Source organism: Muricauda sp. MAR_2010_75 (assembly GCF_000745185.1).
In the GTDB taxonomy this organism is placed as follows: domain Bacteria; phylum Bacteroidota; class Bacteroidia; order Flavobacteriales; family Flavobacteriaceae; genus Flagellimonas.
Genome location: NZ_JQNJ01000001.1, coordinates 3,462,010 through 3,519,680, shown reverse-complemented (window position 1 = coordinate 3,519,680; position 57,671 = coordinate 3,462,010). Strand labels below are relative to the sequence as shown.

General features: G+C 40.8%; 47 protein-coding genes and 1 tRNA gene (2 of these 48 only partly in view). 28 read left to right on the top strand and 20 right to left on the bottom strand.

Annotated features, from left to right (window positions below):
• The 4 genes from FG28_RS15815 to FG28_RS15790 form a co-directional block, all read right to left on the bottom strand.
• Positions 1 to 480 carry the beginning of a T9SS type B sorting domain-containing protein gene (locus FG28_RS15815; protein WP_156102300.1) on the bottom strand. It extends 2,970 nt beyond the left edge of the window, so only the first 480 of its 3,450 coding nucleotides appear in the window; it begins with the start codon at positions 478 to 480; the stop codon falls past the left edge of the window.
• Between the two features lie 157 nt (positions 481 to 637).
• Complete coding sequence (locus FG28_RS21140) at positions 638 to 1,300, bottom strand: IS1 family transposase (RefSeq protein ID WP_036384468.1); 663 nt, start codon at positions 1,298 to 1,300, stop codon at positions 638 to 640.
• A 159-nt stretch (positions 1,301 to 1,459) separates the two neighbouring features.
• On the bottom strand, positions 1,460 to 1,918 hold the full coding sequence (locus tag FG28_RS15805; protein WP_036384466.1) for a hypothetical protein: 459 nt from the start codon (positions 1,916 to 1,918) through the stop codon (positions 1,460 to 1,462).
• A gap of 1,098 nt (positions 1,919 to 3,016) precedes the next feature.
• Positions 3,017 to 3,583 (bottom strand): hypothetical protein, encoded by a 567-nt coding sequence (locus FG28_RS15790; protein WP_036384462.1) that lies wholly within the window; start codon positions 3,581 to 3,583, stop codon positions 3,017 to 3,019.
• Positions 3,584 to 4,039: 456 nt separating this feature from the next.
• Here FG28_RS15790 and FG28_RS15785 point away from each other — a divergent pair, with 456 nt between their 5' ends.
• The 4 genes from FG28_RS15785 (at position 4,040) to FG28_RS21055 (ending at position 5,957) form a co-directional block, all read left to right on the top strand.
• Entirely contained in the window at positions 4,040 to 4,987 is a 948-nt protein-coding gene (locus FG28_RS15785) for an IS1595 family transposase (RefSeq protein ID WP_036384460.1), read from the top strand.
• Positions 4,988 to 5,133: 146 nt separating this feature from the next.
• The gene (locus FG28_RS20860) at positions 5,134 to 5,292 is read left to right on the top strand and encodes a hypothetical protein (protein ID WP_197062616.1); all 159 of its coding nucleotides are present in this window, start codon (positions 5,134 to 5,136) and stop codon (positions 5,290 to 5,292) included.
• 4 nt (positions 5,293 to 5,296) lie between these two features.
• The gene (locus FG28_RS15780) at positions 5,297 to 5,818 is read left to right on the top strand and encodes a GNAT family N-acetyltransferase (RefSeq protein WP_036384458.1); all 522 of its coding nucleotides are present in this window, start codon (positions 5,297 to 5,299) and stop codon (positions 5,816 to 5,818) included.
• Positions 5,819 to 5,831: 13 nt separating this feature from the next.
• Positions 5,832 to 5,957 carry a hypothetical protein gene (locus FG28_RS21055; RefSeq protein ID WP_262491876.1) on the top strand — a complete coding sequence of 42 codons (126 nt, stop codon included), beginning with the start codon at positions 5,832 to 5,834 and terminating at the stop codon, positions 5,955 to 5,957.
• A 364-nt stretch (positions 5,958 to 6,321) separates the two neighbouring features.
• On the opposite strand, the gene FG28_RS20855 is transcribed toward FG28_RS21055, so the two are convergent.
• From FG28_RS20855 to FG28_RS20235, 4 genes are all read right to left on the bottom strand, one after another.
• Entirely contained in the window at positions 6,322 to 6,492 is a 171-nt protein-coding gene (locus FG28_RS20855) for a hypothetical protein (protein ID WP_197062615.1), read from the bottom strand.
• Between the two features lie 26 nt (positions 6,493 to 6,518).
• Positions 6,519 to 12,065 carry a DUF6443 domain-containing protein gene (locus tag FG28_RS15770; protein ID WP_156102299.1) on the bottom strand — a complete coding sequence of 1,849 codons (5,547 nt, stop codon included), beginning with the start codon at positions 12,063 to 12,065 and terminating at the stop codon, positions 6,519 to 6,521.
• A 9-nt stretch (positions 12,066 to 12,074) separates the two neighbouring features.
• Complete coding sequence (locus tag FG28_RS15765) at positions 12,075 to 15,557, bottom strand: hypothetical protein (RefSeq protein WP_156102298.1); 3,483 nt, start codon at positions 15,555 to 15,557, stop codon at positions 12,075 to 12,077.
• Positions 15,558 to 15,684: 127 nt separating this feature from the next.
• Positions 15,685 to 17,235, bottom strand: a complete 1,551-nt coding sequence (locus FG28_RS20235) for a fibronectin type III domain-containing protein (RefSeq protein WP_051947409.1) — start codon at positions 17,233 to 17,235, stop codon at positions 15,685 to 15,687.
• A 147-nt stretch (positions 17,236 to 17,382) separates the two neighbouring features.
• Here FG28_RS20235 and FG28_RS15755 point away from each other — a divergent pair, with 147 nt between their 5' ends.
• From FG28_RS15755 to FG28_RS15730, 6 genes are read left to right on the top strand one after another with little or no spacing between them, the layout of a single operon-like run.
• Positions 17,383 to 17,796, top strand: a complete 414-nt coding sequence (locus FG28_RS15755; RefSeq protein WP_036384451.1) for a general secretion pathway protein GspG — start codon at positions 17,383 to 17,385, stop codon at positions 17,794 to 17,796.
• Complete coding sequence (locus FG28_RS15750) at positions 17,796 to 18,281, top strand: hypothetical protein (RefSeq protein ID WP_036384449.1); 486 nt, start codon at positions 17,796 to 17,798, stop codon at positions 18,279 to 18,281. The genes FG28_RS15755 and FG28_RS15750 overlap by 1 nt, the downstream gene beginning before the upstream one ends.
• Positions 18,282 to 19,694, top strand: a complete 1,413-nt coding sequence (locus FG28_RS15745; protein ID WP_036384447.1) for a GspE/PulE family protein — start codon at positions 18,282 to 18,284, stop codon at positions 19,692 to 19,694.
• A 3-nt stretch (positions 19,695 to 19,697) separates the two neighbouring features.
• Positions 19,698 to 21,872, top strand: a complete 2,175-nt coding sequence (locus tag FG28_RS15740) for a type II secretion system protein GspD (RefSeq protein ID WP_036384445.1) — start codon at positions 19,698 to 19,700, stop codon at positions 21,870 to 21,872.
• Between the two features lie 2 nt (positions 21,873 to 21,874).
• The gene (locus FG28_RS15735; RefSeq protein WP_036384443.1) at positions 21,875 to 23,080 is read left to right on the top strand and encodes a hypothetical protein; all 1,206 of its coding nucleotides are present in this window, start codon (positions 21,875 to 21,877) and stop codon (positions 23,078 to 23,080) included.
• Complete coding sequence (locus FG28_RS15730; RefSeq protein WP_036384441.1) at positions 23,064 to 23,576, top strand: hypothetical protein; 513 nt, start codon at positions 23,064 to 23,066, stop codon at positions 23,574 to 23,576. The genes FG28_RS15735 and FG28_RS15730 overlap by 17 nt, the downstream gene beginning before the upstream one ends.
• A 136-nt stretch (positions 23,577 to 23,712) precedes the next feature.
• On the opposite strand, the gene FG28_RS15725 is transcribed toward FG28_RS15730, so the two are convergent.
• The 4 genes from FG28_RS15725 to FG28_RS15710 form a co-directional block, all read right to left on the bottom strand.
• Positions 23,713 to 24,018: a hypothetical protein gene (locus FG28_RS15725; RefSeq protein WP_156102297.1), complete on the bottom strand. Its 306-nt coding sequence runs from the start codon at positions 24,016 to 24,018 to the stop codon at positions 23,713 to 23,715.
• A 13-nt stretch (positions 24,019 to 24,031) separates the two neighbouring features.
• Positions 24,032 to 24,175, bottom strand: coding sequence for a hypothetical protein (locus FG28_RS20665; RefSeq protein WP_156102296.1), 144 nt, complete (start codon positions 24,173 to 24,175; stop codon positions 24,032 to 24,034).
• 255 nt (positions 24,176 to 24,430) lie between these two features.
• The gene (locus tag FG28_RS15720; protein ID WP_036384436.1) at positions 24,431 to 26,350 is read right to left on the bottom strand and encodes an FG-GAP-like repeat-containing protein; all 1,920 of its coding nucleotides are present in this window, start codon (positions 26,348 to 26,350) and stop codon (positions 24,431 to 24,433) included.
• A gap of 1,502 nt (positions 26,351 to 27,852) precedes the next feature.
• Positions 27,853 to 27,928, bottom strand: a tRNA-His gene (locus tag FG28_RS15710).
• 313 nt (positions 27,929 to 28,241) lie between these two features.
• On the opposite strand from FG28_RS15710, the gene FG28_RS15705 reads away from it, so the two are divergent.
• The gene (locus FG28_RS15705; RefSeq protein WP_051947408.1) at positions 28,242 to 30,338 is read left to right on the top strand and encodes a tetratricopeptide repeat-containing sensor histidine kinase; all 2,097 of its coding nucleotides are present in this window, start codon (positions 28,242 to 28,244) and stop codon (positions 30,336 to 30,338) included.
• Here FG28_RS15705 and bshB1 read toward each other — a convergent pair whose 3' ends face one another.
• From bshB1 to ccsA, 4 genes are all read right to left on the bottom strand, one after another.
• Positions 30,339 to 31,061 (bottom strand): bacillithiol biosynthesis deacetylase BshB1, encoded by a 723-nt coding sequence (gene bshB1, locus FG28_RS15700; RefSeq protein WP_036384430.1) that lies wholly within the window; start codon positions 31,059 to 31,061, stop codon positions 30,339 to 30,341.
• Positions 31,062 to 31,069: 8 nt separating this feature from the next.
• Positions 31,070 to 32,236, bottom strand: coding sequence for a PLP-dependent aspartate aminotransferase family protein (locus FG28_RS15695; RefSeq protein WP_036384428.1), 1,167 nt, complete (start codon positions 32,234 to 32,236; stop codon positions 31,070 to 31,072).
• Between the two features lie 36 nt (positions 32,237 to 32,272).
• Positions 32,273 to 33,685, bottom strand: a complete 1,413-nt coding sequence (locus FG28_RS15690; RefSeq protein ID WP_036384427.1) for an MATE family efflux transporter — start codon at positions 33,683 to 33,685, stop codon at positions 32,273 to 32,275.
• A 172-nt stretch (positions 33,686 to 33,857) separates the two neighbouring features.
• Complete coding sequence (ccsA, locus tag FG28_RS15685; RefSeq protein ID WP_036384425.1) at positions 33,858 to 37,028, bottom strand: cytochrome c biogenesis protein; 3,171 nt, start codon at positions 37,026 to 37,028, stop codon at positions 33,858 to 33,860.
• A 135-nt stretch (positions 37,029 to 37,163) separates the two neighbouring features.
• Here ccsA and FG28_RS15680 point away from each other — a divergent pair, with 135 nt between their 5' ends.
• The 6 genes from FG28_RS15680 (at position 37,164) to FG28_RS15655 (ending at position 44,474) form a co-directional block, all read left to right on the top strand.
• Positions 37,164 to 37,925, top strand: coding sequence for a Rossmann-like and DUF2520 domain-containing protein (locus tag FG28_RS15680; protein WP_036384423.1), 762 nt, complete (start codon positions 37,164 to 37,166; stop codon positions 37,923 to 37,925).
• A complete protein-coding gene (locus tag FG28_RS15675; protein ID WP_036384422.1) occupies positions 37,909 to 38,436 on the top strand; it encodes an HAD family hydrolase in 528 nt (175 codons plus the stop codon). The genes FG28_RS15680 and FG28_RS15675 overlap by 17 nt, the downstream gene beginning before the upstream one ends.
• The gene (locus tag FG28_RS15670; RefSeq protein ID WP_036384420.1) at positions 38,429 to 39,025 is read left to right on the top strand and encodes a Maf family nucleotide pyrophosphatase; all 597 of its coding nucleotides are present in this window, start codon (positions 38,429 to 38,431) and stop codon (positions 39,023 to 39,025) included. The genes FG28_RS15675 and FG28_RS15670 overlap by 8 nt, the downstream gene beginning before the upstream one ends.
• 33 nt (positions 39,026 to 39,058) lie before the next feature.
• Complete coding sequence (locus FG28_RS15665; RefSeq protein ID WP_036384418.1) at positions 39,059 to 40,015, top strand: hypothetical protein; 957 nt, start codon at positions 39,059 to 39,061, stop codon at positions 40,013 to 40,015.
• A gap of 104 nt (positions 40,016 to 40,119) precedes the next feature.
• Complete coding sequence (locus FG28_RS15660) at positions 40,120 to 42,651, top strand: PIG-L family deacetylase (protein ID WP_036384416.1); 2,532 nt, start codon at positions 40,120 to 40,122, stop codon at positions 42,649 to 42,651.
• A 110-nt stretch (positions 42,652 to 42,761) separates the two neighbouring features.
• Positions 42,762 to 44,474, top strand: coding sequence for a sodium:solute symporter (locus FG28_RS15655; RefSeq protein WP_036384414.1), 1,713 nt, complete (start codon positions 42,762 to 42,764; stop codon positions 44,472 to 44,474).
• Positions 44,475 to 44,522: 48 nt separating this feature from the next.
• Here the strand turns inward: FG28_RS15655 and FG28_RS15650 are convergent, their stop codons facing one another.
• Positions 44,523 to 45,371, bottom strand: a complete 849-nt coding sequence (locus FG28_RS15650) for a DUF2911 domain-containing protein (protein WP_036384413.1) — start codon at positions 45,369 to 45,371, stop codon at positions 44,523 to 44,525.
• A 188-nt stretch (positions 45,372 to 45,559) separates the two neighbouring features.
• On the opposite strand from FG28_RS15650, the gene FG28_RS15645 reads away from it, so the two are divergent.
• The 11 genes from FG28_RS15645 to FG28_RS15595 all read left to right on the top strand — a co-directional run bounded on the left by FG28_RS15645 (position 45,560) and on the right by FG28_RS15595 (position 55,465).
• The gene (locus FG28_RS15645) at positions 45,560 to 46,057 is read left to right on the top strand and encodes an SRPBCC family protein (protein ID WP_036384411.1); all 498 of its coding nucleotides are present in this window, start codon (positions 45,560 to 45,562) and stop codon (positions 46,055 to 46,057) included.
• A 1-nt stretch (position 46,058) separates the two neighbouring features.
• Positions 46,059 to 46,751, top strand: coding sequence for an SDR family NAD(P)-dependent oxidoreductase (locus FG28_RS15640; protein WP_036384409.1), 693 nt, complete (start codon positions 46,059 to 46,061; stop codon positions 46,749 to 46,751).
• On the top strand, positions 46,748 to 48,061 hold the full coding sequence (locus FG28_RS15635; RefSeq protein ID WP_036384407.1) for a deoxyribodipyrimidine photo-lyase: 1,314 nt from the start codon (positions 46,748 to 46,750) through the stop codon (positions 48,059 to 48,061). Before FG28_RS15640 ends, FG28_RS15635 begins: the two co-directional genes overlap by 4 nt.
• 101 nt (positions 48,062 to 48,162) lie before the next feature.
• Entirely contained in the window at positions 48,163 to 49,596 is a 1,434-nt protein-coding gene (locus FG28_RS15630; RefSeq protein ID WP_036384405.1) for an amidohydrolase, read from the top strand.
• Between the two features lie 8 nt (positions 49,597 to 49,604).
• Entirely contained in the window at positions 49,605 to 50,489 is an 885-nt protein-coding gene (locus FG28_RS20490) for a VOC family protein (RefSeq protein ID WP_081894429.1), read from the top strand.
• Positions 50,490 to 50,491: 2 nt separating this feature from the next.
• A complete protein-coding gene (locus FG28_RS15620) occupies positions 50,492 to 51,496 on the top strand; it encodes a pirin family protein (protein WP_036384404.1) in 1,005 nt (334 codons plus the stop codon).
• A gap of 203 nt (positions 51,497 to 51,699) precedes the next feature.
• Positions 51,700 to 53,670 (top strand): tetratricopeptide repeat protein, encoded by a 1,971-nt coding sequence (locus FG28_RS20230; RefSeq protein WP_197062614.1) that lies wholly within the window; start codon positions 51,700 to 51,702, stop codon positions 53,668 to 53,670.
• 140 nt (positions 53,671 to 53,810) lie between these two features.
• The gene (locus FG28_RS15610; protein ID WP_036386735.1) at positions 53,811 to 54,152 is read left to right on the top strand and encodes a helix-turn-helix transcriptional regulator; all 342 of its coding nucleotides are present in this window, start codon (positions 53,811 to 53,813) and stop codon (positions 54,150 to 54,152) included.
• A complete protein-coding gene (locus tag FG28_RS15605) occupies positions 54,136 to 54,582 on the top strand; it encodes an SRPBCC family protein (RefSeq protein ID WP_197062613.1) in 447 nt (148 codons plus the stop codon). The genes FG28_RS15610 and FG28_RS15605 overlap by 17 nt, the downstream gene beginning before the upstream one ends.
• Complete coding sequence (locus FG28_RS15600; protein ID WP_036384400.1) at positions 54,582 to 55,088, top strand: SRPBCC domain-containing protein; 507 nt, start codon at positions 54,582 to 54,584, stop codon at positions 55,086 to 55,088. The genes FG28_RS15605 and FG28_RS15600 overlap by 1 nt, the downstream gene beginning before the upstream one ends.
• Positions 55,085 to 55,465, top strand: a complete 381-nt coding sequence (locus FG28_RS15595; RefSeq protein ID WP_036384399.1) for a DoxX family protein — start codon at positions 55,085 to 55,087, stop codon at positions 55,463 to 55,465. The genes FG28_RS15600 and FG28_RS15595 overlap by 4 nt, the downstream gene beginning before the upstream one ends.
• 20 nt (positions 55,466 to 55,485) lie before the next feature.
• On the opposite strand, the gene murA is transcribed toward FG28_RS15595, so the two are convergent.
• The 3 genes from murA to FG28_RS15580 all read right to left on the bottom strand — a co-directional run.
• Entirely contained in the window at positions 55,486 to 56,793 is a 1,308-nt protein-coding gene (gene murA, locus FG28_RS15590) for a UDP-N-acetylglucosamine 1-carboxyvinyltransferase (protein ID WP_036384397.1), read from the bottom strand.
• Positions 56,794 to 56,808: 15 nt separating this feature from the next.
• Positions 56,809 to 57,453, bottom strand: coding sequence for a DUF4290 domain-containing protein (locus tag FG28_RS15585; protein WP_036384396.1), 645 nt, complete (start codon positions 57,451 to 57,453; stop codon positions 56,809 to 56,811).
• Between the two features lie 84 nt (positions 57,454 to 57,537).
• Positions 57,538 to 57,671: the end of a DUF493 family protein gene (locus FG28_RS15580; protein WP_036384394.1), read on the bottom strand. 154 nt of this gene lie beyond the right edge of the window; the window shows 134 of its 288 coding nt (coding positions 155-288); the start codon falls outside the window, past its right edge — the gene reads right to left on this strand; its stop codon occupies positions 57,538 to 57,540.

Sequence of the window (57,671 nt, the reverse complement as noted above, 5' to 3'; positions counted from 1 at the left end):
TGCGGTTAACTTTTCCATGGAAGGACCATACAGGTACACATTTTTTATACTGATGTCCCCCAGACCGCCATCCAAGCTCATGTCCACCTCCGAAAAATTGATTCCGTTGGGGCCACCTTCCTCGTCCACCGTAAATACGAAATAGATATTGGGATCTTGGGGTTTGGGCACTATTATGGCGGATTGTGTTGAACTGGTATCTCCCAATAGTCCCGTACCGTTGGGCATTACCTGATGGTTGCGATTCCAAATGTTGCTCCCATCCGTATAAAAGAGCAGATTGCCCATAGGGTCTGCAATGGACGCAGAGCCTTCTTTTGTATACACCTGACCATCTTCCAAAGGGACCGGAGCACCACTTCTAAAATCGAGACCGGCATTGTATCCAAAATACCAAATGGAAGCTTCCAACTGGGCTTGCGCGCCCACCGAGAAGAACAGTACTAAGCATAGAAAGAGGATGGGTTGGCGTAGGTTCACGTATAAAGGGACAGGTTAGGTCTATTGAAGTTTGAAAAATAGGATTTTTCCTTCATTGACCCAAACTTTTTCTATAAACTGCGTCTTTTATAGGTATAATCATTAGACGTAATATAAGCTATCAATTTTACCTTCAATATTAAATCCAAGAAATGGGTTACCCCCAAAAATAAATCCGTAAGTGGGCCTCTAGATACGTCTTGTTCTTGGAAAAACATATGGTTCTTCGACTTAATCTTTTTATGTGGGTACGCAAGGTAAGGTTGTTCCGTTCTATGCAATTTGTACAATACTGAAAACATCTATGGATTTCTTTGGGAATCAAACTTGGATACACATTCAAATTGTCGGTGTAAATCCTTTTGGGGTATAATGACAGTACCTTCCCAATGAGTGGTTGGATATTTTCCTTGGTTTTATTCCCTACAAAAAAGTCAATTACTCTTTTTGTTTCTCTTTCAATAGCATAGGTCAACCAAATTGTGTTGGTCTTTTGCCCTATAAAACTCCACGGCTCATCAACTTCATAAATACAACCAAATTTTGCCATGGATGGCGACTTTATATCCTTACTTATCCTTATTATTTTGGCCAACACTGTTTTGGGAGAAATCCCTATGATTCTTGAAATGCTCCTTACCCCACAACCTTCTTTTAGCAATCTTTTTATCAGTGGCTCTACTTGGGGCTCATAGGCTTTGTATTGGTACTGTAGTTGGAATGACTTTTGGCATAGTTTGCATTTGTAACGCTGATTGCCTTTTTGCTTTCCATTTTTTACGGCATGTCCATTACAGCTAGGGCAGTGTTTCTTTTCCATCCACTAATCTACTACACGATGGTGAAAAGAAGCCTTATATCATGGGATTTCATAACTGTTCTTAGAACAAAGAATACCCTACAATGGCAAAAACCAGCATCTGGAGAGCATCCAAAATACTGGCTTTAAATTGTTTAAGTTCAAGAATTGGTAAAACAACTATTTTACTACATTACCTGATTGAAGTTTCCATGCAAAATCAAGATTGTCTGAAAACCTAATCTTTGCTCTAACATCACTCTCTGCCAAATCAAAAATCAGATATGGAACAACACTAATTTCAAAACCTTTTACGGGTTCTTCACCTGAATCAATAACATAGACTACCTTTCTTACTTTACTGTCTCTACATTTTTGCGATAAATCTCTTTCAAATTTGTACGCATCAAGCATATATGACATCGTGTCCACTACACTTTTGTCCGGGTCAAGAGATGAAAATTTGGAAAAGTCAAATGCCTTCATAAAGCATTTGTTATCATCTTTTTCTACATGATACAATACTGAAAAAAAAGAACCAGTCTGTCCATGCCCTTTTTCAAGCTTTTTTAAAACTTTCCAACCTGATTTGAGTGTGATGCCCTCTAAGTCGTGAGCTCCGTTGGCATTTTCCGTCATTTACTGAATTTAGTATTAACATCAACTTATGAGTAGGGGCACTCATACAAATATAGTAATTGAGTGTAAGAATTATCCACAACTGATTATCTTTGATATGTGGAGACAATCAAAGACATCTTTATAAATCTTGTATCTGATGCAATTTCTTTTGTATTGGGAGCAGTTTTTGTTTCCACGATAGCCTATATAAAAAAACCTAATATCGCGATATCAGGAAAAAACAACGTAAATTAGTGGGTTGCGATGTCCAATTTTGGACAAATTAACGTTGATTTCCATTTTATCTTGCAATTGCCTGCATAATTTTCCGAATAACCAAAATAACCATCTCCTTCCAAAATTTCGATAGTACAGCTTTAATACAATTATTCATTGTATTTGTATAGTCTCTATTTTTAAGTGCAAATTGGTTATTTTCATTACTTCCAACTAACAACACCAGTAAATCTGCAAAGACTTGGCACCTATATACAATATGGGACAAACCAAAAATATTCGCTAACTTTAGTATATGGATATAGCACTTCCAAAAGAAATAACCGCACTGATTACGACCACTGTACTGATTGCACTGTTCTTCTTAGCGGTATGGTTATGCAGACGTTACAAATCTTCCAAGAAACACACCAGTACCAGCAAATGAATCAAGGTGTAAAGAGGTATATTGTTGCCTAAATGGTGGTCAAGCAACGAAAATATCAACCCGAAAAGACCAAAATTTGGATCGAAACGTTATATTTGGTAAGTTTGCACAATGAAAAAGGGGTCTAGCCGCTAAACCAAACCCCTTTCCGACTGTAAGTCAAAAGCCCTATCCTTATGAGAGACGGCACACTTTTAACAGTGTATATTTTTGCACTTTTCCAGTCTCATATCTCCAAATGAGGAGACGTTCTAAAATTTTGATGCCCCGGCGGGATTCCAACCTGCAACCTATGCCTTCGGATAGCATTGCTCTATGCATTGAGCTACTGGGCTTGTCAAAAGGACTGTTCACACCAGTCCTTTTTCATTTAATATTATAAAGGTCACTAATAAAGTTTGTATTTGCAAAACCATCATTTTTTCTGTGACTCCATTACCACATTTTTTATTTTATAAGTCAAAGAAAGGGTCTTTAATTGAATCATCTTCTTTATCTCTATCTAAAATATCAGTTTTATATTCATACCCCTCTTTAATAGTTCCATCTTCATTTAACCATTTTGTTAGCCCCCAAAAAGTGTTCTTTAATGAGCTATCGTGCTGCACTTTAGTCAATTTACCGCTCTTTTTAAGTTTCCTTGTGGCATTGGACAGTCTTTTGGTTAAATCGTCTATGTCTCCTTTCCCTTCTAAATCACGGATTATTAATGCCGCTTCCCTAAAATGCAGAAACCTATTTTCAGCCTTTAACACAAATATGAATCTTTCGATAAGGCTTCTTGAAGGATTGTAGTAACTAAATTCCTTTTGATTAGAGTCTTTTTGGTGTGAATCTTCATTTTTATCATTCAATGCGTCCACAACTGCTTCGCCACCAACACTTTTAATGGTTTCGTCAATATACAACAACAGATCAGACACTTGACTTCTGATAGAGTTCAAAGGTTCTACGAATCCAGTAGAACTAAGGGAGTCCACTAGATTTCTTACATCTTGAATAACTTTTGCATTTTGCATGACATTGTATTTTTTTGTATATTTACATCAAATAAATAAGGCTACTGGCGAGGATTTGCACTTCGCTTCAGAACTATATCAGAGTTTTGTTTTAACTGCATAAACTACAGTAGCCGTCACAATAAAAAGGGTTTTCAGATTTTGCCGTCGGAGACCCTTTTTTGTTTCTTCCTTACAAATATATAACAAAATATTTAAACCTAACAGGATAACATGACAGGACAGATATATTTAATGTTCTGTGTAGAGAATGTTTGATATAAAATTATTTAAAACATTGAAATACAGTGTAATAAATACTATTTTATCAAAGTTAAAATTATTTTTAACTTCTAAGTTTCACAAAAAAGGTAATATTTACACAAGACAGAAATGTTAAAAAAACTAATTAACTTAAATTATTAGGTGTTTGTTGGGACTAATTTCATATATTTGACGTAAGAAAATGTACAAGAAATGGATTTCAAGTCACTCATTCAGCTTTTAGATTACTTCAAGGACGAACAAACGTGCGTAGAATACTATGAGCGTTTGCGTTGGGGCAATGAGCCTGCATGCCCCCATTGTGGCTGTACCAATCCGTACAAAACAAACAGGGGTTGGAAATGTCGTGATAAAGAATGCCATAAAAAATTTACGGTTAAGGTCGGGACCATCTTTGAGAACAGTAAAATATCCTTCCGTATTTGGTTCGCTGCCATCTATTTGGCGACCACCAGTAAGAAGGGAATCAGCAGCGTACAATTGGCTACACAGTTAAACATCACACAGAAAACGGCTTGGTTCGTCCTTCACCGGATTAGGGAAATGCTAAAGAGCAAATCCCCTGATATGCTAGGAGAGGGCAAAATGGTAGAGGCTGACGAAGCCTATATCGGTGGAAAGGAGCAGAACAAGCACCACAACAAAAGACGATCTGACGAGGATTTGAACCTTACCAATGAGGGTAAGCCCTATAAATCCAAAAAAGTGATTGTAGGGCTTATCGAGCGCAACGGTAAAGTGATTTTAAAGTATGTGCCTAGGGCAGATGCCAAGAATATGGTATCATTCATCAAAAAGCACGTTCCCGAAGGTTCAACTGTTTATAGCGACCAATCGTCCGTGTACAAGAAATTGCACAAGACCTATACACATGGAAGCGTGAACCATGCGCTTAGCGTATATGTCGATGGTGATGTTCACACAAACACGATAGAGAACTTTTGGAGCATCCTAAAGCGTGGTATCTATGGTATCTACCATCAAGTTAGCGATAAGCACGTTAGCCGCTATTTGGATGAATTTGCTGCAAGGTTCAACACCAGGGAACTAACACCACAGGAAAGGTTTGACGGGTTTTTGGAAGATGCCGAGAGTGTTTTGAGTTATAAAATATTGACTGAAAATACTTTATCTGTTTAAGCAGCGTTAGTTATTTTAACGTTGTTTTATGTTACTTTGGCATAGAAATAGCGTAATATATAGTGAAAATAAAGTATTTTTGCAGCCGTTTAAATGTAATATTCTTATATTTAGACGACTAAACCTAATGAAAAAACTATATCGTAATGGCAAAACCTATTAAAGAAACTCCTTTTCTTTATGGTGAAGACGCTAGAAATTTTGTGAATGAAAACGCCAATGTGGAAAAGGTGTCAGAAGAAGTGAAAAAAGAGATAAATAAAAGCTATGAATCATTAAAGAGCATAGCTAAATTTAAGATCTAAGATTTTGGAATTAATCAGGCTCATACCTGAAATGGATATAAAGCCGTTCGACTGTGGAGATGCAGATTTGAACGGCTTTTTGTTTGATGATGCCAAGAATTATGGCTCGTCTTTATTAGCTGTAACGTATTTGATTCAGGACGATGAAAATACTATAGCTTACTTTGCATACCAAAATGACAAAATTAGCCACACTGACATTGGTGGCGGGAATCTTAAAAAATTCATTAAAAGGGTAGGTAGCTTATTGCCTAAGGAAAAGGGAGAATTTAAAAGTTATCCTGCGGTAAAAATAGGTAGGCTTGGTGTAAATAATGATTTTAAGGGGAAAGGAATCGGTAAGCAGATAATTCAATTTACCATTCAATATTTCACAGAAAACAATAAAACAGGTTGTAAATTTATAACTGTTGATGCCTACAAAGCTTCATTGAAGTTTTATGAAAAAATGGGCTTTAAATATTTGTCAAGCGCAGATGAAAAGTCAGATACAAGATTGATGTATTTCAACTTGGTGTCTGTTTGACTATCTTTACGATATGGAAAAGAAGAAAGATTCTAAGAAAAAAGAACGTGCTAATAAGTACGAAAAGAAGCTGAAGATCAACGGAACGTTGGATGATGTTTTGAAGGTATCCGTTGATAAGAAGAAGGGCGATAACTGACCAATGTTAGCTTGAATTGGAGAAGTGTCGCAACGCTCTGTGATAAAGGGACAATGCCCTGAACTATCGGCAAGATGCCTATGCTCTGGATTTCTGAATTAGCGGAGATCTAACCATGGGGCATGATTCCCAAAAAAAATTACTTCTTGGTAAAACACAGGAAATTCATTTTATCCTGTCCCATATTGTATATAGGTGCCAAAGACTTTGGAATACGCAAACGAAACAAACGTTTCCAAACAACAAAACTCAAAGGAATAAAGCTTGTAAAAACAAAACAGCAACCCAAAAAGAGTTGCTGTTGATTTATTAACTTAGTTGAAACAACTATCTTACTACATTACCGTAATTGCTTATTACTTAATTATAATTTAAACTCTTCAATTATTGGTTTAATAGAGCTTTCATTAAGACCTAAATTTTCTAATATAGAAACCACCTTTTTTTTGTCTTTTTCCTCTATTGCCTTATAGAAATCCTTTTCCACCCCAGCTTCACACAGAGCCTCATTTATTGTCATTCCTTTATACTTCATAATATTTTTATTTAAACTAGCTGTTATTAATATTCAGGGTTTATTCCAGAAACCCTTTTGATTTTAACTTTAGTAGCATCTTTAACAACAATTTCTGGCAAACCTCCTCGATTACCGTCCATTTTCACAGCTTTTCTTCTCAATAAAATGTTTTTCTCTTTTACAGTACCCTCTATCATAAACCTTGCCGTATTTGTTCCAAATTCACCACCTGATGGTAATCCAGCAACATCTCTAAAGTTTTCAACACTATTTGGGTTTATTGGTGTATATGATTTTCCAGTAGGACCTGAATCCCCACCGAAAGCTCTAAAAACTTTAGTTGTTTTATTGGCTTTTATCGTTGCGGATAAAGTTTTTACTGCCGCATTCGCGCCTTTAGCACCAATTACCGCTCCTGCAACTTCTCCAATTACAGTACCTCTTTCAATTCCATTACCATTTGCAACATCATCAATTGCGCCTTCGACAGCAGTACCAATTCCAACCATTGTATTGATATTGTCTTGGTCAAGGGTTCCTCCATATTGCATCTTGAAACCTAAATCTAAAAACTGGCCTACACCTTTGGCAGTTTCAACTGGATGAGCTATTGCGTTTACTGTACTTTTAACGCTATTACCAAGACCATTGACAACACCAATCGAATGTGCTCCTACTCCATTAGGATTCTTAACTGCATCTTGTACCAACCATGGAAAAACATCCAATTCTGCACCCTCCAGCTCTGTACCCATGCCAAGTTTATTCTCAGCGAAAGCATAAGTTGAATTATACACATAATCTTCAGCCAATGGATCCACTTGCCAGAACCTACCTATTGCCGGATCACTGATTCGGTACTTCCACTCATGGAAATTAAGACCAAAGTCATCTGTAAACTCTTGTCCTTGGTACGTTTTGTACTTCTGCGCCACATCGTTTCCAAGCGAGGAGATACCGTTGTCATTGTACCCTTTGTGCTTAAGGCCGAATGGGTAGTAGTTGTTCTCCTCTACAATTTCAGCATTGGGGTCTATACTACCATTATTATTACCATCGGTATAACTCAATCGTATGTTGCCCAAGTGGTCCTTATATTGGTAAACATAGTCATACCCACCCATACCATTGGGCGTTACGTAGCCCTCTGGTTGGCTTAAGAATTGCAAGGCATTGTTTTGGTACACAAAATTACCTGCATACTCGGTCGTTGTCAAAGAACCAGTGACAACAGTCACTTTTTCTAATTTGGCCCCTGTGGCGTCATAAACATACGAAATATTCCCAGAAGATGTAACAATACTTGTAAGAAGATTCAGATGGTTATACGTAATGCTACTAATTTCCTTGTTGGCATCCGTAATCAAGTTTCCATTGCCATCATAAGTATATTCCGTGGGGTTGGTGGCCCCATCCACAAAACCTTCAGAGCCAATGACACTGTCGGCCACACTTTGTAGGCGGTTACTGTTTTCCATGTTGTGATAGTTGTACACTAGATTGTCCATGGCTCCTAAATGGCCCGTCCGCTGCAATGTGAGAATATTTCCGTTCTTGTCGTAGGTAACCGGGTCAGTAATGTTCCCGGAGCCATCAAACACCCCAAGATTATAGTTCCCTGTATTGTCCCTGGCTCCTATAATCCTGTTCAACGGATCATAGGCATAGGCATACCATTTCTGCGCATTGTCCGTATTGGCGGTCTGCCATTCGGTTTCGGCTATATTGCCGTTAAACAGTGCAGCGCCATTATGGTCCGTGGTATTGTAATTGATTCCGAAGGCAAATAGGTCCGTGCCCAAATTTCCGGGTTCATTGATTTGTTTTAACCATCCTCTTACATTATAAGTATAGTCCACGGTCTGTAGCCCAGTTGTTGTGCCATAGTCTACATCTGGCGTACCCCCCACTTTTTTGTGTTCCAACTGGCCCAGTTCATCATATTGGTTATAGGCAATGAGCTCTTCCTCGCCACCAACCCCGCCCGTGGCATTGGGATCGATCCTCAAGGTAAGGGTACCGCTCAGTGTTGTGTATCCTGAAGAACTTGGGGAAATCGTAATACTATTGGTAGCGATCTTGCCCGTGGTGATGACCGGTTCATTAAGAATGGGGTCGGCCTGCACGGGAACTGAACCACAAGTATACCCCATGGTGCCATCTCCAATACACTGGGTCTGTTTCAACAATCGGCCCACGTGGTCATATACAAAGTTGTCTATAGTTACTATTGTGTTGCCGTCACGAGTATGAACTGACCGAACGGTTACTGGTTTTCCCACAAAGTCCAGATCTGTCTCCACAACGTCCTCCGTTTCCAAATAATCATTCTCAATATACGTGTATATTGGACGGGCTTTGTTGTCATAGTAGGTGGCCGTTGTTATCCATTTAACAGGAGAAACATCCAGCACCTTGACCCTGCTTCCTGTGGGCAATCCGGTCACTTGCCCTTTGATGACATCTCCAAATACCGTACTGGTTGGTTCGGGAAACGTACCGGGCACAAAATCATAACCATCATAGTAATTGATGGTCAAAATCTCAATATTGTTCTGCGGAATGGCATTGTTAGAATACAACACCTCTGTTCCGCCAAAATTGGTCGATGCAGCAGTCTCTTCAAACTGATTGTAGGTAACCGTATCATCTGCATATCCTTGCATGGCAACTCGACTTATAGGATTTGGATGTGTATGTATTCCCGAATAGGCCACTCGGCCAAAGGCATCATACTTGGTGAAGAGCCACTTATTGCTGGTTCGCTGTACCGAGTCTTGAGTCATTACCGGTTGATCTAATTTGTTATAAATAACATATTCCCAACCCTTTCCCGGTAACTTTTTCTCTACCAAACGGTTCCTGTGATCATATATATATTGGTAGCCTAGTTCGTCTATCCGGTTCTGCAGTGTTGATATATTGGTCAAGGAGGCATCCATCTTGGGTGGCAGTACATAACTAAGGTTTCCAAAATTGTCATAAACATAGTAGGTGTCATGAGCTTGCTCATTGTTGTAGGTGCGTTTGAGCACTACACGACCTTGCTTATCCTTAAATTCCTCTACAGTATGATCTTTTGTTGCCGTTCCCGGATGGTTTTCATCATAAGTAATGTTTTTATATAGCTCACCCTCGCCATACTCCAAGTTTACACTTTCCTCTATTAATGTAGGTTCATAAATCGTACCATTCGAGGGAATGTCCACTTCAAATTGTCGCACATTATCAGCATCTGTATTTGTTGAATATGCAAGCTCAATCTCATGTGTGCTTCCCATTTCCCAAGACTCTCCAGGGGCTGCCTGCTTTAAAACTCTGTTCAACGGAGAAAGCTCAAATTCTTTCTGGGAAAAAGGGTTAGGATTAGTTGTAGATATCTCATTTGGATAGTTAAGCACATAGTATTCTTCAGTATCAAAATCGGCAAGAGATCGGTAACCTCCTAAATTCCCTTCGGGATCAACATAAGGTAACCATTCCTTTTCCTGCCTTCCATATTCGTCATATTCAATATGTGTGATAATGTCATCCTTGAATGCATTTGGTGATTGTGCGATACTTACTTGTTGAAAAGGGCGTCCCAGACCATCATAAAAAACTATTTCCTGCACCAAAGAATCATTTTGTGTAAAAAACCCTGCATCAATGGTTTCAGAACTTTCTTCTTGATATACCCTGGAATACACGTAGTTATGCTCATTAGGATCATCACTAAGTGCCTGAAGCCTGCAGTAATTAATTAGACTATAAACATCTGGGCATTGATCCGTATTGTCCAGCACGAATCCAAATGGTTGTTCACATTGAACAACTGATACTGTTGGGTCTCCCAGTCCATCACCATCCCTGTCCTCGTAATATGTTGTTTGAGAAACTTCAATGATATCCACTTTCACACGGGTGTTTGATTCACAGGCCGTAGTAGAATTATAGCTAGATGCATAGTAGCTGACATCTTCGTATATTGATTCTGTTGTCCAGAACGTACCTTCATGAAAATGGGTTCCACCGGTAGCCGAATCATACCACCTAATTGTATCCGCATTACCGTCCGGTGTCAATTCCAGAAATACAGTTTCACCTATACATGTATTAAAAGAAGTACTACCCGTTGGACCCTGTAGTTCTGTCCTTACTTCTACCATGATGATTGTGCTTGCAAATAGCTCAGTACCACCACATTTTGTTATACCCCTTCTGTAATATTTGGTTTGGGTCTGGTTTGGGGGAGGATCAAAGGTTGCAGAGCTGGAACTTGCTCCCTGTACTGGAGTCCAATTGTCCAGACCTGTGATAGACTCTTCCCATATATAAGTATATGGCGCTCCTCTTCCACCACTGGGATCAATTGCGCTGGTAATTGGATTTGGGTCATCACCATAACAAATGATTTGATCTCCAGCTATTTCCCCAGCCATTAATTCTGGATATGTATCCAGTAAAACAGCATTGGTTGCTTCTGAAACCCCACATGCCGTAACAACTCTGCGGAACCACTTAGGTCCTACAAATCCAGACGGAGGATCATAGTCAAGTAGGTTAGCTCCTGAACCTTGTATTGGGCTCCAATTCAGACTGTCTGAAGAAATCTCCCATTGGTATGTAGTAGCTCCAACGTTGTTACTTGGTACATGCTCACTGGTTATCGGGGATGGATCTCCACCAAGACAGATTTTATTGGGCACCTCATATATGCTGCCTGGATCTAATGGGTCTTTGACAATGATTCTTGTCGGTAAGGTCTCATCTGTTTGTCCATTACATGAGGTTACCTTCCTCCTATACCAACGGTCTTCTATAAGAATTGTGGAGGGGTCATAGCTTGCCCCTGTTGCTCCCGTTATTAGTATCCAAGTTGAATTATCATCAGAATACTCCCATTGATAGGAATACCCTCCACTACCAGCTGATGGCAACGTTACATTGGAAATCTCACCCGGATCACTGTTATAACAAATAATTTGATTCCCAGAAATTGAACCTGGATCTAAGTCATTGATTGATGAAACTGTGACGCTCCCAGACCCCGGACTCCATTGCCCATCACTACTACGGGCTCTTATATAATATGTTCCTGTGCCCTGATCCGCAGTATAGTTAAGACCGCTTCCAAGGCTTGTACTGGTGCCATTTGAGTTCTTACCCTGCCAATACCAACTCACCCCTAAACCTGTTACACTACCTCCTCGCTCCAAGATAGGAGCACCACAATTATTTGAGACTATAATTGGATTCACAGGGTTTTCAGGCACACCTCCAGAAACGGCCACATCTTTCTGAACATTGTACATAAATGCCCCCTGGTTCAAAACTGTGGCCACAACATTTAGGTTTCCGTTTTCCTCAAATCTTATACGAGCAGATTTCCCAGTACTATTAACTTCAATTATTGTTGCTTTACCATTGGGGTTAACAGTCCAAAGTACATCGGTGCCTTCCACTACTGACAGACTATAGGTGGACGAATCACCAACAACTACCGATTCAAGACCGCTCATAGTAGCTTGTCCTTGTATAGAATATGAAAACAGCAATACTGCTATTACCAATACTGTGTTTAATATGGATATATTCGACTTGGTTTTCATAATTTAACTTTAATCTTGTTGTTGGTTCCTATAATTGTAGTCAAAATCGGAGGTGATATTGTCATCGATGTCCTTAACAGTCTTTAGCCTATTAAAGGCATCATATTCATAATAGGATACGTTCTCCATCGCATCAGTGATACTAGTTAGCCCTATCATGGGCTTATAAGTATAGGTGGTTACCATGGCACTTGCCACTGCGGGATTCTCTCTAAGTTTGGAATTGAAACTTGCCCAAACTTGTTTTTGTGATGTAGTTTCCATATCACCAATATGCTGTACCAAATCTTCAATTGTGGATACACCTGCCGGTTTATTGGCCATATTGTTAATGGCCCATCCTATCGCACCGACTAAATCTGTATTGGAAATGTTTTCTCCTTTGGCTAATGGGTACATTTCATCATAACCCCAAACATAGGCTGTATTGGGGCCGGATTCCCTTGAAGCATCTTTTAGATTTAGATCGCTATCGTATTGAAAACTGGCAATGCTAGGTGCTGCATTTCCCTTTGAAATTTGTAATTGTGAAGGCATTACCGCTTGACCATTGTTTAGACTCGTGTATTCTCTTTCTTCACCAAGGATTTCATCCTTAACTGCCCCATGCTTTCTTTCAACCTCTTTCCGCATCACCACTGTAAATTGGTTATCATCTTCCAAATAATTGTATCCGGTTACAATTTGGTCCTTGGGATAATAGTAGGAGGTGTTAATAACTCCTCCTCTACTATCTGAAACAAGGGTTCTCCTAAGTAAGTAGTCCACGTTGGCGTCATAGTTGTTGGTGGTAATTCTTGAAATGGTCTTTTGCAAAGAAGGGAAATGTTCTTTTTGTGATATAGAATCTACTCCTCCCACAAATCCCTGTGCATAAGCAGTTCTTTTTCTAAGCGCAGAAAGTGAGTTGCTAAAACATGTTATATAACCATAATTGGTAGCATTTGGACATATTGTATTACTTGTGTATTCATTGTTTTGCAGATATTTTAACCGCACCGCAGTTCCATCTACATCCTCAACGGCAATAATTTTGTCTTGGAAACTTTCATCTTGATACACCACCATACTATTGACAGCATAGTTTTGGGTCTCAAAATGGTGCCTGTATTCCTCTACTAATAAACTATCTGATACATCATATACATACTTCTCTCTTTGTTGCCCAATTCTTAACCAACTGGTATAATTATTCTCAAAGGGAAAACTTGAATTTGGCAAAACCCCTGTATTGCCGATATTGTACTTATAGCGGATATGCCCAATTGTTTCTGGGTTTAAAACATCCGAATTCTGAACAATTTCCTTTACCGAACTGTATGTTACAAAAGGTTGATCTCCTCTTGGAGAATTAACCATTCTAACCAATTGGTTAGACGGTTTCAAGTAGTACAAGGTTGGATAATAGTTTATAACTCCTGTGCTTCTACCGTCTTCATCTTCATATTCAAAGGATTTTCTTGATACTCTTTTGCCATCCCTGGTATACTCAGAAATAGATGAAATTCGATTGCCTCCTATATTATCATTTATAAATTCAGTGGTGGTCACAGGCCTGTAAACATTGATACTGGTTGAACCATACCCAGTGAAGTTATCATCCAACAGCAATAATAATTTATAGTCCCCTTGCTCAAAATCAATTGATTCTGTAATATAGCTTGAGTGCCAGACAGCATTCCCAATGTTCTGATAAAAATCACAGTAATGATTGTAGTCTGAAGTTCCATCATCTTTCATAATATATGCCTCTGCATTTCCATAGGCGACGAAGTCAACCAGAAATTTGTTTACTCCGGTATATGGCACTGTGAAAGACTTGATTAAAATTTTAGGCATTTCATAGTCCAAATATTCATCATCACAATAGATTGCAGAATTAATCACATATAATTCGGGTGTTGTGGGGCTACCGGAGTTAAGTGATTCGCCGACCAAGCCCTGAGTTGTTTCTTCAGATATAGAATGATATGCTGTATGACCTTCATACGAAAATTGGGTCTTACCCCCTGTAGGATAAACTATACTGCTCAAAAGACCTTTTGAGCTGTAATTACTATCAGGTTCTCGATCCGCACCTTCAAAAAATTTGTCATCTAATTCTACTTTGGTATAGAGTGTAGTATTATTCCCTTTCCCATTATAAAGCCCCAGGTAATCCTGTGCTTTTGAACCTCTTGGTGGGACTACATCGGGACTTATATAATCAAAGCGGAACTTTTCATAGACCACGTCATCATTTCCCTTAATTCCCAAACTATCCAATTTCAAGCGAATCTCATTAGCATCTTTTTCCCAAGGATTATTCACACCGTCCATGTTGAAATATCCATAGTAAAAATCCACTTCCTTTATTTCATCACTAGTAGTGTTATAAAAGGTTATTTGATCTAAGGCAGAATCAATATCTGTATCATAGCGAACACCTAATTGTAGGGTAGCCACATTAAATCCGTTATATTGAATGCCAGTTAGAAACTGTTGCGATAAATAGTAAGTAGAGGCAGTCCCAAAACTACTGCCGTTTGGCTCTTCATAGTAATTGATGCCAGGGTAAATCGGGTTAAATACAAGGCTTGCAGATGAAGCAAACAAATCCATTTGTCTCCTATCAAACCATGTATATGTGAAGTCAAAAACATCTTTTCCGTTGGGAGAAACCATTTCAGTGAGCATCCAAGTTGAATAGTATTTAATAAGTACAGCTCCAGTTTGCCCTACATCGTTCAAATGATTTTCAGTAGTTTCAACCACTCGGTCAAAAATGTAGACCCTTCCATCTTCTCCTGTAATGGTCCATTTTTCGATTTCTCTCGGAGTGGTGTCTTTTTCAATTGTAATCTTTACCCTTGGGTTTTCCAACATTTTAGGCTCCATGTTAAGCTCAGGGTCAAAAACAATCGTACCGGACAAACCGGGAACATTAACAGAAAAATAATCCAATTGTGTATCAATACTATTTGTGTTTACATCTTCTAAAAAGGAAAAATAATTTTGAGCTGTGGTCAAATTTGGAAATTGATTGGTGTAGTTTTTAAATTCAGCCATCTTTGCTCTCACAGTGGAGTCGCGAAGAGTGACATATACATTTCCTGTATTGATATATTCATCAGGTAATCCATTGACTATTCTACTAATACGGCCGCCTGCGACTAAGTTCCATCCCGCACCGGTCCAGGTAGCCAATTCGTCAACTCTTATACCTGTTGCATCATATGTCAAAAAAATGGGCAGCTCCATTTCCCTCCCCTTAATAGTGTGGATGGGGACCTTTATATCTGGAGTTCCATTATATAGGTTAGCACTCATATTCCCATAGCGTTCAAATGCCATGGATTCCGGTGAATTTGGGATATTTGCAATCCTATCTAATTCATTTTCGTAATCGATGCCACTGGTTTGTGCCAACAATGAGGTATTGAAGGCAACAGCAGTTAAAACCAGCACAATTACCATGGCTTTTCTAAAAAAAATAATGCTGTATGTTTTCATTATTTGTTGTTTTTTGTTCATTACTTTAAAACCAATTTTATTGCCACCTAAATCAAAAAAGACAAGGCTACGCCATTGAGAAATGTTTTTCTCACATCAAAAATGATTCAATTTTAGGTCTGGAAATTTATTTAACCTTTATGGGTAATATTTGGTTCCGCAGCTTCTTCATCTCTATCTGTTGCTCTTCCAATAATTGTTGTTGTTTGATAACATGCAAGGTCAACTCCTCAATCTTTTCCAAAAGCAGTCGGTTCATGTTTCCTAGCTCCACGCCATTTTCCTCAACTTCCTTAGCTGAAGGAATGTTGGGCAGGTGGCCCTTCTCTTCAATGTGCTTTTTGATTTCATCCAAAGTTGGGAGATCATAATCCTTGGTAAAGACATAATCCGGCCAGGTATCTTGGTCCACACGTATTTCTCGGGTACGAATATTTCCCTCTACCGCAAGTTTATAACCGCTTGGAACGGAAGTCGTACCAATTGCAACTTCACCTGTATAACTGGCCGTGGAACCAGATTCTGTCCACACCGAACTGCCTCCACCTGAACCAGCATTGGTGGTAACCGAAACAGCATTACTAGGTGAACTCTCAATGGCTGCGGCATCCAATGCTCTTACGGTAAAACTATAGCTTGTGGAAGCTGTCAGCCCCGTGACCTGATAGCTACTTACTGTACCAAGAGTAATCTCCAAAACACCATCTTTGAAAACTTTATAACCCGTGACTCCAACATTGTCTGTGGCACCGCTCCAAGATAAGTTTGCTGTCGTATCGGTCTGTCCGGAACTGGACAATGTTGGCGCTGTTGGTGCTTGCGTATCCGCTGAACTGTTGGTTGTCACAGATACCGCATTACTTGGAGCACTCTCATTCGTTGCCGCATCCAATGCAGTCACTGTAAAACTATAGGTAGTGGACGCTGTCAGCCCAGTGACCTGATACGTACTTACAGTACCAAGAGTGGCCTCCAAAACACCGTCCTTAAAAACCTTATACCCAGTGACCCCAACATTATCGGTGGCGCCACTCCACGAAAGGTCGGCGGTTGTAACTGCATGGCCCGTACTTGATAGTGTGGGGGCTGTGGGATTCTGGGTGTCGGGAGTGGGCTTTGTAAACGTAATTGTGAACACGTCATCTCCAAGCTCGGTTCCTGTTCCGCTACTTCCACTCCAATACTGAATGGTAAACGTGATAGCCGTATCCAAATAGTTCGGCAAGGTAAGCCAACTAAAAAAACCTTCTGCTTCATTGTCCTTTTGATACGCATAGGGGGCTACATTTTCGGTGTTGTCCACTCCAATACTCGTGGTGAAGGTCACACTCGATACGGAAGCTGGCACAGGAGGTACCGCTTCTATATTAAGGCTGTCCCCAACCACGTTCAAATCATAGGTGGAACTGTTCGTAATATTCAAAATTTCCTGATCGGTCAGGGAATTGTACAATTTAATGGTCCCATAGTCGATTTGGGCCTTGACACTAAAGGCACAAAAAAATAGGACCAATACAAGGCCCTTTGAAAAGAGATTTCTCATGATAAGATTTGGGTTTTTTAAATGGGTTCTAACAGAGGTGTTTTCAATGAACACCTTTAGAAAAATAGGTTTCATAAGTAGGTTAATGTTACGTATTTCGTTTTTGGCCGATTTGGGAGTGACCGTTCCAAACATATAAATGATTTTCAAATGTTTAACAATATTTTTCTTTTTTTCGTTGAATTACATTATTTCAATAATTATTTTATTTTATTATATTTTTTGTATAATATTCCTACTTTTTTTAAGTTATTTCTACTACCAAATCTGTTTTGACCACGTATGACTCTACAATTCTTCAACCAAAAACTTAAGGCCCTGAACCTTCAGGAAACCTTGATCGTCCTGGCCATTATCGGTATACTGCTCTTGCTTGCCCTGCCCAACTTGATGCCCCTGATATCCAAGGCCAAAAGTATTGAAGCACAGACCCAATTAAAGGCTCTTTACAATTCCCAGACAACTTATCGGTATCTGTACAGTAAGTACACCCTTGATATGAACGAACTGGATTTTGTGGCCCCAAAAACGGTAAAGGAAAATGGCACTGCCAATTATAGGTACGAAATTGTATCGGCCACAAATGCCTCATTTAAGGCAAGGGCCGAGGCCATCACGGATTTTGATGGTGATGGAATTCTCAATGTTTGGGAAATCGATGAAAATGGCAATCCCAAACAGCTTATCAAAGATTGATGGTGGTAATCCTAGAACTCCTTACTATGGCAGGGTGCTCCATAATAGCCTTTCAAGATTTTAGAGAAAGGGCTGTACTCTGGATATGCTTTCCAATCGTTGCCCTATTGTTGGCCGGCATCCATATATCCCATGTGGGGACCAATGCTTTTGTGTTTTTTGTAGCATGCAATGTCATCTTGGTCAGTTGTGTACTATTGATATTGTTCCTGGTCACCAAATACATCTTCAAAAAAGATTTCTTGGACGTCAGTTTTGGATCGGGTGACATGCTCTTTATGTTCGCCTTTGCCTTAGGATTTCCCACAGTGACCTTTATCCTGCTCTTTGTGGGTTCCATTTGCTTTTCCCTGATCGCCTTTGCCTTCCTTCGACTGATTAAAAAAGCTGAAACAGTACCCTTGGCAGGACTTATGGGAATTTATTTGATCGCTATTATCCTATTGGCCCATCTACCGTTTTCACCATCCCTATATATCCTATAAATGCAACAAACCGATTATAAAATACCTCCCAATCTACAGCAGTTCATCTCTGCCGACCAAGCCTTTCATTATAGGGTGGTCCCTGTATCAAAAGGTGAACATGGGCTGGTGCTGAAGACCGACAGCACTTCACTGCAAGAACTCTTGGCCGAGTTGAACATTGTCTTGGATTCACAGGTGTCATTGGAACAATGTGCCCCCGAAGAGCTCCAACAATACCTGACCACAAACTATAGGCAACGGAAGCAGCAGGGCACCGATCAGCTGACATATACCAACGACTTTTTGGAAAAGATGCTCCTTGAGGCCAAGGCCATTGGCAGTAGTGATATCCATTTTGAGCCCTATGAGAACACGTGCAGAGTACGGTTGCGGTTGGATGGAAAACTACTGGAATACTATTCCATTCCCCTTCCGGACTACCCCACCATGGTCAACAAAATAAAGATCAGGGCCAATCTTGACATCGCGGAGAAAAGATTGCCGCAGGACGGTCGTATCTCCATAAACTCCAATGGGGAGGAATTCGATATCCGGGTTTCCTCCCTGCCCACCCTGCATGGTGAGAAGTTGGTGCTCCGGATATTGAGCCGGGATACGGGAACAGTGAACCTTGATGACCTTGGAATGACCGAAATGGAACTGACCCGATATAAGGAAGGGATCAAAAAACCCAACGGCATTGTTTTGATATCGGGCCCAACGGGTTCCGGTAAGACCACGACCCTATATGCCACACTGAAATTGTTGAACAACGGTTCCACCAACATCCTTACCATTGAGGACCCGATTGAATATACCCTTGAGGGTATCAACCAGGTTCAGTTAAAGGAAAACATTGGGTTGGACTTTGCGAGCTCCCTCCGGACCTTTTTGAGACAGGATCCGGACATTATCATGGTCGGGGAGATCAGGGATGTAAAAACGGCCAACATGGCCATCAGGGCCGCATTGACCGGTCATTTGGTACTGTCCACTATACATACGAATTCAGCATGGGCCACCATTTCAAGATTGATCGACATGGGGGTTCCCCCTTTTCTCATCGCTAGTACCTTGAACATGAGCGTTGCCCAACGTTTGGTGCGTAAGCTTTGCAGCCATTGTAAACAAAAGAAATCCATTGATAAAAATATGTTCCCAGCCAATTTTTCCATTCCCAATGACCTGGCCCATCATTACATTCCCGTGGGATGTAACCATTGTCACCATACCGGATATGATGGACGAAAGGCCATTTATGAAATATTGCCCGTGGACAAAAAACTGGAACCATCCATCAAGAACAACGAACTGGAGATTGACCAGTATATCCAGGAAAATGGCCTATCCACCTTAAAGACCAACGCTATTGACCTATTAGGACAAGGGATAACGTCGATTGAGGAAATCTATCCCCTGCTAAGCAATTGATACATGAAAAAAACCATTACCATACTCATATTTTTTATTGGATCTCTGGTCTTTGCCCAATATGGGAACGACCGGATCCAGACCATCAAGAACAATCTGGAAGTTCTTGCTGTGGACAATCCATCCTACAATGAGACCCTAAAACTGGAGGTCAACGTTTCCAACGTGACCCTTCCCAATTTTCTGATTGCCGTTTCCAAGGTCCATAATCTTAATCTGAGTGTGTCCAATGATATTGCCAATATCACCATTGTCAACAATTTTTCCAATGTGACCATTTCCGACCTAATGGTCTTTCTGTGTAAGGAATACAACCTGACCATAGACTTCACGGGAAGCATCTTGGCCATAAAGCGCTTTATCCCTCCTCAACCAGAAGTTGTTGAAAAAACATTTTTGGTCCAATTGGATCCTACAACCCAACATATCTCCCTTGATGTGAACGACATTCAATTGGAACGGGTTTTCCGAAGGATCATGGACAGCTCTGGAAAGAATTTGCTATATGCCAACAATCTAAAGAACAAGCCACTGAACATCTACTTGAACAACGTTCCCTTTGATACGGCCATGGAGAAGATCGCCCAGTTGAACGGTCTCTCCCATTCAAAATCAAGGGATGGGTTTTTCCTGTTCAGTGCATTGGAAGCACAAGATGGTGCTTTCAAGGCCCAGAGACTTAAAAAGGGCATGTACTATGAAGTTTTGGACACGGTCAACAAGATCCTCAATGTGGATTTCAATGATTCCCCGGTTTCCAATATTGTAGAATCATTGGCTTTGGACCTTAAATTGGATGTCTATACCGCCACCCCTTTGGAACAGGCAGGAAAAGTGACCTTCAATGCCAAGAACATTTATTTTGATGACCTCTTGACCCACATTTTTGAGAGCCAACAAAAGAGCCAGCCCATGGACACCAACGAAAACAAACAAAATGGACGTCCAAGGCCCAGAAGCAATCCAAATACCAATAATGGACAGGATGCCCAGTTGTCCACAAACTTTACCTTCAAAAAGGAAAACAACATCTACTTTTTTGGGACCGCGGACCAACTCAGTTTGCGGAAGGTGGAGATTGTACAGATGATGCACCGGTCCGTGGAACTGTTAAGTGACCCCACATCCTATTCAGGGGGGTACCGTACCGCCGGGAGGACCAATACGGGGAATGTGAACTATATTTCCAACAATCAGGGCTCCAATTTTCAGGGTGGGTCCCAGAACTACAATAACCAAAGGACCATCAATACCCAGGGCAATGGATTTGGCAACTACCAGGATACCGCAGAGGCCCTTGTGAATATTCTGCCTGATGAGATCAAGTCCGAACTGGACATAAAAGTGGATTTTGAGCTCAATAGCTTCTTTGTCAGTGGTCCATCGGCCAACATTGAACGCTTCAAGAACTTTATTGCCGAGATTGACAGGCCCGTCCCGGTTGTGCTCATCGAGGTGATGATCATCGAGGTCAGAAAATCATCCATTGTGGAGACGGGTATAAGTTGGGGTATCGGGGAAGAGCCCGTGGAGACCCAAGGCAACCTATTTCCCCGTGCCGATCTCACCCTTGGGGCCAAAACGGTCAACAAGGTGATCGGTGGTTTTGATGGTTTTGGTTCCTTCAATATTGGCAGGGTCGTACCTGAATTTTTTGCCACCATAAAGGCCTTGGAGGAAAACGGGAACATCAAGATACGGTCGACCCCTAAATTATCCACTTTGAACGGCCATAGGGCAAACCTTTCCATTGGTGAGACCACCTATTATGTGATCACCAACCAGAACTTTTTTGGGTCTCAGGTGCCCACCACCTCGGAAATACGGAACTATGCCCCTATTGATGCCGAGTTGGGGGTGAGCATAAAGCCCTTGGTCTCCGGGGACGGTCAGGTGACCTTGGACATCAACGTGATCCAATCGGATTTCAGTGGTGAACGGATCGAGGAGGACGCCCCTCCCGGGTTGACCTCAAGGGAATTCAGTTCCATCATACGGATGCAGAACCAAGATCTGGCCATATTGGGCGGGCTTGAGGAAAAGATCAAAAATGACTCGGGAAGCGGTGTTCCCTTTTTGGCCCGAATCCCCGTGATAAAATGGTTGTTCAGTGAACGAAAGCGTGAGGATACCAAACAGAAATTGACGATTTTGATAAAACCCACTGTCATTTACTAAATGTGAAGCACTGGTTCCAAAACATACGCGAAGGTTGCACATTTCAAGGACTGGAAGTCTTTGAAGTGGACAATACTGCCTTCTTCTCATTGTTAAATGTCAAAAGAACAAAGAGCGAACTTGTAACTGTTTATGAGGGACTTTTTGAAAACCTTGAAGAATTGGTTTCATATGTCAATAAAAAGCAGCCTTTGCTCTTGACCATAAACACCGCTAAGGTCCTCAAGAAACAAATCCCTCTTGATATAAAAGGCACTCCCGAACAATGGGTGTCCATTGCCTTTCCAAATCTGTCCTTGGAAAATTTTTATTATGAAGTATTGGACAGCAAGGAACTCAGGGTGGTTTCCCTTAGCAAAAAAGAACATATCGTTCACTTCTTGGAAACATTGCAGAGCCATGGCATTATTCCCTGTTCCGTTTCATTGGGTGTTTCCGGTATTGGCAATTGCCTGTCCTATTTTACAGAGACCACTGTGCGGGGTTCCAATTTTGAGCTTTCCAAACATGGAGGTTCCGAAGTTGCTATGGATGTAATAAATTCAACTCGGAAAGCCCGCCTGGAACTTAATGGTCTTACCTTATCCAACATTAGCCTTCTATCCTTTTCCAATATATTGGGCCATCTGGGAAAGGTACCAAAAGCCTCCAATTTGTTGTCCTTTAATGAAGAGCTTGGAAATAATTTTCAAAACAGTCGTCTTTTTGACGTGAGTGTAAAATGGGGATTGGGGATTTTCCTGGCAATCCTGCTCTCAAACTTTTTGTTGTTTTCCCATTACCATAACAAGACCATGGGAATGGAAACACTGGCAAGCATAGAACAGCAAAATAACACCCTTAAAATCTTAAAGTCCAAGGTTGTTGAAAAGGAGAACAGGTTAAAGACCCTCTTAGGGTCCGCCTCATCAAGTTCCACTTACTATTTGGACCAAATTGCCAAAGAACTGCCCAATAGCATACTGTTGGAAAATATGGACTATCAACCCCTATCAAAGCCAGTACGGGACAACAACGTGATTGAGGTTTTGGAGCATGTTATCATGGTGGCCGGAAACTCCAATGACAAAACAGAGTTTTCCCAATGGACAGAGTCGTTGGAAACCAAGAGTTGGGTGGACAAAGTGGAAATTATCGGTTATGAATATGTCACCAAATCCATGGATAGTTTCACCCTAAAAATCACATCCAATGAAGTTGAGCAATAAAAACAAGATTTTACTGGGTGGTTTCGTGGTGCTGCTCCTCTTCAGTTATCATTTGGCGATAAAAAAAACATTGTTGCTTCGAAGTGATTATCTCTCCAACATGGAGAAACATGAGCTTGTCCAGAACTTACCAATGGAACTATCCGCACTGTCCCAAAAGGATAAGCAGCTTGATGCACAATTTAGGGAACTCGACCTGGGCTCTTCCAACTTTCAGAACGACCTATTAAAATTCTTGAACGAGAACGCCTCTTCCAATGAGGTAAAAATGGTCCAGTTCAACGCTCCGCACACTATTGAAAGCAACAACACGAATATCAAGACCTACATCTTTGTTCTAGAGGGTTCTTTCAGTGAAATATTGAAGGTGGTCCATGCCATTGAAAGCCGAGGAAATTTTGGGGCCATCTCCCATATGGGTTTTGAGAAGAAAAGGGATTATAGATCGGGGAGATCCTCATTGCAGTCAACAGTGCATCTACAGCTAATGGAATAGTTTTTCCACAATAATCCCCAGTACAACACCGAGCTCCTGAATATAAGGCCTAAAGTGGGCCAATTATATCCCTTAGATAAATTACGCTCATTTCTATATCTGCTCGGGAAGCCCATCCAATGTCCCATGCCCAAAGTCATTGAGTTGATTTGATTTTAATGTTCTCTTTTAAGGCTAACGACTCCCCTATGCCCAATAAAAATGAAACCACTTCCTGATATCTTAAATATTGACAGAAACGGATCTCATGAATTTCTTTCTTCCGGTTCTTGGCCACAATTGTGCTCAACCTTTTGTCAAATTCAGGCTGGCTCATGGTATTTATTTTGGTCTTGAGGTTTTTTTTAGTAGTACTCAACCCCTCAAAGACAATGCGCTTTCCAATTCCATCAATTGGGAAACCCATATCATCCATAAATAAGAGCACCTCGTTACTTTGCAAATAACTCAATGTCTTAGCTTCCTTTTATTGTAATGCCCCTACTCTGGGCAATAATGGGATTGATTTCTTCGGCAAAGTAAGCTGCGCTGAAAGGCTGTATCAAATTCAGCAACTGTCTCTTGGTCATCCGGTAAGAGACAAAGTCCAATAAGTACATAAAATTTTGGTATTGAATACTTAACCAATGTAAAAATACGAATAGATATTTTGTTGGGGATACTTTGGTGCTAACAAAACCAAAGACGGGATTTTCCGAATTAATTAGATATGAAGGTTATTTCATAAGTAAAACAAAATATTAACGGATAAATCCTATTCTTTTCAAATTGTTGGCGCACGGGAGAAAACCGTTAGATAAGAGTAAGCCAGATTCCCAGTATTAATGCTAAAAAACAACCTTTTAAAGTTGAATTTAAAACGGTGCTAAGTATGTTATGATATCGGTTATTCCATCCTGATTAAAATCGCCAAAAGCCAATTGACTTAGTGATTGTGTATGTGAAGTGAGCAGTGTCCATGGCTCAATCTCAGGTGCTTTATAATACCAGTCTTGGCCGTTAGTAGCCCTAAAGACATCCGTTCTTTCATCAGAATTAGGGTTGAAAGGGTAATCAAAATAATTAAAATCACCAAAAGCCAACTGGTCTAAAGTGTAGTTAGATGAAGCAATTTGCTCCCATTGTAAAGGTTCCATCCCAGAATAAGCAACATACCATTTACCATTATCAGTTTTAAATACATCCGTTTTACCATCTCCGTTAAAGTCACCGAAAGCTAAATCACCAAGTGCTTCAGGCAGGGACGCAATTAATGTCCATGGTTGCCCAATTCCTGGATACTTCACATACCAATCTTTACCATTGGTAGCTCTAAAAACATCTGTCTTACCGTCACCATTAAAGTCACCAAATGCCAACTGGCTCAAGGTATAGTTTGAGGAAGCAATCTGAGTCCAAGATCCTGAACCTGAATAAGACACGTACCATTTTCCGTTATCTGTTTTAAAAACATCTGTTTCTCCATCTCCATCAAAGTCACCAAATGCTACATCATCAATTAACTCACCCAAAGAATTAATCACCGTTCCGCTAAATGAGGTGGTAGTTCCGAACTGATTTGAAAACTCATATAGCACCCATTCGCTTCCAGTAAAATCAATAATGCCAAAATTGGAAGTGAACTTTCCTAATCCAAGATCTTGTATACCACCAATATCAACCGTTGCAAACCTGTACCATTCACTTCTCCCGCCCCAACTTATATATATACCATTATTGCTCTCTGAGAAACTATTATTTCTTGATTGAAAATTTCCAAAATTCTTTTTCTGTCTCACTGCTTTTTCTTCATTTTCATAGTCTAAAAAACTATTGTCTTCGATTAAACAACCGATTTTCGGAATACCTCTTATGGCAATTGCTGGTTTATGGTCGCTGCCGATAAATAAGTTATCATGAATCCATATATTCCCACCTGCTTGCCCTCCAGTGTCATTAGAGTTGCCGCCATGCATATCAACCCCTTGCGAATACATACCGTTCATGTCGAAGGTATTATTTGCGGCTTCGTAGCCATCATAATTACCCAAGCTGTCGGAATTTCCTCTGCCTGCAATATGATGCCGGTTTAACTGAAAAAAATTATTAGTGATAGTAGCAAACGAACCATCCCTAAAGTGGACTCCATAAGCTCTATTATCTGCTCTGTTATTTTTTATACAGTTATTGTTAATAGAAGCATTTTTAGAACCGAATAATTTTATTGCAGTGTTACTCCAACCTGTCAAGAGACTTTGTTCAATTGTAAAATTATCAGAGTTATTTACCTTTATACCAATCCAATAAAACTCATCACCGTTATCCTCATTATCCTCTGGAGGATTATTTGCCACAGTATCGGCTTTGGAATTTGGATATGGTCCTATAACCTGTATTCCTTGAATACTAACATTGCTTCCAACAATTTCAAATAAAGTGCCTTCAGAAGTAACCCCTTCCTGGACAGCTATTTTTGCTCCAGTTCCATTACACCCAGAATTTGAGCCACCTCCATTTATAGAAACATTTGAAGGAATTTGGAAAGGAATGGAATCACTTGAATCTAAATCAATAACTAGACTGGTATTAAGTATAATACTGTCACCGCTTGCAATGCTATCAGTAAAGTATGAAATAAAATGCTCACTCGAATTAATGGTTATAGTATTAAGTTTGACTTTGGAATGATAAACATTTGAATCATTCGTGAAAGATTCGCCACTTTCCGGAACAACGTCAGGTCTACTACATGAGAGTGCTAGGAAGATAACACAGACTTTGATAATTCTTGACATGGTTATTTTTTTTGTTAATGAAATAAATATAAAATCAGTTATTTCTTTTTTATTAGAGCTGAAAATTTAGGTTAAGTATTGAGCAGAACGCTTTTACAAGTGTAATAAAAATAATTCCTTTTCTTAAACTTTAGATAATAACACATAATTACTTTGCAAATAACTCAATGTCTTTGCTTCGTTTAATGTAATACCTCTGCTCTGGGTTATAATGGGGTTGATTTCTTCGGCAAAGTATGCTGCACTGAAGGGCTGTATCAAACTCAATAACTGTCTCTTCGTCATTCTGTAAGAGGCAAAGTCCAATAATCACATAAAATTTTGGTGTTGAATACTTGGCCAAAACAAAAGTACAAATAGGTATTTTGTTAGTGATACTTTGGCACTAACAAAACTAAAGACGGGAAATCCCGTCTTATAAGATTCTAAGAATTCTCGAATGTTAAGTCACAACAATTGTAAGTGGAGAACCTTTAATTACGAAAAAATCGTATTTGGTCATGGCCGTACCACATACGGTTTTCTTCGTATGTAAATAGGGTGTAATAAAAATCCGTTGAATCACATAGAGGTAAATCAATGCCGAAATCCTCGTTATCCAACGGAGATTGCAAATATTAGGTTTAAAATGGGAGGTCCCATCTTTAAAACTTTACCGCATGATAAATTTGATGGGGATAGGGGCATCTGGGCTCAAACGTTCAACCTTTCACCAAATACATGTATTTTTAAATACCCACTTTTCTCGGTATTTAAACCTTCATTTAACCTAGATAAATGCCCAGATGTTCATTTCAAGAACTCAAATCCATCAAACTGCTCACCTTTTTCACCTATAAGCACTGATGTTTGAAAAGGCAGGGTAGCTATATCCTTGGTCCACTTTTCCATGTAATAGCTCATTTTCTAATTGGGTAGAATTCTACCCATTTATAGGTCTAAACAAGGTTTTCAAAAAGTTATCTCTTCTCCTTTAAAAGGATTCCAAGCTATTTTAAGAACGCTGCCAGATAATCCCCATAACTGTTATATGTGGTCTCCTTTACAAAGGGTTTTTTGTTCTCAAGTGCAGTTTTGAAGCTTTCCTCGACGGAACCAACGGGCAGCTTATTTGCCGAGTCTTTTTCAAAGGGGTTATACCCTTCTGCTAGTATTCTCTTTGTTACGTTAAGGAGCGTTTTACCCTCCAACTTTCTTGAGCTGACAAGTTTTTACCGTATTGATGCCCTAATATACCTTGAGTGGGCGTTTATCCATTTTTCCCGTCTCAGGGTTCCTGAAGTAGAAATAAATGTACCACCTTTTGGTGATATCCGGTTTTCCATCCTTGGTCTTGGGAATATAAAGTTTTGGTTCTGAGTACATCTTGACGGCCATCTTTGACAAGATAGTAATATACTCGTTTACATGCTCGCTTTTGCCCTTTAGTATACTATTCTTAATGGCAAAAGGGATTTAAAAGAACACAAAAGCCCCTGTAAATACAGAGGCTCTGGGATATTGGGTGGAAGACCGGGTTCGAACCGGCGACCTCTGGAACCACAATCCAGCGCTCTAACCAGCTGAGCTACAACCACCATGTAAAGTTGACCTGCCAAAAAAGACCAATGCCAAATTTCGTTCAGGCGGGTGCAAAAATACTTCTTTGTATTGATTCAACCAAAAGATTTTAATACTTCCTAAAAGGAATCGTAACTTTTTTGAAATAGATGTTCATCCCATATTTTCTTCTATAAAAATGTAGTAGTAACCTAAACCCCACTTTTGGTATAAAACATCGATAAAATACATGCTTTGTCAGATAAAACACATATTTTTTAGCTTTTCACAACATTTAATTCTCCGAATACCACTACGAAAGTATTTTTACACTCAGTAGATTTAGAGAAAAATGCCTCAACCAAAAGCATGTGCTTTACGCCATAAATTATTGCTTGGAAAGACACTCCTATTCCTTTGCATACTTCCTATGGTCTGCCCAATACAAACGCAGGCGCAGCTTACCAAAAAGGACAGCCTCACCTACAAATTAAAGCGCTTGGAGTCTACCAATCGTTTTAATCCTAAGGATACAACGCATATAAAACTGCTGGTAAATCTTGCCTTTTCATACCAATACATAGACAACGACAGCTTACGTTCCATTGCAGAGCGTGTTCTGGATTTAAGCAAGGGCATAGACTATAAAGGGGGCGAGGTCGATGCATTGCGTGCCCTTGGCACCTATTATTATAATGTTGGGAATCGAAAAAAATCCATGCCTATATTTGAAAATGCCCTGGCATTGGCCATGGAAATTGATGATAAAAGATCAGAACTTGACATCATTAATACCTTGGCCCAAAACTACAGTTATGAAGGCAATTATGCAGAAGCTCTTAACCTTAACCTGAAAGGAATAGATATTGCCAAACAAATTGACTGCAATGAAATGCTTTCAATTCTCAATGAAAACATTGCCAGCCTTTATGCGGAGCAAAAAGATTTTAAAAATGCATTGATTTTTTATGATACTGTTCAGAAAATCAATCGTAAAATAGGTGATGAAATCATAGATGCCGAAACCCAAAGCAACTTGGCCTCACTGTACAAGGATGCCAAGGACTTTAAACATGCCATGTTCAATGTCAATCAGAGCATCAACACATTTGAAAAGAACAAAATATACGATTGGTTGGCGTATGCCTATGAAGTAAAAGGAGACATCTATCTAGAACAAGAAAAATACCAATGGGCCTTGTATTGGTACGACCAGAGTAACATGCTCTTCAAAAACCAGATTGAGGATGACAGGATACGTATACAATTGTTGAACGGAATGGCCAAAGTTCATCTGGGACTGGAAAGGGATAGCTTGTCCATGATCTATGCGGAAGAAGGACTGGAGTTATCCAAAAAGATAAAATCCCTACAAGGACAAATAGATTGTTCTGAAACCTTGTACAAACTTCATAAAAAACGTGGAAACCACATTGCCTCCCTTTCCTATCTTGAAGTATTCAAAAAATTGTCCGACTCCTTGTTCAAGGACAAGAACAAACAGAGTTTGTCACTCTTGGAAACTAAACTGCAATATGAACAAGAAAAACAGGAACTCATTGAATCCAACGAAGAGGCACTGGCCAAACAACGGAATTACATTTATTTTTCCATTATCATATTGCTTATTCTCAGCATCATCATACTTGTAATTCGACGTAGCGAAAAAATTCAGAAAAAGCTCAACATTGAGCTTAAGGAAAAATCCCAGGCAATAGGTGAAAGAGAAGCGCAACTTAACGAAATTAACAGGACCAAGACTAAACTCTTCTCCATAATCGGGCATGATCTTAGGGGCCCCATTGGAGGGCTACAAGGACTTCTAAAGTTGTTCACTGACGGGGAGATTACCAAAAATGAGTTTATTTCATTTATCCCCAAACTAAAAGCCGATGTTGAAAATATTTCATTCACGCTCAACAATTTGTTGACATGGGGGCAAAACCAACTCAATGGGGTTGTGACCAAACCCAAAAGAATATCGTTGAACAAAATTGTGGAAACCAATATTCAATTATTGACAGAGCTGGCGCACAGCAAATCCATAAAAATCATAAACCAATTACCGGAAAACCCGCAGATTTGGGCTGATCAAAACCAAATTGACATTGTGGTAAGAAATTTGTTGAGCAACGCCATAAAATTTACCCCGGACAATGGATTGATCAATATTGAAGCAAAAGAAAAATCGGGCATGTGGCAGGTCACTGTGCGTGACACAGGAATTGGAATGAACAAGGAAATTCAAAAGAAAATCTTTGAAGATTCCACCAATATAACCACCTATGGCACCAATAACGAAAAAGGTACCGGTCTGGGGCTTTCCTTATGCAAGGAGATGATCTTAAAGAACAAAGGTGAGATTTGGGTGGAAAGTGTTCCGCGCAAAGGAACTTCTTTCTTCTTTACCTTGCCAAAGGCTGAACGAAAATATCAAAAAGCGAGTTGATCAGATCAGTTGGTCAAGATTATCCACAGCCACATAGCGTTCCACGGTAAATCCCTCGGCGTATTCCACACCTACCAGTCTCCCTAAATCCCGGGCTCGGTAAATGACACTATCAGTAAAATTTTTACTGCTGATGGGCGTTTCAGGTTCATCACTATTTGGATCATAGAATTGGGATTCATAGGCCAAAATAGCTTCCTTCTTTTTCTCGATAAATTCCGATACATCCACTACAAAATCGGGTTCCAGATTTTTCCATTGGATAAAATGGTAAACCCTTTTAGGACGCCATGGTTCCTGCCACGCATCATCCCCGTCCATTTGCGTATCAATTTTTACCAAACCGCTCAAAAAACAGGCATCACTCACCAGTTGGCTTCCTTTTCCATGGTCAATATGTCTATCCTCCACAGCATTGCACAAAACAACTTCGGGCCTATATTTTCTGATTATTTTGATGATTTCCAACTGGTGCCATTTGTCATTGATGAAAAAGCCATCGGCAAATTCCATGTTCTCCCGAACGGCCACCCCAAGAATTTTGGCTGCCTTGGCTGCTTCAGCATCCCTAATTTCCGCGGTTCCACGCGTACCCAATTCGCCTCGGGTCAAATCTACGATCCCCACTTTTTTTCCTCGGGCAACTTCTTTAGCAATGGTGGCACCCGCTCCAAGTTCGGCATCATCTGGATGGGCCCCGAACACTAAAATGTCTAATTTCATATGTTTTGTTATGCTGGTATGGTCATTGATTTAACCTTTGCAATAGCTTGCTCAATATCTTCAATTAAGTCGTCAATTTCTTCAATACCCAACGAAAACCGAATTAAAGAATCCTTTATTCCCTGTTTTTTGCGATCCTCCGGGCTCATAAGGGCGTGCGACGTGGTAACCGGTGATATCATGGTGCTTTCCACCCCAGCAAGACTCATAACAGGTTTTATCAATTTAAGGTGTTTAAAGAATAGGGATGTATCCACACTCGGCAATTCAAAAGAGAGCATGCCCCCAAACCCATTCATTTGCGATTTGGCCAATTCATGGTCCGGATGCGTTTCCAAACCTGGATAATACACCTGCCCAACATCTTCATTGCCTACCAGATATTCAGCCATTTTTAGCGCATTATCATTTTGGGCCTTCACGCGGATGACCATGGTCTTAATGCTTCGCTCCAAAAGCCAAACGGTATACTCGCTCAGGCTGCCTCCAAAACAAATCGCAGATTGAAATACTTCGTCAATATGTTCTTGGGATGCGGTAACCACCCCAGCACAAATATCTGAGTGTCCTCCCATATATTTTGTGGCACTATGCAAAACCACATCCACTCCAAAATCAATTGGGTTTTGGTTGATGGGACTCGCAAAGGTGTTGTCAATCATGGAAACCAGCCCATGTTTTTGAGCCAATTGAGCCACCCCGGCAATATCGGTAATGGTCAATAATGGGTTGGATGGGGTTTCCATATAGATGACCTTGGTATTGGATTGGATTTCTTTCTCAAAATCCTCTACTTGCCATCCATCGGTAAAGGAATACTCAATACCGTATTTGTTCAATTGCGTGACTGCAAAGTGATAGGTGCCACCGTACATGGTCTGCTGAAGGACAATATGATCACCTGCTTGCAAAAAAGCCATAAGTGCTGTACTGATAGCGGCCATACCACTACCAAAAATCAAAGCAGCCTCGGCATGTTCCAAGGCTGCCAGTTTTTTGCATAACGCCTCTTGATTGGGTGTATTGAAGTATCTTGGGTATCGCTTTATATCAACATCATCAAAGGCATAGGCGGTGGCCATATATAAGGGTGAAACAACGCCTTTAAATTTGGTATCCTCCAAATCGCCTTCATGTGTGCACAGGGTGTTTAATCCTTTTTTGCTGGATCTCATGTTCTTTGCTTTAGAAAGTTAAAGATACGAAACCCGTCATACTTGTACCTGCTTCCATTTTCCTTTTTTGAACCAGACCATGGCTATAATGGCCAACAACACTTCAGCCAACGTAATGGCCATGAAAACACCTTTGGCTCCCCACCCCAAAACCATGGCTGCCACATAAGCCAAGGGCAGTTGGAACAGCCAGAAGGAAATCAAATTAATTTTGGTCGGTGTTTTGGTATCCCCGGCTCCATTAAAGGCTTGGCTCACTACCATTCCATAGGCATAGAAAATATATCCAGCCGCAATGACTTGTAGGCAAAGGGCTCCATTTTCAACCACACTTGGTGTGGCATTGAACCACGAAATGATGCTTTTAGCAAAAATGAGATAGACCAAGGAAACCGTTCCCATAAAAATGGCATTGTACTTTCCGGTTTTCCAAACTGATATTTCGGCTCTATCCGGTTGTTTGGCCCCCAAGTTCTGCCCCACTAGAGTGGCAGCTGCATTGCTCATGCCCCACGAAGGCATCAATGTAAACATCATCACACGAATGGCGATGGTATAACCAGCCAGTACTTCGCTACCAAATTCAGACATGATACGCATAAGGAACACCCAACTGGAAGTTCCAATTAAAAACTGGGCAATTCCACCCAATGAAACCCGAATGAGATTGTGCATCACCTTGAGATTTAGGACCAAATCCTTCCACATCAATTTGATTTTTCCCCATCCGAAGAACAGTATCCCCAATTGGAACAACACCGCAGTACCCCTACCAATATTGGTGGCAATGGCGGCACCCGTTACGCCATACTCGGGAATGGGACCCAATCCAAAAATGAAAATGGGGTCTAAAATAATATTGAGTCCGTTGGACAATACCAACGTCCACATGGCAATGGAAGCATTTCCGGCTCCCCTAAAAATGGCATTAATAAGGAACAAAAGCATAATGGTAATGTTCCCTCCTATCAAGAATTGGGTATAGCCGTAACCTTCCGCAATTAAATTAGGCTCACCACCCATGAGAGCTAAAATTTCTTTCGCGAAAATGATACCCACAATGCCCAACACAATGGAGACTACTACACCTAAACCTATAGCTTGTACCGCAGCTTCCCTAGCGCCTTGGACATCTTTTGCCCCTATTCTTCGGGCCACAACGGCTGTGGCTGCCATGCTCAAGCCAATGGCCAAGGCATAGATCAATGTAATAACGGATTCGGTCAATCCAATTGTAGCCACCGCATTAACGCTTACTTTGGATACGTATGCGATATCCACCAAGGCAAAAATAGATTCCATCAGCATTTCCAAAATCATGGGAATGGAAAGCATAAAGATGGCCTTGCGAATACTTCCAGAGGTGAATTCTGTTTCCTTACCGGATACAGCTATCCAGAAATAATTGATCAGTTTTTTGAATGAAAATGTATTGTTTGAGTGTGTCATTTTATAGAATTATGTGTAAAACAAAAGAGGTAATGTCAACTGACCGAAAAAGAGTTTCGGTTACTTTTTTGGCGTAAAGCCAATGGTGACATCTATTGCGTACATAATTCTTATAACTTCATGATGAGGCAAATATGCAACTTTTTTTTAAAGTGTAAACCAAATAAATTAATTATTTGGCATAGTGGACTTTATATCGCCACAGACTAATTCCACCCAGAATAAAGACCCCAAGCACGGTATACCAGATAAAACTAGGGGTTATAACTTGGTCTCCGCTGGCATAACTGTGCAGTCCCACTAGGTAAAAATTCACTCCAAAGTAGGTCATCATTATACTGGCAAAGGCTAGAATACTGGCAAAGTTATAGCTCCATCTGCCCCGTAGACCGGGAACCAAACGCATGTGCAACACAAAAGCGTAGACCATAATGGAAATCAGGGCCCAAGTTTCTTTAGGGTCCCAGCCCCAATATCGACCCCAGCTTTCATTGGCCCACTGGCCACCCAAAAAGTTGCCTATGGTAAGCATCACCAAACCAGCGGTAAGTGCCAATTCGTTGATAATTGTTAATTCCTTAATCGCCAAGTCCATTCGTTGTTTGTTGGACGCTGTGGTAAGAATCATAAGTAAAAGGGAAACTACCCCAAGAATCATCCCTACGGTCAATGGACCATAACTACCCACAATAACGGCCACGTGAATCATCAACCAATAACTATCCAAAACGGGGACCAAGTTGGCAATGGCAGGGTCCACCCAACTTTGGTGGGCAATCCATAGCAGCATTGAGGTGACAAACGCACTGGCTGCAATGGTCAATTCGCTCTTTCTTCCCAATGCCAGACCGATACCCATGGTTGCCCAAGAAACATAGAGGATACTTTCATAAGCATCGCTCCAAGGAGCGTGCCCAGAGATATACCATCGTAATACCAAGCCTGCCGTGTGCCAGATAAAAAATAGGATTATGGTTCCTTTGAGCAAATAGGCCCCGGCTTTTAGGATTTCCCGGTCCTTAAATATTCGAATGATCAACACGATGAAGAGAAATACCCCAACCATGGCGTAGTACTTATACAAGCGGTTGAACAAATCCAGCTTGTTGTAGATAATCTCCGTTTTTATCTTTTTTTCTGAAGGCAATACCTCTGCACCGTGGTTAAGCTGATTTTGTTTGAATGCTTCCAACAATTTATCGGGTTGAGAATAATCTCCTGTAGCTATTGAATTTTGTAAAGTCCCCAAATAATAAGGCATGGCATTGCGTACAAAATTGGAGTATAATGAATCTTGAATCTGGTATTGTCCCGACCTATATTCCACAGCGGACACCCATTTGTTGTTCTCATCGTTCAGTAAGGGGAATATTTTTATGATTTGACCGCTCAAGGCAATTTCCAAAAGACTGAGCCTTTCCCCAACCTTTTTGAAATCCTTTTCAAAATTTGAAGGGTTTGTGGTTGAGGTGGCTTTTTCCATATAGGGACGAAGCTTGTATCTGCCCTGTTTATCAAAAAAGTCAGTAGCTTTTACAAATTCGGTCCCCTCGGGAACCCCAATAATTTTCCGGATACTGTCATTCTCCTTTTTTCCCAATGCAATGAATTCCGTGTTGTACCAAACTCCGGGGTTCATCATCATGGATAAAAACACTTGGTTTTCGGATAAATCCTTGTAGTGATCCTCACCACTTAATTTTCGCAAAAGCTCAGAAGCGAACGTATTTATGGGTTTCATTCGTCCTCCTTCATCCTGAATGACCAAAGCCCCGAACTTTTCGGCATGCTCTTTGGACACAACTGTAGATTGGATTATAGAATCCACTTGATGTTGCGTTGGCATTCCTGAATGCTCATGGTCAGCTTCCGTTTCCTGTGCACTCAATAGAGTAGTTGCAAAAAATAGGGCTATCGCCGTCAATGCCGTCTTTTTTGACTTGAGTTTTTCCAGCATTTGCTGCAAATCCCTAAAACGGGTCTTTCCGAAGAACATAATGCCCATTAACCCAATGTACAACAGAAAATAGCCAATATAGGTAATCCAAGTGCCCCACATATCGTGGTTTACGGAAAGTACCGTGCCTTTTTCATCTGGGTGAAAACTGGATTGAAAGAACCGATATCCTTTATGGTCCAACACATGGTTCATATAAATATCGTAATCGAACAAACGGTCATCCTGTACCGTAATTCTGCTCATAAATGACGCATAGCCTGTTTCTGTGCCGGGATATTTTTCTGCGATAAAATCGTTCAGTTTAATGGAAAATGGCAATTCGTAGACTTTTGAGCCGTAGCTCAGGGAAAAATCCAACCCACCTACTTGAATCTTATCCGAAAAATTTGAAGTCCCTTTACCCCCCAACAGCTTGATTTCTTTAGATTCGCCATTGGCAGAAACCAAAACCACCAAGGCATCTTGTGTGGCTTCAGTGACTTCCTCCTCAGGAACCTTGACCACCCCATAACGTCCTTTGACCAAAGGTTCTGGAACCACAAATTGCATTCCCGCCATGTTGTAGAGAGACCGTAATTGCAAAGTTTGGAGGCTATCCTTCAATACCTCGCCCTGAAACTGGTCTGCCATCCGCATAAAATTACCTTCAAAAGGCGACTTTATCTGATACCCAGAGCTGTCCGAATAAAAAATATTGACCGCACCATCGGTCTCCTTGTTCAAAGCGAAAAGTATGTTGTGAATGCTGGCAACCTGTCCGTTTTCCAGATAATGCTCGTGTCGCTGACCATTCCCTGCTTCAACAATTTGTAAGTATTCCTTTCCGTTTTCATCTGGAATCAACCCCTCTTCTGCCCCTTCAATAAAATCGACATACGAAATAGTAAAGGGTTGCCCGTTAAAATCTGATTTCCATGGCAAACTGGAACGTGAACCTTCTGGTGTGACGATAATATCGTCTTCCAACACCCTTCGTTTGGTCTCGCCATTGATTTCACCATCAACAAATGCAGTCAAATAGGTTTTATCCGAAAAGAATTGATTTTCAGTAGCCCCCTCCCTAATGGGCATCATTCCTTCATAGCTGATATAACGGGTCACAAAAGCCCCTAGAATGATCAAAATCCATGAAAGATGAAGAACAAGCACGGGCCACTTTTTCCAGCTGAGCAGTTGGTAACGAAAAATATTCCCTATAAAATTGATTACAAAAAAGACCATGATGGCCTCAAACCATGTGGCGTTATAAATATAAATTCGGGCAGTTTCGGTACTGTACCAACTTTCCACAAAGGTTCCAACGGCCATTGCTGCGGCAAAAACCAAAAAAAGAACGGCCATAAGTCTTGTGGAAAATAGGGTCTTTTTAAGAATGTCAATCATTGAATTCCGATGTGCTTTCAGCTTGCAAAAATACGGCCTTTTTATAACTTCCTTGTTTACAAGTTGCATAAAATTCCAACAGATTTGTTAATTCTTTCTATAAGGCATCATCCACTAAATTTGTAGTTTTGCGGCATGCTTTCCATCGTAATTCTCGGTACTGGAAATATTGCAAAGCATTTGGTGGGCGCACTTTCCAAAGCAAAGGAGGTACGGTTGGCCCAGGTAGTGGGCAGAAACCAAGAACAGTTGCTGTGGTTTTCGGGCTTTGCCCCCATCTCAACAGATTTTGGGGCAATAATGGACGCCGATGTATACCTCATTGCGGTGAAAGATGACGCCATTGTTGAAGTTTCAAAACACCTTTCCGATAAAAAAGGAATTGTGGCCCATACTTCAGGTGCCGCAGAAATGGACAGTCTGCCCATGGAAAACAGAGGCGTTTTTTATCCCTTGCAGAGTTTTACTGAAGGCAGGCCGTTGGATTTTAAATCCATTCCCTTTTGTATTGAAGCCCATCGGAAACAATCAGCAGAAATCTTGAAAGCATTGGCGAGCCGACTTTCGGATAATGTATATGATATTGATTCCCAACAACGGAAAAAATTGCATCTTGCGGCTATGTTCGTGAGCAATTTCTCTAACTATCTATATGGTGTTGGCGAAAAATTGTGCCTGGAGGAAGGACTTCCTTTTGATTTATTAAAACCCTTGATCAGGGAAACTGCTGAAAAAGTTCAAGTAATGCCGCCAAAGGAAGCCCAGACAGGTCCAGCACGAAGAGGAGATCAAAAAACCATGCAAGCCCATTTGTCCCTTTTAAAAGACGAAAAACAAATAGAACTCTACAAGCTGTTCAGTGAAGCGATAAAAAAAGTCTATGAAGAAAAATTATAAAGAATTCTTGAGCAACATCACCACATTTGTATTTGATGTGGACGGGGTATTTACCGATGGCACCGTTTTGGTGACCTCCAATGGAGAATTACTCCGTAGCATGAGCGTAAAGGATGGGTACGCCATAAAAACGGCCATAAAAAAGGGCTATAAGGTATGTATCATCACAGGTGGTACAAATGAGGGAGTGAAAGAACGGCTCAAAGGGCTTGGTGTCACTGATTTTTATATGGGCGCCCACCATAAACAAGAACCGCTGGAAGAGTACCTTGACATCTACAACATAGACCCCAACACCGTATTGTATATGGGGGATGACGTACCTGATATTCCCCCAATGAAAATGGTTGCCGTGGCCGCTTCCCCTCAAAATGCGGTTCAGGAGGTAAAGGCCATTTCGGATTATGTTTCCCATAAAAATGGCGGGGATGGCTGTGTGCGCGATATTGTGGAACAGGTGCTGAAGGTGCGAGGCGATTGGAACGATAATTTCAGTGCCAAGAATGACTAGTCCGCTTCAAGAAAAACTCAACGGATACAAACTTATTTTAGGTTCTGGATCTCCCAGAAGAAAAATGTTTTTGGAAGAAATGGGACTGGATTTCGAAGTTCGACCAAAATCTGTGGATGAAGACTACCCAGACCAGATGCAGGGAAAGGAAATTTCCAATTATTTGGCTGAATTAAAAGCCTCCCCATTCAAAAATGAACTTAAGCCCAAAGAGATTGTGATCACATCAGATACCGTGGTCTGGCACAAAGGTGTTTCACTGGCCAAGGCTTCAAACCGCGAGGAGGCATTTGAAATGCTAAAAACCTTAAGTGGCGATTGGCACGAGGTCATCACATCAGTCTGTTTTACCACTTTGGAAACCCAAAAAACTGTGAGTTGCACTACTCTCGTCAAGTTCATGGAGTTTACGAATGAGGAAATCAACTTCTATATTGAAAAGTGTAGCCCATTTGACAAAGCAGGTGCCTATGGCATTCAAGAATGGATCGGAATGATCGGCATTTCAGAAATAAAAGGTTCTTACACTAATGTAGTTGGTTTGCCCACCCATCTGGTCTACAAAACGTTAATGGACATGGTTTCCTGAGTTTCGATGCGTAACTTTACGAAAACCTTGTTTATGAAAAAGATATACAGCCGCTGTTTCACTGGCCTCTTGCTCCCCTTTTTTTTGTTACTATTGCTATCCTGTGGCGAAAAAACCAAAGCTCCAGATGGTGAAATGGCCATGGACCATACAACCGAAGAAACCACTCCTGTAAACCCGAAAAAACCACTTTCAAATGAATTTAAAGCGTATTGGTATGCTGGGGATGCGGAAATAACATCCTATAAATTGGAACAGGCCCGATACGGCGAAATACATGATGGACACGCTGTTTTAATTTATGTAACAGAGCCTTTTTTACCCAATGTACAGGTAAAAGCGGACGGAAACAATCCAAAAAATGTTTCCGTTTTAAAGTTGAATGCCACCAAAAAATTCCTAACTGGAATCTACCCCTACTCCATTATGGGCAGTACATTTTATCCCGTTCATGACAACCAACACGCCATAAAGACCAGTTTGTCCGTTCAGGAATGGTGCGGTCATGTGTATTCCCAGATCAACAATAGAGATCAGTTTGAATTTACCTCCCATTCTTATTTTGAAGGTGAGGCCGACCAAAGTTTTTCGTTGGATAAACAAATTCTGGAAAATGAAATCTGGACCAAAATTCGGATACATCCAGAAGACTTGCCCATTGGAAACCTCACTGTAATTCCTTCTTTGGAATATTTACGATTGGCCCACAAAGAGCTGAAAGCCTATGAGGCCACCGCTTCAGTGTCTTCTGAAAACGGAACGACAACCTACACCCTATCTTATCCCAAATTGGAACGAATTTTGAGGATTAATTTCACATCAGACTTTCCATATTCCATCGAAAGTTGGTCGGAAGAATCCAAAAGCGGATTTGGTGCAAATGCCAAAACATTGACCACCAAAGCCACAAAAATGAAGTCCATAAAGACTGCTTATTGGGGGCAGCATGACAATGACGATTTGATGTTAAGGGATAGTTTGGGGCTATAAAATGTCTTTTTTAACTGTAAGGAACCCTGTTAAAGATGTTCTAAATTGAATATTCACTGATTTATATCTTTCTATATTTGGCACAACCACAAAAACAACCAACTATGCGAAACTTTTGGGTTTGTACTCTGAGCATTTTGAGCGTTATTTTGAACCTATCCGCCCAAAAACCCAAAAAGCCTTCATCCACAGAAATTTATCACAACCTTGAAAAACTCAATTTTTTGGGCACTGCGCTATATGTAGCGGCACACCCTGATGATGAGAATACAAGATTGATTTCCTATTTGTCCAACCACGATAAGGCACATACCGTTTACCTTTCCATGACGCGTGGCGATGGTGGACAAAATCTGATCGGTTCAGAATTAAGGGAACTCCTAGGTGTACTGCGTACACAGGAATTGTTGGCTGCCCGAAGCATAGACGGTGGTCAGCAGCGTTTTACCCGTGCCAATGATTTTGGCTACTCCAAACATCCCAAAGAAACCCTTAAAATTTGGGACAAGGAAAAAGTATTGGGCGATGTCATCTGGGCCATTCGAAATATAAAACCCGATGTCATTATCAATCGTTTTGACCATAGGTCCCCAGGTTCCACTCATGGACATCATACCTCATCCGCCATGTTGAGCATGGAAGCATTTGATTTGGCGAACGACCCCAATGCCTATACAAAACAATTACAGCTAACTTCCACTTGGCAACCCAAACGCATATTTTTTAACACCTCTTGGTGGTTTTATGGAAGTCCTGAAAATTTTGAGAAAGCCGATAAATCCAATATGATTAAAATGGATATTGGCTCCTATTATCCTTTATTGGGGCTCTCCAACAATGAAATAGCTTCCTTGGCCAGTAGCCAGCACTTATGTCAAGGTTTTGGCAGATTGAGCCAACGTGGTTCCGAAGATGAATATGTGGAATTTCTAAAAGGCGACAAACCCAACAGTAATTATCTTTTTGATGGTATTGACACCTCTTGGTCCCGGGTAAAAGGCGGTGATGCTGTGGGCGCTATTTTATATGAGGTTGAAGAAAACTTTGATTTCCGAAATCCCGCAAAACATATTCCCCAGTTGATTAAAGCTTATCAACTCCTGCAACAAATTGAAGATGAACACTGGAAGACTTTAAAATCGAAAGAATTAAAAGATATCATTCAAGCGTGTGCTGGATTGTATTTGGAAGCAAATTCGGCTTCTGCCTCGACCACACCCGGAAGTGAGGCGAAAATCAACATCGAAGTACTGAACCGAAGTGCACAAAACATCACCCTTAAAAAAATCCAGTTGATTGGTGCCAATGGCTCCATTTCACCGAACCAGGTATTGGCCAATAATGAGGACAAGACTTTTGAAATTGACTTTTCAGTCCCAGAAGATGCGAGCTATTCCAGCCCCTATTGGTTAAACGAACCCGGAACTTTGGGCATGTACAAAGTCAATGATCAAACCTTGATCGGTAAACCTGAGACCCCTGCCGTTTTTCATGCCAAATTTGTTTTGGATTTTGACGGTACTGAAATGGAATTTGAGAAACCGGTCATTCACCGTTTTTCCAAGCCTGACAAGGGTGAATTGTACGAGCCTTTTGCAGTGCTTCCGGTAGCTACCTCAAAAATAGATGAAAAGGTATTGATATTTGCCGACGCTTCTCCCAAGGATGTTCAAGTTAAAGTTAGAGCAGGCAAGAACAATGTATCAGGCACCATTGCTTTGGACTACCCAGCCGGTTGGACAGTTTCTCCTCAAAATTTTTCATTTTCCATTTCCCAGCAAGGACAAGAACAGACCGTTACTTTTAAGGTTACTCCCCCATCCGTGGAGAGTGAAGGGAAAATTTCACCCATCATTACCGTTGGAAATAAGACTTATAGAAAAGAACTCGTTGAGATAAATTATGACCATATTCCCAAACAATCCATCTTGTTGCCCTCCGAAGCTAAGGTGGTTCGCATGGATATTCAAAAATCGGGAGAACATATCGGTTACATTATGGGAGCTGGCGACAAAGTACCCGAAAGTTTGGAGCAAATAGGGTATCAGGTGCACACTATCGACCCCAATGGCATTCAAGAAGGTGAATTGGATAAGTATGATGCCATTGTGGTAGGTATACGTGCCTATAATGTTGTGGATGCCTTAAAATTTAAACAGCCCATTCTTTTCAATTATGTAAAAAATGGCGGTAATATGATTGTGCAGTACAACACAGCCGGAAGATGGGCAAATCAGTTCAAAAATATTGCTCCTTATGACTTAACCATTTCCCGTGACCGAGTGACCGATGAAACGGCAGAAGTGGATATTATAGCACCCAATAATCCACTGGTAAGCTATCCCAATGTAATTGATAAAAGCGATTTTGATGGGTGGGTACAGGAAAGAGGCCTATATTATCCAAGTGAATGGAGTGCAGAGTTTACCCCCGTCCTATCCATGCACGATGAAGATGACGAACCCTCAAAAGGGAGTCTTTTGGTGGCACCTTATGGAGAAGGTCATTATATTTACACCGGACTGAGTTTTTTCAGGGAACTCCCAGCTGGGGTTTCCGGGGCTTACAAACTTTTTGCAAATATGCTTTCCGTTGGTAAGGATGACGTAAAAAAAGAAAGTAATGTCAAAGGATAACATGAACACCAAAATAGAATGGAAAAAGGAATACACTGTTGTGGTTCTTTTGAACGCCATCTATATTTTGGTTTTTTACCTCATCATGATATTAAATAACTAAAACCTTAATGGCTTTATTAGATTGGATCATTCTTGGTAGTACACTGCTGTTCATTGTTGGATTTGGCGTATGGAGAACCCGTGGTAGCAAAAACGTTGATGATTATGTCCGCAGTGGGAACGATGCCAAGTGGTGGACCATTGGGCTTTCCGTGATGGCCACACAGGCCAGTGCCATAACCTTTTTATCTACACCGGGACAGGCTTTTCATGATGGGATGGGTTTTGTGCAGTTCTATTTTGGACTGCCCCTCGCCATGATTGTCATCTGTATGGTCTTCATTCCCATCTACAAAAAACTCAACGTATTTACCGCCTATGAAATGCTAGAGGGTAGGTTCGACCTAAAAACACGTAGCCTCACTGCCATACTTTTTTTAATACAAAGAGGGCTTGCCGCTGGAATTACCATTTTTGCGCCCTCCATTATCTTATCTGCAGTTTTGGGATGGGACTTACGCACCTTGAACATTATTATTGGAATTTTGGTGATCATCTACACCGTGTCTGGAGGAACCAGAGCAGTGAGTGTAACCCAAAAGCAACAAATGTTCATTATAATGACAGGAATGTTCTTTGCTTTTTTCTTTATCCTGGGTACACTTCCTACAGGGGTTTCTTTTGGGGAAGCCTTAAAAATTGCCGGCGCCAACAATAAATTGGAGATTCTGGATTTTACTTTTGATACCAATAACCGATACACTTTTTGGAGTGGAATCACAGGGGGTTTCTTTTTGGCCTTGGCCTATTTCGGAACAGATCAGAGCCAAGTACAGCGGTATCTTTCCGGAAAGTCTGTTCGGGAAAGTCAATTAGGACTAATTTTCAATGGTATCCTTAAAATTCCGATGCAGTTTTTTATCCTATTGGTCGGGGCAATGGTATTTGTGTTCTATCAATACAATGCTAGTCCATTGAATTTTAATCCTGCTGCAACCCAAGCCGTTCTGGAATCTGAATATGTTGATCAGTACAAAGCCTTGGAAAAGGATCATTTGGAACTTGAAATGGAGAAAAAGATTGCCCAAAATACGTTTTCCGCAGCACTTAAGCTAAAAGAGTACAATGCTATTGAACAGGCAAAGCAGGATATCATCAAAATAAATCAAAAGGAAAGCACAAACAGGGAAGCGGCCAGACAATTGATAGCCCAAGCTGATTCAGTAGTGGAGACCAATGACAAGGATTATGTCTTTATCCATTTTATCTTGAACAATCTTCCTGTAGGACTCATTGGATTACTCTTGGCCGTGATTCTATCGGCAGCCATGTCTTCCACGGCATCAGAACTGAACGCTCTTGGTACCATTACCGCACTTGATCTGTACAAAAGAAACAACAAAACAGAGAAGGACGAGAAACATTACCTCTGGGCCACAAAGGGGTTTACCTTGCTTTGGGGCACCATTGCCATTATCATAGCATGCGTTGCTGACCTTTTTGATAACCTAATTCAGTTGGTGAACATCATTGGTTCCATATTTTATGGAAACGTTCTGGGTATTTTCCTTTTGGCCTTCTTCCTTAAGTTTGTAAGGGGAAATGCTGTATTTGTGGCCGCAATCGTTACCCAAATCATTGTAATCATTGGATGGTATTTGGATTGGATGTCCTACTTGTGGCTCAATGCCTTTGGATGTGTATTGGTCATAGTTCTTGCTATGATCACACAGGCATTTGACAATTTCTTGGGCAACTCCCACCCCGAAATTGACGCATAAAAAAACCCGCTTTTAAGCGGGTTCTTCGTTATCTTGTTGGAGGATTTTTTATTGTCCCTCCCATTCCTTTAAGGATTCTTTGTTCATTTTCACATAATCCATATTACCAGCAGCCTGGGCTTCTACCAATGATTTTTTAGCAGCTTCAATGGCTCCTTGGGTATCTCCAGATTTTGCATAGATCAAGGATTGTAGACGTGTCATCCAAAATGCTTTATCATTCATGGAAACCGCTTTGTCTATCCATTCCTTGGCTTTGCCCATGTTCATTCCTTCTTGGTAATAATATTGGGCAGCGGCAAAATAGTCATTAGCTGAAATATCAGACCCTGACATAGCAGCTTCGATACTAGCGGTGGCCTTGGCAACAGTAGGGACAACAAATTTTACTCCTACATAGACTTTTTCCCACATCAATCCTAAAGTAGCCCCATTGTTGTGCATGTCATCAATGGTAATGGTGAAAGTTTCAATGGGCATTGGCATTGGGTATACTTCTACTTTTACAGTGGCTGCTACTTTAGAAGCATCCCATTCTTGTGGTAATCCACCATTATCAGTATCTGTATAGAAAATAACCTCCCAAACTGCTTCATTGGGACGGGTATAGATGGCATACTTTCCAGCTTTAAGGTCTTTGCCCTCCACCTTTACATCGTCGCTAAACGTAATGGTTGTATTCATATTGGCCCCTGTTCTCCAAATGGCATCATAAGGAACCAAATCCCCAAAAATAGTTCGCCCTTTCATGGAAGGTCTGGAATATTCTACGGTAACTTCTGTCAGTCCAACCGTCTGTTTCAATACGGAAAATGGACTGGGTGCAGGTGTTTGAATCTGTGCTTCCAACGAAATGGAAAGCAACGCAACAAACATAAATAATACAAGTTTTTTCATAGGAAATAGTGTTTAAATTGTTAGCTAAGCAAAGCTAACTAGAATGATAATTACAATCGTTAATAAATTCTTAAAAGAAACCATCAGACAGCGATACCTTGTTTCACATCAAGGATAAAAATATATAAATTTGTTTAACTTATTTCAATATAAATTAAACATTTTGTATTTTTGAACAAATCATTTGGATGAGATTATATCAACTTTGTGCGAAACAATTCTTGCCCATATCCAAGGAAGATGGATGGGAATTTTTATCAAATCCTAAAAATCTAAAGACCATCACACCTCCCCACATGGGATTTCACATCTTATCTGGTGGGGATGAACCTATGTATGCAGGACAAATTATTCAATACGTGGTTAAACCATTTCCATTTATGGCCACAAAATGGGTCACTGAAATTACCCATGTAATACAGGGAGAATATTTTGTGGACGAACAACGATTTGGTCCCTATGCACTTTGGCACCACAAACATTTTATTCGTGAAACTTCTGGTGGAGTTGAAATGGAAGACATTATAGACTACAAACTACCCTTTGGTTTCATAGGAAGGTTGATGCATCCCATTGTGGTGAAATCCCAGCTCAAAAAAATATTTGAGTATCGAAAAATAAAATTGGAATCGCTTTTTGGGAGCATCCCTGGAAAAGAAACTTCACTTGAATTAAAAACCATTTAAATTGAAAAATATATTGCTCATAGGCGGATCACACGGTGTTGGACGTGAGATTGCCAGCCAACTGTCATCCACAAACAATGTATACGTAGCTTCACGGACCGCTAAAGAATTGTCTGATTTGAACGTGAACCATATCCCATTTGACGTAATGTTGGATGATATTGAAGATAAGAACATACCTGATGAAATTCATGGTTTTGTGTTTTGCCCTGGAAGCATCAACCTAAAGCCTTTTAAAATGCTGGACATCCAGGATTTTGAAGAAGACATGGAAATAAACTTCTTCTGTTTGGTAAAGGTGGTCAAAACAATTATAGGCAATATGGCCGAGGGTTCAAGTATGGTATTTTTCAGTACCGTTGCTGTGGGTTCAGGCATGGCGTACCACACCAGTATTTCAGCGGCTAAAGCAGCCATTGAGGGTTTTGCAAAAGCCCTGGCGGCCGAATACGCCCCAAAACTCAGGGTCAACGTAATTGCGCCATCGCTGGTTGATACTTCATTGGCTTCGCGCCTGTTGAGCAATGATAAAAAGAAAGAACAAATGAGTGAACGCCACCCACTAAAGCGTGTTGGAAACGTAAAAGATATTGCCAATATGGCCACTTTTTTACTAAATTCTGAAAACTCTTGGATTACAGGACAGATAATTGGAGTTGATGGTGGCATGTCCACTCTAAATTCAAATTCGTGAGCGATAAACTTTCTATTTTTTGGTTTCGGCGCGATTTGCGATTGGATGACAACGTAGGGCTGTATCAATCTCTGCAAAATGAGCATCCGGTACTCCCCATTTTTATATTTGATCCTGAGATTTTGGATAAGCTTCCAAAAGATGATGCCCGGGTAACTTTTATCCACCAGCAGCTTCAGAAAATCCGTAATCGACTGCATGGAGAGATTCAAAGTGGGATTGCCCTGTTTTTTGATCATCCAATTTCTGTTTTCAAAAAACTGCAAGAAGAATATGAGATTGATACAGTCTTTGCCAATCATGATTATGAGCCGTATGCCATAAAACGGGATGCTCAAATCCACGATTTCTTAGAAGAGCACAACATCGCTTTCAAAACTTATAAAGACCAAGTCATTTTTGAAAAGGATGAAGTGGTAAAAAGTGATGGTGACCCCTACGTGGTATATACCCCCTATATGAAACAATGGAAGGAAAAATTTGATTCTTCCGTTCACCTTCAGGAATATGACACTCTCCCAAGACTGGAGCAGGGACTCTTCAAAAAATCGGATTTACCTTTTCTAGAGTTGAATGATATTGGTTTTGTAACCTCCAAAATCACCGTTCCCGAGTATAATGTTTCCGCAAATCTCATCAGTAATTATGAGGGTACCCGAAACTTTCCCGCCAAGGAACAGGGCACTTCAAGACTGGGGCCCCATCTACGATTTGGTACTGTTTCCATACGGAAAATAGTAAAAAAAGCCATTGCCGAGAAAAATGAAACCTTTTGGAACGAACTTATTTGGCGTGAGTTCTTTATGCAGATTCTATGGCACTTTCCCGAAACGGTTCATAAGGCCTTCAAACCCAAATATGACCGAATTGAATGGCGAAACAATGAAGAGGAGTTTGAGCGTTGGAAATCGGGAAAAACAGGGTATGCCCTTGTAGATGCAGGGATGAGGGAACTAAACAGTACCGGATATATGCACAACCGTGTTCGCATGCTCGTGGCCAGTTTTCTATGCAAACATTTGCTTATTGATTGGCGATGGGGTGAAGCCTATTTTGCAGAAAAGCTATTGGACTATGAAATGGCCAGCAATGTTGGCAATTGGCAATGGGCCGCTGGTAGCGGCGTGGATGCTGCCCCCTATTTCCGAATCTTCAATCCCATGACCCAAGTGGACAAATTTGATTGTGACAAGGCATACATCAATCAATGGGTACCTGAATTACAAGAACTTAGCTATCCAGAAAAAATGGTAGATCATAAAATGGCACGCGAACGCTGTTTAAAAGTCTATAAACAGGCCGTGGGTTAATGCATTTTCAGTATTTTTAGTATCCATTTGACCTTTTCAGGTTTCGTTCCATGAAAGCTAAAAGGTTAAATTACTAAATGACTAACTCAAATGTTTTTGAAATGAAAAAAAGTACAATCGTATTGCTGTTGGGTTTAATTTCATTGAACCTGACCGCACAAAAATTGACCAAGGACAAAAAGGCAATCATTGCTTCCGTGGAAAACCACAAGGAAAATTTGATCATGCTCAGCGATTCTATTTGGACATTGGCTGAAACTGCTTTTGATGAATCCAAATCCGCAGAACTTTTAGCAGATTATGCCGAAAAAAATGGGCTGAAAGTAACCCGTGGTGTTGCTGATATTCCCACAGCATTCACTGCCACTTACGGTTCTGGTAAACCCGTGATCAGTGTGTTGGGTGAATTCGATGCGCTCCCAGGCCTTTCCCAAAAAGCGGTGCCGACCAAAGATCCTAGGATTGAAGGTGCTCCCGGTCATGGTTGCGGGCATAATATGTTTGGAGCGGCAAGCTTAGGAGCGGCAATTGCTATTAAAGAACAAATTGAAGCTGGAAACATCAAAGGAACCGTAAAATTCTTAGGCACTCCCGCTGAAGAAAAATATTTTGCCAAAGTTTGGATGGTCGAAGCCGGGCTTTGGGACGATGTAGATGTCAATGTTAGCTGGCACCCCGGAGCCAATATCGAGGCCGATGTACAAAGTGGTCTTTCTTTGGTTGACTTTATCGTTGAATTTTATGGGCAAGCTGCCCACGCTTCGGGAGATCCATGGAATGGGCGCAGTGCTTCGGATGCTTTGGAGTTGTATACTACCGGTATTAACTATTACCGTGAGCATATAAAGCCAACTTCACGTATCCACTATCACATTCAAGATGGTGGACAAGTGGTGAATGTGGTTCCAGACTATGCAAGATTATGGGTCCGGGTACGTGATCCAAAACGTAAAGTGATGTTACCTACCTATGAAAGGGTTAAAGCTATGGCCGAAGGTGCTGCCATTATGGCCAATGTGGATTATAAAATTTCACTGGTATCTGGTATTTATGAAGTATTGGTAAACCGTAAGGGAGGTGAAATCATGCAGAAAAACTTGGAGCTGTTGGGTCCCATCACTTATACTGATGAAGAGATTGCTTACGGAAAATCAATTCAAAAAGCCACGGGTAAACCAGAAGTGGGCATGGACAGTGAAATCAACCCCTTAAAAGAAACCGAAGAGCTTCCTGGGGGTGGTTCCACGGATGTGGGTGATGTAAGCTGGAACGTACCCAACATCAACCTAAGCGTTACGGTAGCACCAAAAGATACCCCTTGGCATTCCTGGGCCGTTGTAGCCTGTGGAAGCATGAGTATTGGCCACAAGGGATTGGTCTATGCCTCAAAAGCAATGGCGATGACCATGCTAGACCTTTTTGAAGACCCCAAGCTGGTGGAAGAGGTCAAAGAAGAGTTCAAGACCAGAAAAGGGGATGAAAAATACGAACCAATGATTGACGGCCCACCGCCAATTGAGGGAATCGGAGGGTAAATAACATGATGAAAAAAACATTTTTGATAAGCCTGCTCTTTGCAGGCTTTTTCAACCTGCAAGCACAAAAGTCGGAGCTTTCAGTTTTTGAACCGCTATTGGGCAAAACATGGAAGGCCGAGGGTACTTGGGGAGATGGTTCCAAATTTAAACAAGAGACCGTATTCAAGTACAGTTTGGACAGCACTCTTGTCTTGGCTGAATCCAAAGGATTCACCAATCAGGAGCAAACTGCATTTGGATCAAGAAACCATGGTATCCGCAAGTTCGATGCTGAAAGCAATTCCTTAACGTTTTGGGAGTTTGATGTCTTTGGCGGAGTCACCACAGGAACTATCACCACAAAAGGAAAGGATATTATTTACACCTATGATTATGGGGGTTCCATAGTAACCGATTATTGGAAATATATTGATGCCAACACCTATGGCTTTACTGTGGGGAATTATGAAAATGGTACTTGGAAGCAAACCTATTTACAAACCCAATTCAAGGCCAATACATTCGATTTTGGGTTTCAGTATGACCATTATTCCATTGTAGTGACCAAATTGATGGAGACAGGCGATTTTTATCGAGATATTATAGGACTTACAGAAATTCCCCATCCAGACAGAGCACCAGGGTTTCGCTGGTTCCAAATAAAGGGAAATACCCAATTACATCTTATTAAAAAAGAGGTCGCCGATTTTAGTAGGAACAAGAGCATGCACCTTTGCTTGGCCACCCAAAATTTGGAAGATTTTATAGAACATTTGATGGCCAATAACATCGATTTCTATGATTGGCCTGGAAATAAAAGTTCCATCACGGACCGTTCTGACGGTGTAAAACAAATCTACATCCAAGATCCAGAAGGCTATTGGATTGAAATAAACACAGCAATACATTAATTATGAGCAACCCCATTCTACAGACTTTTCCACTGGGTTTTCCATGGCAGACCCAAGACCCCTTTTTATTTTGCGTGTACCATTTAGATCATTATCCAAAAGGAAATGGTAAAATGGGCCCAGACCCATCTTTACTTGAGGATCGGAGTCTAGGAAATGATTTTAACCCCGGTGCCAAATGGCGCATGTACCACGGGCAGACCATTCCTGGTTTTCCCTATCATCCACATCGAGGATTTGAAACCATTACCATTGTCAATAAGGGCTATTGTGACCACTCCGATTCCTTGGGGGCAGCAGGTAGATTTGGTGAAGGTGATGTACAATGGATGACCGCGGGCCGGGGTGTGCAACATTCTGAGATGTTTCCCCTACTCCACGATGATTCGGACAATCCACTGGAATTGTTCCAAATTTGGTTAAACCTGCCCAAGTCCAGCAAATTTGTGGAGCCCCATTTTAAAATGCTCTGGCATGAAGATATTCCTGTAATTGAAGAGGAAAATGCCAAAATCAAGGTCATTGCAGGAAATTACAAAGACACCCCAGCCAATGAACCAGCTCCAGATTCTTGGGCGGCCAATGACGAAAACGAAGTGGCCATCTGGAACATTCATGTTGAGGCCAATTCTGAATATACCTTGCCAAAGGCCAATTCCAACGTAAACCGCACCCTTTATTTTTATAAAGGTTCTGAAATTTTCTTTGAAGACGGAAAAATCATTCCCAATTTTGGAGTTGACTTGGATTCTTCACAAGAGGTACGTATAAAAATAGGTGATAAAAAAGCCCATTTTCTACTGCTGCAAGGTAAACCTATTGAAGAGCCGGTGGCCAAATACGGTCCATTTGTGATGAACACCGAACAAGAAATCCAAAAAGCCATGGAGGAATATCGCTTGACCCAGTTTGGTGGTTGGCCCTGGCCTTACCCAGACAATGTCCACGATAAAGAAAAAGGTCGCTTTGCACTTTACCCTGATGGTAAATTGGTGGAAAAAGGGTAATCAATGGCATGTATGGCAGCCCGATAGACAAAATATAGCAACCGCATTAAAACCTTCAACTCCAATACTGTTTGAAGGGATTTGTCGGAAGTTAAAACAACCTGTTAAAGAGAAGCCTTATTTTTTTATTTGGTAAGGCAATATCATAACCCACAAACGGTAATTTAACTTGGTTTATCTTAACTTATGTGCAAATTATGGGTATGACGTTGCTCAAATCATCCTCCTGCCTAGTTATCATTTGCTGGCTTGCCATACAAACAGGCTACGCCCAAACCCAGGAAATTGATAGCCTTCAAAACGTATTGGCAACTGCCAAGGATACCACAGAAATCAATACGATGAATATCCTTGGGGCCCGCTTGCGTTCCCATGATAAGGAGAAGGCCCTTGAATATCTCCATCAAAGTGTGGAAAAATCCAAACAAATTGGATTTGCCCAAGGTGAGATACAGGGACTCTATTCAATTGCCCTGACCCATGGTATGACTGGAAGTTATGCCGAATCCCTTGATTATTTGAATAGATGCTTGGTCTTGGCCAAAGAACATCAAGATTATGAAAGAATGAATTATATCTATAATTCCATGGGGATTGTATACAAGAGCATTGGGGATTATCCAACCAGCCAAAGCTACTACCTGAAACGCATTAAGCTCATTGATTCATTAGATTTAGATCAAGATACGTCTTCACCCTATATTAACTTGGGAGTGCTTTATGATTTAATGGGGGAACAGGACAAGGCCATAGAAAGCTATGAAAAGGCATTGGAGGTCTATAAAGGGAATGAGCGGGACGAAAGGGAAAGCACGGTGCTGATTAATTTGGCGCTTATTGATGTTAAGAATAAGAATTACAAAGAGGCCCTAGAAAAATTCCTAAAAGTAGCCGCATATGATGAAAAACAAGGAAATAATATTGATCTATGCAACAGTTATTCTGGGATTGGTCACTGCTATATGGAGATGGAACAATGGGCATTGGCCGAAGAATACCTGCAAAAATCATTGGATCTTGCCAAACAACTCTCCATACAACAGGAAATTGCCATAGCCTACTCCCGTATTGCCGACCTGATGTTTCGCCAAAAAAAGTTTAACGATGCGATTGATTATTCTAACAAGAGCCTTGATGCCTTGAAAGAAATGGAAGGGTACGAGCAAAAAAAAGATGCCCATGAAATTGCCTATAAAATCTATGAGGCTGCAGGTCAATTACCCAAGGCCATCCATCATCTCAATCAAACCATGGCCTATAAGGACAGTCTTTTGAATGAAACCAAGATCAAAGAAATTCAAGACCTACAAATACAGCACGATGTCTATTTGAAGGATAAAGAGATTAGAGAGAATGAATTGCAACTTGCTCTACTGAATACCCGTGTGGCTTTGAATAACAAGCGCTTGGTATACCTTGTGATCATTACGGTATTGCTGATTTTTTCGGCTGGGTTGCTTTATTTCCGCTACAGAAGCAAGAAGCGCTCAAATAAGGTCCTTCAGGAGAAAAACGAGTTGATATCCGAACAAAAAGAGGTCATTGAGGACATGAACACCCAATTGGAAAAGCGTATGCTTCGTGCCCAGATGAACCCCCATTTTATCTTTAATTCCTTGAGCTCCATTCGGTATCTGGTGAGTTCTGATGATAAAGAGTCTGCGCTGTCCTATCTAAACAAATTCTCAAAACTGTTACGGCAGGTGCTGGAAACCTCCATCAATGTCAGTTTGGTGTTACATGAGGAAATTGAGCTACTCAAAATCTATGTGGAATTGGAAGCCTTACGGTTTGACAATTCTTTCAGCTATGTCTTTAATATTGATGAAGACCTAGACCTCTACCAACATGAAGTTCCCATGCTGTTGGTGCAGCCTTATATAGAAAATGCCATCTTGCACGGACTCTTGCCAAAAGAGGGTCCAAAAAAGCTAACCGTCTCGTTCAAGGATGAAAAAGAGCATGTGGTTTGCATCATAGAGGACAATGGGGTGGGAATCGGTCAGAAAAAAAATCAGAAAAAATCAGAGAACCAATCCCGGGGAATGTCCATTACCGCCAAAAGGATTGAGGCACTTAAAAAGTTCTCCAATGAGGAGTTGGTCAAAATAGAAAACCTGGATGATGGAAAAGAAACAGGTACCAAAGTCACGATTCTGATTCCAAAAGATTAAAGGCACATTCCCCCTGATTATTACCTTACTTTGTTATAAAACACAGTTTTTGAAGTTTTATCATAATAAAATTTGCGTAGCCAAATGACTTCATATATATTTGTAGCCATATAGCTTCATATTTTTTACCGCTTTTCATGATGAAACTTAGACGAGATCCTTTTCAGGCCATAGCAGACCCCACACGGAGGGCCATTTTGGTGCTGTTGACAACACAAACAATGACAGCAGGCGAGATTGCCCAAAACTTTGATGCGGCTCGTCCCACCATTTCCAAACATCTTCGGGTATTGAACGAGTGTGACCTTGTAACCTCCAATCAGGAAGGTCGCGAAGTTTACTACAATTTGAGGGTTGACAAAATGAAGGAAATTGATCAATGGCTGGAACAGTTCAAAAAGATTTGGGAAGACCGATTTGATAATCTTGATAAATATTTAGCTAAAATTCAAAATGAAAGAAAAAATGGAAATACAGAATAGGTCGGTACATATAAAAAGAACACTCCACGCTCCTATAGAATTGGTTTGGGAAGTATGGTCAAAACCTGAGCACATTGCGCAATGGTGGGGTCCCAGTGGATTCACCAATACCATCCATAAAATGGATTTTCAGGATGGCGGTGAGTGGAATTTTATAATGCATGGACCAGATGGCAAAAATTATCCGAACAGAAGTGTTTTTAAGGAGATTGTTCCCCTTGAAAAAATTGTTTATGAACATTTTAACCCCCACTTCATAACTACCGTGTTGTTTGAAGCTAATGAAGAAGAAACGACCATTGATTGGACAGTAGTGTTCGACACAGCAGAAATGCTTCAGACTTTGATTAAAACACACAGAGCGGACGAGGGCTTAAAACAGAACTTAGAAAAACTTGCAAACTATTTATCTAAACAAAAACCAATGTAATGAAGACAAATCTTCTTTTTGATTTCGCCGTAGATAGGGAAAACAGTACCGTTCTGGTAAAACGTGAGTTCGCCGCAATGGGCGATGTAGTATGGGACGCCTTTACAAAACCTGAAATTTTAGATCAATGGTGGGCTCCACAACCCTGGGTGTCCAAAACCAAATACATGAATTTTGAGGTGGGTGGAACAAGACTTTATGTCATGTGCGGTCCAAATGGAGAGGAACATTGGGCTTTGGCAGATTTTACCTCCATAACTCCCAAGACCAATTTTCAATACGCGGATGCTTTTTGCGACGAAAATGGAAACATCAATGAAGAATTTCCCCGGTCCAAATGGAATCTGGATTTTGAAAATCAAGAAAATACCACTTTGGTCAACATTACCATTAAGCACGAAAATCTAGAAGATTTGGAAAAGATTATTGAAATGGGCTTCAAGGAAGGCTTTACCATGGCTCTGGACCATTTAGAAGAATTAATTATGCAAAAAAATAATTCATGAAACAAAAAATAATTTTTGTAGTAAGCGTGCTCTTTGGACTAATGTTCCTAAATGCGGGATTGAATAAATTTTTTAACTACATGCCCATTCCTGAGGATATCCCAGAAAACCTTTTAAAAGTAATGGAGCCCTTCATGAATATAGGGTGGCTGCTACCTTTAACGGGGTTGATGGAGATAATTGGGGGAATATTATTTATAATCCCAAAAACAAGGGCCCTTGGCGCCGTGGTCATTTTCCCTATTATGGTGGGTGTGGTGTTGACCAACACAGTCAACGACACTTCGGGGATGCCTATTGCACTTGTATTATTGGCCATCAATCTATGGGTGTTGATTGAGAACAAGGAAAAGTATCGACCTATGCTACGAAAATAGTCATTTCAATAAGAGAATAACTAAACCCGCACAATGTTGGCCCCAATCGCTCTCAACCGCTCATCAATATTTTCGTAACCGCGGTCTATCTGTTCAATGTTATGAATAGTTGATGTGCCTTTGGCGGAAAGTGCCGCAATGAGTAGTGAAACCCCTGCCCTAATATCTGGTGACACCATGGTTGTAGCCTTCAAGGTCGATTTAAAGTCGTGACCAATCACCGTGGCCCTGTGCGGGTCACAAAGAATGATTTTTGCCCCCATATCAATCAATTTATCCACAAAGAATAGTCGACTTTCAAACATTTTTTGATGGACAAGCACCTCTCCCCTTGCCTGCGTGGCCACCACAAGAATAATACTTAACAAATCGGGTGTTAATCCTGGCCATGGTGCGTCTGCAATGGTAAGAATGGAACCATCAATAAAATTCTGAATCTGGTATCCTTTTTCATGTTTGGGGATAAAGATGTCATCATCCCTTTTTTCCACCGTAATACCCAATTTCCTGAACACTGACGGAATCAACCCTAAATCGTCCCAACTCACATTTTTAATGGTCAGTTCACTCCGGGTCATGGCAGCCAAACCGATCCAACTGCCTATTTCAATCATATCGGGCAACATGGTATGCTCTGTGCCGCCCAATCGCTCAACCCCCTCAATGGTCAACAAATTGGAGCCAATACCTGATATTTTTGCTCCCATTCGGTTCAACATCTTACACAATTGCTGAAGATAGGGCTCACATGCCGCATTGTATATAGTGGTTGTGCCTTCGGCCAAAACTGCGGCCATCACAATATTGGCGGTACCGGTCACCGAGGCTTCATCCAAAAGCATATAGGTGCCTTTGAGCTTATCGGCCTCCACACCATAAAAATATTCTTCCCGGTTGTACCTAAACTTTGCACCAAGTTTTATGAATCCCTCAAAATGGGTATCAAGTCTACGTCTTCCTATTTTATCACCGCCAGGTTTGGGAATGTATCCTTTGCCAAATCGGGCTAAAAGCGGACCCACCAACATGATGGAACCCCGTAAACCACGACCATCTTCCTTGAATTTTGTGGATTGCAGATACTCTAAATTGATGTCATCCGCCTTAAAGGTGTAGGAACCCCTGCCTTTTTTTTGGATTTTGACACCCAAGTCCTCCAAAAGGGAAATAAGTTTGTTGACATCCAGGATATCTGGAATGTTGTTTATGGTAATTTTTTCTTCGGATAGCAGCACGGCACAAAGAATCTGAAGTGCCTCGTTCTTTGCCCCTTGGGGTGTTATCTCACCGTGAAGTTGGTGCCCACCCTCTATTCGAAATGTTCCCATGGATCGCTCTGGAATTTAATACCTTTTTTTTCTGCCGCGCTTTCCTTTTTGGCCATTGTTGCTGCGGTTGGTCTTGGATTGTCTGTTTTTGAGGAACTGCCCGCTCTCCGTTAAGTTCTCTCCGTCATCGGCCAAATCAATTTCGCCGTTGCTCAACTCTTTTAAATGTCCAAAAATAACCGAGTCTTCAACAGAGTCCTTGTTCCAATTTAGGTAACATTTCTTCATGTGGTTGGCAATGGCATATTCCAAGCCGGAGCGCATATCACCTTTTTCCCATTTGATGGCCACGTCGATCATACGCTTGATATTATTCCCATAAAATCGGTATTTAGGGTGGTTCTGCGGATATTCCAGTGGCTCAGGACGTTGTTGCAGTACTTCTTGTGACGTAATGGGAAAAGGAGAGTCCACATCCAGTTTAAAATCGGACATGATAAACAATTGGTCCCATAGTTTATGTTGAAAATCAGGAACGTCCCTCAAGTGCGGTTGAAGATTTCCCATTACACTGATAATGGCTTGCGCCACCTTATTGCGCTCATCCCTGTCCGCAATGGAAACAGCATGATCCACCATTTTTTGGAAATGGCGGCCATATTCGGGAATAATGAGTTGCGAACGTTCTGTATTGTATTCTAAATTCTCTACTGTATTCAAATTAAAATGTTTAATGAAATTAAATTAGCGGGAAGTCTATCCGATAACGTCTGCAAAATAATAAAATTATGGCAATCTGCAGGATTAAAGGGAAATTACCCCTTCCACAACGGCAACTTCCTTGTATTTTATGATCACCTCATCAGGATTATTTAGGTGAACCGTAATGGAAAGGCTGGTATAGGTTCCTTTTTTGGATTTTTTGGATTCAATGACCG

Coding starts and splice junctions, on each gene's coding strand:
- FG28_RS15785 (WP_036384460.1), top strand. CDS start 4,040: ATGGATTTCAAGTCACTCATTCAGCTTTTAGATTACTTCAAGGACGAA.
- FG28_RS20230 (WP_197062614.1), top strand. CDS start 51,700: ATGACGTTGCTCAAATCATCCTCCTGCCTAGTTATCATTTGCTGGCTT.
- FG28_RS15790 (WP_036384462.1), bottom strand. CDS start 3,583: ATGCAAAATGCAAAAGTTATTCAAGATGTAAGAAATCTAGTGGACTCC.
- FG28_RS15680 (WP_036384423.1), top strand. CDS start 37,164: ATGCTTTCCATCGTAATTCTCGGTACTGGAAATATTGCAAAGCATTTG.
- FG28_RS15805 (WP_036384466.1), bottom strand. CDS start 1,918: ATGACGGAAAATGCCAACGGAGCTCACGACTTAGAGGGCATCACACTC.
- FG28_RS20665 (WP_156102296.1), bottom strand. CDS start 24,175: ATGTACTTATTGGACTTTGTCTCTTACCGGATGACCAAGAGACAGTTG.
- FG28_RS15650 (WP_036384413.1), bottom strand. CDS start 45,371: ATGAAAAAACTTGTATTATTTATGTTTGTTGCGTTGCTTTCCATTTCG.
- FG28_RS20490 (WP_081894429.1), top strand. CDS start 49,605: ATGAAAAAAACATTTTTGATAAGCCTGCTCTTTGCAGGCTTTTTCAAC.
- murA (WP_036384397.1), bottom strand. CDS start 56,793: ATGGGAACATTTCGAATAGAGGGTGGGCACCAACTTCACGGTGAGATA.
- FG28_RS15665 (WP_036384418.1), top strand. CDS start 39,059: ATGAAAAAGATATACAGCCGCTGTTTCACTGGCCTCTTGCTCCCCTTT.
- FG28_RS15770 (WP_156102299.1), bottom strand. CDS start 12,065: ATGAAAACCAAGTCGAATATATCCATATTAAACACAGTATTGGTAATA.
- ccsA (WP_036384425.1), bottom strand. CDS start 37,028: ATGATTGACATTCTTAAAAAGACCCTATTTTCCACAAGACTTATGGCC.
- FG28_RS15660 (WP_036384416.1), top strand. CDS start 40,120: ATGCGAAACTTTTGGGTTTGTACTCTGAGCATTTTGAGCGTTATTTTG.
- FG28_RS15655 (WP_036384414.1), top strand. CDS start 42,762: ATGGCTTTATTAGATTGGATCATTCTTGGTAGTACACTGCTGTTCATT.
- FG28_RS15610 (WP_036386735.1), top strand. CDS start 53,811: ATGAAACTTAGACGAGATCCTTTTCAGGCCATAGCAGACCCCACACGG.
- FG28_RS20860 (WP_197062616.1), top strand. CDS start 5,134: ATGGCAAAACCTATTAAAGAAACTCCTTTTCTTTATGGTGAAGACGCT.
- FG28_RS20855 (WP_197062615.1), bottom strand. CDS start 6,492: ATGAAGTATAAAGGAATGACAATAAATGAGGCTCTGTGTGAAGCTGGG.
- bshB1 (WP_036384430.1), bottom strand. CDS start 31,061: ATGAAATTAGACATTTTAGTGTTCGGGGCCCATCCAGATGATGCCGAA.
- FG28_RS15630 (WP_036384405.1), top strand. CDS start 48,163: ATGAAAAAAAGTACAATCGTATTGCTGTTGGGTTTAATTTCATTGAAC.
- FG28_RS15745 (WP_036384447.1), top strand. CDS start 18,282: ATGCAACAAACCGATTATAAAATACCTCCCAATCTACAGCAGTTCATC.
- FG28_RS21055 (WP_262491876.1), top strand. CDS start 5,832: ATGGAAAAGAAGAAAGATTCTAAGAAAAAAGAACGTGCTAATAAGTAC.
- FG28_RS15755 (WP_036384451.1), top strand. CDS start 17,383: ATGACTCTACAATTCTTCAACCAAAAACTTAAGGCCCTGAACCTTCAG.
- FG28_RS15750 (WP_036384449.1), top strand. CDS start 17,796: ATGGTGGTAATCCTAGAACTCCTTACTATGGCAGGGTGCTCCATAATA.
- FG28_RS15605 (WP_197062613.1), top strand. CDS start 54,136: ATGGAAATACAGAATAGGTCGGTACATATAAAAAGAACACTCCACGCT.
- FG28_RS15705 (WP_051947408.1), top strand. CDS start 28,242: ATGCCTCAACCAAAAGCATGTGCTTTACGCCATAAATTATTGCTTGGA.
- FG28_RS20235 (WP_051947409.1), bottom strand. CDS start 17,235: ATGTTTGGAACGGTCACTCCCAAATCGGCCAAAAACGAAATACGTAAC.
- FG28_RS15720 (WP_036384436.1), bottom strand. CDS start 26,350: ATGTCAAGAATTATCAAAGTCTGTGTTATCTTCCTAGCACTCTCATGT.
- FG28_RS21140 (WP_036384468.1), bottom strand. CDS start 1,300: ATGGAAAAGAAACACTGCCCTAGCTGTAATGGACATGCCGTAAAAAAT.
- FG28_RS15620 (WP_036384404.1), top strand. CDS start 50,492: ATGAGCAACCCCATTCTACAGACTTTTCCACTGGGTTTTCCATGGCAG.
- FG28_RS15730 (WP_036384441.1), top strand. CDS start 23,064: ATGAAGTTGAGCAATAAAAACAAGATTTTACTGGGTGGTTTCGTGGTG.
- FG28_RS15600 (WP_036384400.1), top strand. CDS start 54,582: ATGAAGACAAATCTTCTTTTTGATTTCGCCGTAGATAGGGAAAACAGT.
- FG28_RS15645 (WP_036384411.1), top strand. CDS start 45,560: ATGAGATTATATCAACTTTGTGCGAAACAATTCTTGCCCATATCCAAG.
- FG28_RS15740 (WP_036384445.1), top strand. CDS start 19,698: ATGAAAAAAACCATTACCATACTCATATTTTTTATTGGATCTCTGGTC.
- FG28_RS15765 (WP_156102298.1), bottom strand. CDS start 15,557: ATGAAAACATACAGCATTATTTTTTTTAGAAAAGCCATGGTAATTGTG.
- FG28_RS15675 (WP_036384422.1), top strand. CDS start 37,909: ATGAAGAAAAATTATAAAGAATTCTTGAGCAACATCACCACATTTGTA.
- FG28_RS15670 (WP_036384420.1), top strand. CDS start 38,429: ATGACTAGTCCGCTTCAAGAAAAACTCAACGGATACAAACTTATTTTA.
- FG28_RS15595 (WP_036384399.1), top strand. CDS start 55,085: ATGAAACAAAAAATAATTTTTGTAGTAAGCGTGCTCTTTGGACTAATG.
- FG28_RS15695 (WP_036384428.1), bottom strand. CDS start 32,236: ATGAGATCCAGCAAAAAAGGATTAAACACCCTGTGCACACATGAAGGC.
- FG28_RS15690 (WP_036384427.1), bottom strand. CDS start 33,685: ATGACACACTCAAACAATACATTTTCATTCAAAAAACTGATCAATTAT.